This is a genomic window from Pseudonocardia nigra, from assembly GCF_019396355.1.
Taxonomy (GTDB): Bacteria; Actinomycetota; Actinomycetes; order Mycobacteriales; family Pseudonocardiaceae; genus Pseudonocardia; species Pseudonocardia nigra.
The window spans coordinates 1-57133 of the sequence record NZ_JAHKRK010000024.1 but is presented as its reverse complement, the minus strand read 5'-3'; the positions used below and the strand labels follow the sequence as shown (position 1 = coordinate 57133).

Below are 57133 nucleotides of genomic sequence, written 5' to 3'. Positions count from 1 at the left end.
GGTCCGGTGGGCCGACTTCGACCCCGCCACCGGCGAGCTGAGCGCCGAGGACGTCGCCGCCGTGCTCTCCCCGCGCACCCGCCTCGTCGCGGTCACGGCGGCGTCGAACCTGATCGGCACCTGCCCGCCGGTGCGCGCCATCACCGATCTGGCCCACGAGGCCGGCGCGCTCACCTACGTCGACGGCGTGCACCACACCGCACACGCCCCGGTCCACGTGACGACGCTGGGCGCCGACTTCTACGCGTGCTCGCCGTACAAGTTCCTCGGCCCGCACTGCGGCGTGCTCGCCGCAGATCCCGCGCTCCTGGAGGGGTTGCGGCCGCAGAAGCTGCTGCCGTCCACCGACGCGGTGCCGGAGCGGTTCGAGCTCGGCACCCTGCCGTACGAGCTGCTGGCCGGCACCACCGCCGCTGTGGAGTTCCTCGCCACGCTCGGGATGCCGGCGATCGCCGGGCACGAGGACCGGCTGCGCGTCCGGATCGAGGAGTGCCTCGCCGGGCTGCCCGTCACGGTGTACTCGCGGGCGGCGCACCGCACGCCGACGCTGCTGGTGAGCTTCGGTGACCGTTCGCCCGCGAACGCGTACGCGTTCCTGGCCGAGCGCGGCGTCAACGCACCGGCCGGCTCGTTCTACGCGATCGAGGCGTCGCGGCGGCTCGGCCTCGGCGACAGCGGTGCGCTGCGGATCGGGCTCGCCCCCTACGTGGACGACTCCGACGTCGACCGGCTGCTCGACGGGCTGCGCTCGTTCGTCTCGGGTGCCTCGGCGAACAGCGGCGGCAGGTAGCGCAGCATCAGCGCCGACCAGGTGACGTGCGTGAGCACCGGTGCCTGGATGCCGCCGGCGGCGCGGCGCTGCAGCGTGAACAGCGCGCCCATCACCCCGGACGCCAGCACCAGCGCCGGGTTGCGGGTGGCGGCGGTGACCAGCATGTAGATCGCCGTCGACCTGCGCCCGCCGAGCGCGGCGTACAGCGCCCCGCGGAAGAACACCTCCTCGGCGGCGCCGTTGGCCAGCGTCGCGAACGCGACCGGGCCGCCCCCGGCATGGCGCAGCACCGACGCCAGCGCCCGGTTCAGCACCGGGATGCGGCGGGCGACGAGCGCGCCCGCGTAGAACGCCCCGAACGCCGCGGCGCCGGTGAGCACGGGGACGAGCACCGACCGGCGTCCCCGCGGCACCGGACCCGCGGCGAGCCCGCCCGCGACCCAGGTGGCGGCGGTGGCGGCGGTGAGCCGCAGGAACCGCGGGGACCCGGGCTCCGCGGCGAGCGACGCCCCGAGCAGGGCGGTGCCGGCCACCCCGGTGGCGGCGACGATCACCGCAGCCGCCCGGCGGCCCGCGTGTGCTCGAAGATCAGGTTGGTCTCGGTGCCCGCGATGGCGGGATCGCGGTTGAGGTGGTCGCCCACGAACCGGCGGAGCTCGTCGGTGCTCGCGGTGGCGACGTGCAGGAGGAAGTCGTTGGCACCGGCGACGAAGTACACGTCGAGCACCTCCGGCCGCCTGCTGAGGGTGGCGATCACCTCGCCCATGGTGGCACGGGCGTGCGGCTGCAGCCGGATCGCGATCATCGCTTCGAGGTCGTGGCCGAGTGCCCGGGGGTCGACGTCGGCGTGGTACCCGCGGATCACCCCGCTCTCGCGCAGCGCCCGCACCCGGGTCAGGCAGGTCGACTGCGCGACGCCGACCCGGTCGGCGAGCTCCTTGTTGGAGATCCGGGCGTCGACGCTGAGGATCCGCAGGATGGCCCGGTCGACGTCGTCGAGCGGCCGAACATCCTGCGGCGGCACCCGGCGTGGAGAGCGCGATCCCGAATCATGCAACGACATTTGAGCATGATAGCGAATGTTCTGCGCACATCTTGCGGGCTCGTCGCAGCATCTTCATTCTCAGTGCATGAGAATCGGTGTGCCCCGTGAGGTCAAGAACCACGAGTACCGCGTCGCGCTGACCCCTGCCGGGGCGCACGAGCTCACCCGCTCCGGGCACCACGTGCTCGTGGAGCGCGGGGCCGGCGTCGGCAGCTCGATCAGCGACGGCGACTTCGAGGCGGCGGGCGCCCGCATCCTCGGCACCGCCGACGAGGTGTGGGAGGCCGCCGACCTGCTGCTCAAGGTCAAGGAGCCGATCGAGGAGGAGTACCACCGGCTGCGCCGCGACCAGGTGCTGTTCACCTACCTCCACCTCGCGGCCTCCCGGCCCTGCACCGAGGCGCTGCTCGCGTCGGGCACCACCGCGATCGCGTACGAGACGGTCCGGCTGCCCGACGGCACGCTGCCGCTGCTCGCGCCGATGAGCGAGGTGGCGGGCCGGCTGGCGCCGCAGGCCGGCGCGAGCGCCCTGATGCGCGCGGCCGGGGGCCGCGGGGTGCTGCTCGGCGGCGTCCCGGGCGTCCGCCCGGCGAGCGTCGTGGTGATCGGTGCCGGGGTGTCCGGCCAGAACGCCGTGGCGATGGCCGTCGGCCTCGGCGCCGACGTCACGGTGCTGGACCTGGACATCCGCAAGCTCCGCGAGCTCGACGACCGCTACGCGGGCCGCGTGCGCACGGTCGTGTCGAACGCGCACGAGCTCGAGAAGGCCTGCCTGGAGGCCGACCTCGTGATCGGCGCCGTCCTCGTGCCGGGCGCCCGCGCCCCGCGCCTGGTGAGCAACGACCTCGTGCGTCGCATGAAGCCGGGCTCCGTGCTCGTCGACATCGCCATCGACCAGGGCGGCTGCTTCGAGGACTCGCGGCCCACCACGCACGCCGATCCCACCTACACGGTGCACGGCTCGGTGTTCTACTGCGTGGCGAACATGCCCGGCGCGGTGCCGCACACCTCCACCTACGCGCTGACCAACGCCACGCTGCCTTACGTGCTGCGGCTGGCCGACCAGGGCTGGGAGGCCGCGCTCGCCGCCGACCCCGCGCTCGCGGCGGGCCTGTCCACCCACCACGGCGCGCTCACCAGCCTCGAGGTGGCCCACGACCTGGGCCTGCCCTACGCCGAGCCCGGTGCGCTCGTCACCGCCTGACCCCGAGCCCTCGGATCCCGCCCGGACCGCGCCGATTACTGTTCGGCCGTGCTCGGCGACTGGTGGATCCTCCTCGTCGGCGCCCTGCCCGTGCTGGTGGTGGTCGTCGTGGCCGGGCTGCGCGGCCGCGCGCGGTCGAACGAGGTCGACGCGCTGACCGCCGAGCCGGAGGACCGGCCGCTGCCCGCGGTCGTCGCCAACCCGATCCGGATCGAGCCCGGCACCCGCAGGCGGATCACCGAGGTGTGCACCGGGCTGGGCTGGGCCGAGCCGCTGTGGCTGGAGACCACCGTGGAGGACCCGGGCACCGGGCAGGCGGAGCTCGCCGTCGAGAAGGGCGCGGACGTCGTGCTCGCCTGCGGGGGCGACGGGACCGTGCGATCGGTGGCGCAGGCGCTCGCCGGCACCGGGGTCGCGATGGGGCTGGTCCCGGCGGGCACCGGGAACCTGCTGGCGCGCACCCTGGGCACCCCCGAGAACGTCGCCGCCGCCACCCGCATCGCGCTCACCGGCGACGACCGGGCCGTGGACGTCGGGCGGATCCGGGTCGACGGCGCCGAGACCGAGCACGCGTTCCTCGTGATGGCCGGCACCGGGTTCGACGCCGCGATCATGCAGAACACCCCGGAGGCGCTGAAGGTCCGGGTCGGGCCGCTCGCGTACGTGATCTCCGGGCTGCGGACGATGCGCGGGCGCCGCACCCGCGTCACGCTCACCCTCGACGACGGGGAGCCGCTGCGCAGACGCACCCGCACGGTCGTGGTCGGCAACAGCGGCACCCTGCTCGGCGGGCTCGTGCTGATGCCGAACGCCACGATCGACGACGGCGTGCTCGACGTCGTGAACATCGCGCCGAAGACGGTGGCGGGCTGGGTCGCGGTGGCCGGCCGCGTGATCACGCGGCGGCGCGACGGCAACGACCGCGTCGAGCACTGGCAGGCCCGGTCGATCACGATCGCTGCGGACGCGCCGCAGCCGTCCCAGCTCGACGGCGACCCCATCGGCGACGCGCAGGAGCTGCGGATCCGGGTCGACCCGGGGGCACTCGTGGTGCGGGTGCCCGACGTGCCTCCGCCGGACGCACCGGACCCGGGTTAGCGTGCCCCGTGCGCACCATCTACGTCATCGGCATCGGTGCGGGCGATCCCGACCACCTCACGCTGCAGGCGATCGCGGCGATGAACCGCGTCGACGTGTTCTTCACGATCGACAAGGGCCCCACGAAGGACGACCTCTCCGCGTTGCGGGGCGAGCTCCTCGCGCGCCACGTCCACCGGGAGCACCGGGTCGTCGAGGCCCCCGACCCGCGGCGCGACCGCGCTGCCGCCGCCTACGAGGCGGCCGTCGTCGACTGGCAGGAGCGCCGCGAGGCGATCTACGAGCGGATGATCGCCGAGGAGCTCGGCGAGGACGGCGGCGGCGCCTTTCTGGTCTGGGGCGATCCCGCGCTCTACGACGGGACGCTGCGCATCCTGGAGCGCATCGCCGCCCGTGGCGCGGTCGGGTTCGACGTCGTGTCGATTCCGGGCATCAGCAGCGTGCAGGCTCTCGCCGCGCAGCACCGCGTGATCCTCAACCGGATCGGGCGGCCCTTCACCGTGACCACGGGCAGGCGGCTGGCCGAGGACGGTTTCCCGGACGGCGTCGACGACGTCGTCGTCATGCTCGACTCGGTGGACGCGTTCGCCGGGCTGCCCGACGAGGGGATCGACATCTACTGGGGGGCCTACGTCGGCACCGCCGACGAGGTGCTCGTGCACGGCGACCTGCAGCAGGTCAAGGACGAGATCGTGGCCATCCGCGCGGACTGCAGGGCGCGCAAGGGCTGGATCATGGACACCTACCTGCTGCGCAGGCGGGAGGCGTGAACGTCCTCATCCTCGGGGGCACCGGCGAGGCCCGCAGGCTCGCCGCCGTCCTCGACGGGCGTCCCGGCTTCGCGGTGACGTCCTCCCTCGCCGGGCGGGTCGCGGTGCCGTGGCTGCCGTGCGGGTCGGTGCGGGTCGGCGGGTTCGGCGGGCTCGACGGGCTGACCGGTTGGCTGCGCAGCAACCGCACCGACGTGGTCGTCGACGCCACGCACCCCTTCTCGGCCCGCATGACGGCGCATGCCGTGGCCGCCAGCGCGGCCGTCGGTGTGCCGCTGCTCGTGCTGCGCCGGCCCGGCTGGACCGCGGGGCCCGGCGACCGCTGGCACCGCGTCCCCGATGCGGCGGCCGCCGCGGCGCTGCTGCCCACGCTGGGGGAGCGGGCCTTCCTCGCGATCGGGCGCCAGCAGCTCGCGGCGTTCGCCGACCTGGACGGGATGTGGTTCCTGCTGCGAGCGGTCGACCCACCGGCGCCGCCGCTGCCCCGCAGGAACCACGTCGTGCTCGGCCGCGGCCCGTTCACCGCCGACGCCGAGCGGGAGCTGCTGCGCGAGCACCGGATCGACGTGCTGGTCGCCCGCGACAGCGGCGGCGACATGACCGCCGCGAAGCTCGTGGCGGCCCGCGAGCTCGGCGTGCCGGTGGTCCTGCTGAACCGCCCGCCCGAACCCGACGCGCCCGTGGTGGGCACGGTGGACGACGCCGTCGGCCGCCTGGAGGCACTGCGGACCCCCGATGGTTGAATGCGGAGGCCGATGGTTCGGGCCGCGCTGCTGCGGCCCGAGGCAAGAGGGAACCCGGTGGAAATCCGGGACTGCCCCGCAGCGGTGAGCGGGAACGACAGCCGTCACGACGCACTGGGTGCGCCGCACCTGGGAAGCGACGGCCGGTAGGTCGCCGGGCGTGAGCCCGGCGGTGCCCGCGAGTCCGAAGACCTGCCACCGGTGCGCGCGCCGCCGGCGCGCGCGGATCGTCGTGGCCTCGTGGGCGGCCCGGGCGAACTCCGCCGATCGCGGACCTCGCCGAGCGCCGCCCCGCGTCACCGGGGATCCCGCCGCCACGCTCGCGAGGAGAGAGCCGTGACCCGTTCCACCCTGCGCACCGCACTGGCCGCCGGGGCGCTCGCCGTCCTGCTCGGGTCGGCCGCCTGTGCCGCCCCGGCCCCGGCCGCCCCCGATGCGGCCGCCCCGAATGCCTCCACAGGGCCCGCCTGCAGCGCGCCCGACGTGCCCGCGCCCGTCGAGCTCCGCCACGCCACCAACGTGACCCTGACCGCTGCGGCCGGCTACCGGGTGCTCACCGTCGCGCAGCCGTACCCGGGCGGCGCGCCCGAGTCCTACGTCCTGGTGGGGTGCGGCACCCCCGCCCCCGACCTGCCCGCCGAGCTGGCCGGCGCGCCGGTGATCAACACTCCGGTGGAGAGCGTCTACGCGGAGTCGACCACCCAACTGGCGATGCTCGCCGACATCGGCGCCGTCGACGCGCTCACCGGCGTCGGAGCTCCCGACCTCGTCTCCGGACCCGAGGTGCGCGAGCGGATCGACGCGGGCGAGGTCGCGGGCTTCGCCGAGAACGGGCAGCTCGCCACCGAGGCCGTGCTCGCCGCCGGGCCCGACGTGCTGCTCGGCCAGGGCATCGACAACCCCGCGTACGCGACGCTGCGCGGCGCCGGGATCCCGGTGATCGGCTGGGCCGAGTTCCTCGAGCGCGGCCCGCTCGCCCAGGCCGAGTGGGTCAAGGTCATGGGCGCGCTCACCGGCCGGGAGGCCGAGGCGAACCAGGTGTTCGACGAGGTCGAGCGGCGCTACACCGAGCTGGCGGCGCGGGTGGCCGGCGTCGCGCCGACCCCGGTGCTCGCCGGTCAGCTCTACGGCGGCACCTGGGTCGTGCCCGCCGGTGCGAGCACGGCCGGGATCCTCATCCGCGACGCGGGCGGCACCTGGTCGGAGGCAGGCAGCGGCGGCACCGACGACGTCGAAAAGAACTTCGAGACCGTCTTCGCCACCGACGGCGACGCGCCCGTCTGGCTGGCCGACGGCCCCTGGCCCACCCGCGCCGACGTCCTCGCCGCCGACCCGCGCTATGCGGAGCTGGCCGCGGTGCAGTCCGGACAGGTGTGGAACCGCGACCGGGGGACGAGCGGGACCGGGGGCGTCCCGATCTACGAGCGCGGGGTGGCGCACCCCGAGGAGGTGCTCGCCGACCTCGTGGCGGTGCTGCACCCCGACGTGCTGCCCGGCCACCGGTTCACCAACTACCGCGAGGTCCGGTGACGGGCGCGCGACCCTGGCTGCTCCCCGCGCTGGCGGTGGTCGTCGCCGCCGGGTTCGTGCTCGCCGTGGCGCTCGGCCCGGTGCGCGTGCCGCTCGCCGACACCGTCCGCGTGCTGGTGGGCGCCGACCCGGCGGACCCGCGGTGGTCGGTCGTGGTCGGATCCGTCCGGGTGCCGCGGGCGCTGACCGCGGTGCTCGCCGGCGCCGGGCTGGGGGTGGCGGGCCTGCTCGTCCAGACGCTGTTCCGCAACCCGCTGGCCGACCCGTACGTGCTCGGCGTCAGCTCCGGCGCGAGTCTCGGGGTCGCCCTGTTCCTCGCGACCTCCGCCGGCGCCGCGTCCGGGGCGGCGTTCGGGGCCGGACTGGTCGGGCTGGGCCGCATGGGGGCCGTCGGCGCGGCGGCGGTGGGCGCCGCCGCGGTGCTCGCGTTGGTGGTGCTGCTGTCGCGGTGGGTGCGGTCGGCGGTGACGCTGCTGATCGTCGGGGTGATGGTGGGGGCGGCGACCACGGCCGTCGTCAGCCTCGTGCTGGTCTGGACCGACCCGCGGATCGCACAGCAGTTCTTCGTCTGGGGCCTGGGCAGCTTCGACGCCACCGCGCTGCCCGACCTGGCGGTTCTCGGCCCCACCGTCGGCGCCGGGCTCGCGCTCGCCGGGCTGCTGGTCAAACCGCTCAACGCGCTGCTGCTCGGCGACGGCTACGCCCGCAGCATGGGCGTGGACACCCGCCGCGTCCGGACCGTGGTGCTGCTCGCGGCCGCGGTGCTCGCGGGTGGGATCACGGCGTTCTGCGGGCCGATCGCGTTCCTCGGGATCGCGGTGCCGCACCTGGCCCGGTTGCTGGTGGGAACGGCCGACCACCGGGTGCTGCTGCCCGCCACGGCGCTGGTGGGCGCGGCGGCCGCGCTCGCGTGCGCGATCGCGAGCCATCCGCCGGGCACCGAGGCGGTGATCCCGCTGAACGTGGTGACGTCGCTCGTCGGGGCGCCGGTGGTGATCGGCGTGCTGCTGCACAGCAGACGGCTGGCGGCGGGAGCGGTGGCATGAGGGGCCTCGCCCTGCACGGGCTCGGCGTCGGCTACTGGGCGGGGCGGCGGCGCTCGCGTGCCGTGCTCACCGGCCTCGACGCGGTGGCCCGGCGCGGCGAGCTGACGGCGCTCGTCGGCCCGAACGGCGCCGGGAAGTCGACGTTGCTGCGCACGCTCGCCGGGCTGCAGCCGCCGCTGGGCGGCGCGGTCCGCCTCGACGGGGAGGACCTGCTCGCGCTGCCGGCCCCGCGGCGCGCCCGTCGGCTGGCGGTGGTGCTCACCGAGCGCGTGGAGGTGGGACTGCTGTCGGCGCGGGAGCTCGTCGCGCTGGGGCGGCACCCGCACACCGGGGCCGGCGGGATGCTGGGCCCGGCCGACCACGCGGCGGTGGACGCCGCGATCGCCGCGGTGGGGGCCGGGCACCTCGCGCAGCGGCGGGTCGCGGAACTGTCCGATGGTGAGCGGCAGCGGGTGCTCACGGCCCGCGCCCTGGCGCAGGAGCCGTCGGTGCTGCTGCTCGACGAGCCGAGCGCGTTCCTCGACGTGTCCGCGCGGGTCGCGCTGCTCGGGCTGCTGCGCCGGCTGGCCGATGAGCGCGGGCTCTGCGTCGTCGTGTCCACCCACGACCTGGAGCTGGCGCTGCGCCTGGCCGACCACGTGTGGCTGCTCGACCGCGACGGGCGGCTCCGGGCGGGCCCACCCGAGCAGCTCGTGGGCGACGGCGCCGTGGCGGAGGTGTTCGACACGCCCGCGCTCGCGTTCGACCCGGTGTCGGGGACGTTCGTGCTGCGCGGAGCCGGCCGGGCGGCCACCGTCCGGGTGCGCGCGCCGGAACCGGCGGCCGCGCTGCTGGGGCGGGCGCTGACCCGGGCCGGCTGGGCGGTCGTGGGCGATGGCGAGCCGGCCGACGCGGAGGTGGAGCAGGTGGGGGAGCGGTTCGTGCTGCGGACCGCCGAGGCCACCACCGAGGCGGCCGGGTGGGCGGAGCTGGCGGAGTGGGCGCGGCACCATGTGCGCGACGCCGGCCCGTCCGCGACAAGCCCCGCAGCTGTCATCAGTGGATCGGAACAGGGACCGTTCTGCGGCTCGCTGATCCGGGACGATCGCGAGCGCGGGCACGTGCTGAGGCCGGAGGTTGTCGAAGTCTCGGCGGTTCAGCGTCGCGAGGGCGACGAGCACGTTGGTATCGACGATGATCACCTGGCGCTACCGGCCGAAGCCTTCGGCGAGGACCTCGTCGACGCGCTCCGACAGATCCGACCGTCTGCTCGCCCCGCGCCCGAGTGACCGTGGCAGGCGACGCGCGGCTCGTTGACCGGGCACACCGCTGGCACCACCGGCTGATCGCCTCCGCCGCATCGATACGCAGGGTCGGGTCTGCGTGGTGATGCGGGGACGGCGATCTTCGGCGTTCACGGAACCGCGACGGGTCCGGCGCCGTCAGCAGTGCCATGGATCTCACCGGCCCGTTCCGCGGCTCGACGGCACTGGCCGCCGGCGCGCTCACCCGCGGCGTGCTCGCCGGTCCGCGGTTCCGCAGGATCTACCCGGACGTCTACGTACCGGCGGGCCTGGTGGTCGACCTGGCGCTGCTGTCGCGCGCGGCGGCGGTGCTCGTCGAGCCGGACGGTGTCCTGTCGGGCTACTCGGCGGCCGAGCTGCTGAACGCGTCCTGCGGGCCGAAGGATGCCCCGGCGGAGGTGACGGTGCCGGCGTTCCGGCGGGCGGTGCCCGATCTCCTCGTGCACCGGGGCCGGGTGCCCTCCGACGACGTGGTGCACGTCGACGGCGTTCCGGTCACCTCGCCCGCCCGCACGGCGTTCGACCTGGCCCGGTGGCTGTCGCTCACCGAGGGCGTCGTGGCCGTGGACGCGCTGGCCCGCCGGCATCCGTTCATCCCGGCCGACCTTCGCGCCCTGCGCAGCGTTCACCTCGGTGCCTGGGGATGTGGCCGGCTGGAAGCGGTGCTCCGGCTGGCGGATCCGCGCGCCGCGTCACCGATGGAGACGCGGATCCGGGTCGCGCTCGTGCTGGCCGGGATGCCACCGTGCGTGCAGCATCCCGTGGCCACAGGCGGCCGGGAGTTCCGGCTGGACCTGGCCTATCCGGCGGTGATGCTCGCCGTCGAGTACGACGGCCGACACCACCTCGATCCGGGGCAGGCGCTGTACGACCTGGAGCGGGAGGCGCTGCTGACCGCCGCCGGGTGGAAGGTCATCCGCTTCCGTGCCGGAACCGTCCTGCACCGGCCGCAATTGATCGTGGCGCGTACCCGGGCCGAGCTGCAGCGCCGCCGCAGCTGACCGGTGATCACCCGTCGCGCAACATCACCCAGGGCGGGACCTGCGTGATGCTGCTCGCATCGCGATCACTCACGGGCGAACTCCGCCCGCACCCCGAGCAGGCGCACCGGGCGGCGGGAGGTGAACAGGTCCAGGACGTCCAGCGCGGCGGCGGCGAGGCGGTCGGGGTCGGTCGTCGGGGCGTCGAGGGTGGCGCTGCGGGTGTACGTGGAGAACGGGGCGAACCGCACCTTCACCGCCACCCGCGCCGCGGGCCGGTCCTCGGTGGCGATGTCGCCTGCGACGCGGCGGGCCAGCGCGGCGACCTCGGTGCGGACCGCGTCCCATTCGGTGAGGTTCTCCTGGAACGTCGTCTCGTGGCTCCGCGACCGCGGCACCCACGGTGTCCCCTCCACCCGTTCGCGGCCGATCCCGCGGCCGAGCTGCACGTACCAGGGACCCAGCACGGGTCCCAGCTCCGCGGCGAGCCACGCGGGGTCGGCGGCGGCCAGCTCGCGCACGGTGGTGAGGCCGCGGTCGGTGAGCTTCGCCGCGGTCTTGGCGCCGATGCCCCACAGTGCCCGGGTGGGCCGGTCGCCCATCACCTCGTCCCAGTCGGCGGCGGTCAGCCGGAACATCCCGGCGGGCTTGCCGAACTCCGTGGCGATCTTTGCGCGCAGCAGGTTGTCCCCGATCCCGACCGAGCAGGACAGCCGGGTCGCCGCCAGCACCGCGGCCTGGACCTCGCGCGCGAGTGCCTCGGGGTCGTCGGTCTCGGCGCCGACGAACGCCTCGTCCCAGCCCATCACCTCGACGACGAGGTCGGGGAACCCGCGGAGGGTGGCCATCACCTCCTCGGAGACGGCCTCGTAGTGGGTGTTGTCGGCCGGGAGGAACACGGCGTCCGGGCAGCGCTTGGCGGCGGTGCGCAGCGGCATCCCGGACCGGACGCCGTGCTCGCGGGCCGCGTAGGACGCCGTGGCGACCACGCCCCGCTGCGTCGGGTCGCCCTTGCCCCCGACGACGACGGGCCGCCCGGCGAGCTCGGGGCGGCGCAGGATCTCGACCGCGGCGAGGAACTGGTCGAGGTCGACGTGCAGCACCCAGTACGCCACACGATCAGTGTGCCCTCCAGCCCCTAAGGTAACGGTAGTCACTCGGCCCCGGGTGATCGTCGGGAGGTCGGATGAAGAGCCCGCGCGCCCTGGCCCTGGCGGCCGCTGCCGTGGTGGCCGCGGTGGCGGTGGCGGCGGTCGCCCAGCCCGGTGCGGCCGGGCCGGTGGAGGCCCGGTTCGCCTCGGCGCGGACGACGGTCGAGCAGCCCGCGCCCGCGGCGCCGGCCGCGCTCCCCACGCACTACACGGTGCTGCTCGCCGAGGATGCCGACCGCGCCGCGGCCGAGGCCGCCGTCACCGCGGCGGGTGGACGGGTGCTGCGGGAGAACGCCGCGATCGAGGCGCTCGTGGTCGAGGGCCCGCAGAGCGGGTTCATCGAGGCGGTGGCCGCGTCCGAGGCCGTGTTCGGGGCGGCGACAGCCCGGCCGGTGGGACGCACGGCCGCCGCCGTCGGGCAGGGGTCCTCCGCGGCCCCGGGCCACGCCGCGCAGGGTCCGGCCGGTCTCGACCCGCTCGACGCGCAGCTGTGGGGGCTGGCCATGATCGGGGCCGACGCCGCTCGCGCCACGGAGCCCGGTGACCGCGGCGTGCACGTCGGCATCCTCGACAGCGGCATCGACGCGAGCCACCCCGACCTCGCCGCGAACGTCGACCTCGCGCTCTCGCGCAACTTCGTCACCGACATCCCGGTCGATCCGAACGGGGTCGTCCTCGACGGGCCGTGCGAGTTCGAGGGCTGCGTCGACCCGGCGGGCCACGACGGCTCCGGGCACGGCACCCACGTGGCGGGCACGGTGGCCGCCGCCGCGAACGGGTTCGGCCTCTCGGGCGTGGCGCCGAACGTCACGCTGGTGAACATCCGGGCCGGGCAGGACGGCGGCCTGCTGTTCCTGCAGCCCGTGGTCGACGCGCTCACCTACGGTGCCGACATCGGCCTCGACGTGATCAACATGTCGTTCTACGTCGACCCGTGGCTGTACAACTGCCTCGACAACCCCGCCGACTCCCCGGCCGCCCGGATCGAGCAGCGCACCACGATCGAGGCGATGCGCCGGGCGCTGACGTACGCGCACGAGGCCGGCGTGACCCTGGTCGGGTCGCTGGGCAACAACCACGAGGACCTGGGGAAGCCGCGCGCGGACGCGTCCAGCCCGAACTACCCGTCGCAGTCGGCGTACCAGCGTCCGACCGACAACCGCACCTGCGTCACCCTGCCCGCGGAAGGGCCGCACGTGATCGGGGTGTCGGCCGTCGGACCGTCGGGGATCAAGGCCGCCTACTCCAACTACGGCACGGAGCAGATCTCGCTGGCCGCCCCCGGTGGCTACCTGAGGGACGGGGCGGGCACCCCGAGCTTCGGCACGCCCGGCAACCTGATCCTCTCCACGTACCCCCAGCACGTCCTGCAGGCCGCCGGCGACGTGGACGCCGCGGGCGAGGTCACCCAGCAGGGTGCGCAGAAGGGCATCCAGCGGGCCTGCGGCGCCGGTGGCTGCGGCTACTACGCCTACCTCCAGGGCACCTCGATGGCCGCCCCGCACGTCACCGGGGTCGCCGCGCTCGTGGTGAGCCGGTTCGGCACGCCCGACCCGGAGCGTCCGGGCACGCTGGCGATGCCGCCCGATGCGGTCGAGGAGATCCTGCTCGCCGCGGCCACCGAGCGGGCCTGCCCGGCCCCGGTCGTGTCGTACACCGACGTCGGCCTGCCCGCGGAGTTCGACGCGCCGTGCGAGGGCACGCCCGAGTTCAACGGCCACTACGGCGCGGGCATCGTCAACGCGGCGGCCGCGGTCGCTGCGCGCTGACCGCGGCCGCCCCGCCTCAGCCCAGCTCGAGCTTCGTGCCCTCCGGCGTGGCGCGGACGGCGACGATGCCCGCGAGCAGCACGGCCATCCAGAAGGCGCCCACCAGCCAGAGCGCTCCGTCCGCGGCGATCACCAGCCCGGTGACGATCATCGGCGTGAAACCGGCGCCGAGCAGGGATGCGCCCTGGTAGGACAGCGACGCCCCCGTGTAGCGCATGCGGGTGGGGAACTGCTCGGCGATGTAGGCGCCGATGGGGCCGAAGAGGGCGCCCTGGACGAGGCCGTTACCGACGACCACGGCGATCGCGAAGCCCCACAGCGTGCCGTTGCCGAGCAGCATCAGCAGCGGGTAGGCGAGCACGACGCCGGTGATCCCGGCGGCGGTGAGGACCGTCCGCCGTCCGATCCGGTCGCTCAGCCGGGCGGTCCAGAAGCAGATGATCAGGGTGAGGATCGCGCCGACGGCCTTCCAGTTCAGCACGCCCTCGCGGTCGACCTCGTTGGCGACGGCGAGCGAGACGCCCCAGACGGTGATGATGGCCTGGCAGCAGTAGAAGCTCATCGTGGCGACGAGGGCGATCACCACCGCGCGCGGGTGCGTGCGCAGCACGTCCACCAGCGGCATCCGCTTCCGTTCACCCGCGTCCTGCAGCTTCTGGAACATCGGGGTCTCCGCGACCTTCAGCCGGATGACCATGCCCACGGCGATGAGCACCACGCTGAGCAGGAACGGGATGCGCCAGCCCCAGACGAGGAAGTCCTCACCGGTCAGGGCCGAGACCAGCGAGACCACGAGGGTCGCCAGTACGGCGCCCGCCGGGCCGCCTGCGTTGGCGAAGGACGCGGCCAGCCCACGCCTGCGCTGGGGCGCCGACTCCAGTGCCATGAGCGCTGCCCCGCCCCATTCCCCGCCGACGGCCACGCCCTGGACCACGCGGAGCAGGACGAGCGCGATAGGGGCGACGACGCCGATCTGCGCGGTGGTGGGCAGCAGACCGATCAGCGTGGTGGCGGCGCCCATCATGAGCATGGACACGACCAGCATCTTCTTGCGGCCGATCCGGTCGCCGAAGTGTCCGAAGACGATGCCGCCGAGTGGTCGGGCGAGGTAACCCGCGGCCAGGGTGGCGAACGAGGCGAACAGCCCGACCCCGGAGCCGAGGCCGGCGAAGAAGACGGTGCTGAAGACGATGCTGGCCGCGGTGGCGTAGAGGATGAAGTCGTAGTACTCGATCGCGCTGCCGATGAAGCTCGAGGCCAGGATGCGGCGCATGTCCCCGGTGTTGAGGGACTGGTTCCCGGCGGGTTCCTGCGGTGTGGACTGCGTGACGGTCGACGGTGACTCGGGCACGGCTCCTCCTGTGGATGGGCGGCGGAAGCTCGGCTAGCGGTGCGCGCGCAGCGGGATCACGTCGAAGTCGTCCGGAAGGTGGAAGACCCCGTCGTAGTGGTCGGTGGCCTGCCGCCAGACGGCGGCATCGGCGGTCCCAGGCACGAGGTGGTGCAGCGCCAGCTGTTTCGCGCCCGCCTCGGTGGCCACCTTCGCGGCGTCCCGGACGCTCGTGTGCGACTTGTGGTGGTGGTCCCGGGCGGCGCGCGACCCCTCGTCCCTACGGCCGCGGTAGACCGACTCCACCCAGTCGAAGTCGATGGCCTCGTGCAACAACAGGTCGGTGCCCTCGGCGAGCGTGATCATGTTCGGGGTGTAGGTGGTGTCGCCGGAGAACGTCACCGATCCGCCCGCCGTCTCGAAGCGGAACCCGAAGGCGGGGGCGACGGGCGGGTGCTCGACCAGGACAGCCGACACCTCCACCAGGTCGTCGGCGTAGATCTGGAACGGGTCCATGAGCGGCGTCGGGTCGTCGTTGGGGTGGTAGCCGGCATCCGCGGGGATCGCGATGTCCGAGGCGACGAACAGGTCGAACGGGGACGGGCGCAGGCTGTCGATCACTCGGTCGTTGAGGTCGGTGGCGTGGGCGAACATGAGCTGCTCGAACATCTCGCGCGTGCCCGGCGTCGGCAGGTGCGGGGCCACCGGCGTCGGAGCCTCGGTGGCGCGCGGCGAGACCGGCGGGAGCATGCCGCGGTTGCCCGGACCGATGATCCGCACCGGGTCGTCGGTGCGGTCCAGCAGCTCGTACAGGCCGAAGATCGCGAGGCTCGCCAGGTCCACGGTGTGGTCGGAGTGCAGGTGGGTGAGGAAGATTCCGCGCAGGTTGCGCAGCTCCAGCCCGGCCTCGCTCAGCCGCCTGCCCACCCCGTGCCCGCAGTCCACGAGGTAGAACGACTCGCCCACGACGACGGCGGTGGCGATGCCGGTGCGGCCGCAGCCACCGGGCGCCCGCCACCAGCGTGGCCCGCCCGCCGTGCCGAGCGTGACGATGCGCGGACGCGGATCCAGGCTGGTCATGAGGCCTCCCGGCAGCGAACGGTGGTCCGTGCAGCCATCGTGCGGCGGGTCACATGATTTGTATAGTCAATCAATTTGATGGCCACGATAAGGAGAGGTGATGGCGGAGTTCACCCTTCGGCAGCTGCAGTACTTCGTCGCGGTGCTGGACCACGGCTCCGTCACGGCCGCGGCGCGCGAGTCGAACATCTCCCAGGCCGCCGCCTCGATGGCGATCGCCCAGCTCGAGCGGGCCGTCGGCGTGGACCTCCTGGTCCGGACCCGGGCCAAGAAGGTCGTCGCCACCGCCGCGGGTGTCGAGCTGGCCGCCCGCGCGCGGCGCGTCCTCACCGAGATCGGCGAGATCGAGGGCGCGGTGGCGGGCGGCTTCCACGAGATGCGCGGCGCGCTGCGGGTCGGCTGCAGCTCGTCGCTCTCGCCCCGGATCGTTCCCGGGCTCGTGGCCCACTTCGCCGCGCGGTACCCCGACGTGGACGTCGCGTTCCGCGAGGGGAGCGCGGGTGATCTGCAGCAGGAGGTCCTCGAGGGACGGCTGGACGTCGCCTTCGTCTACTCGCTGCAGGCGGACGAGGGGATGGACGTGGTCGAGATCGCCCCGGTCCGGCCGCGGCTGATGCTGGCGGCGGACCACCCGCTGGCCGGACGCGCGGCGGTCTCCTTCGCCGACGTCCGCGACGAGTGGGCCATCCTGCTCGACGTGCCGCCCACCATCGAACGGATCACCGCCATCATGCGCGCGAGCGGCGTCGAACCCCGCCTGCGGTGGTGCAGCGCCAACATGGAGACAATCCGCTCGCTCGTCGCCCGCGGGCTCGGCTATTCCTTCGTGAACTCCTGGCCTGCCACCGACATCACCTTCGACCGTCGCCGCGTGGCCTACGTCCCGGTGTCGGACGAGCTGCCGACGAACGCGATCGTGGCGGTCCTCCCGCCCGGTGCGCGCCCGCCCCGCCGGGTCGTCGAGGCGATCCGCTTCCAGCGCGACACGGCCGGCATCGAGCCCGACGCGGAGCCGAATCCGGGCGCGGATTGGTAATGTCGCTCGCCGTGTCCGACGAGCAGCCGCCCGCCCAGGCCCCGACCGCCCAGGCCCCGACCGCCCAGGCCCCGCCCGCACGGGTCGGGCCGGTACGGGTCCCGGCCCCGCAGGCTCCGACGCTCACGTTCCTCGCCACCGTCGAGGTGAAGGTCGGCGCGCCGGTGGAGATCGGCCGGACCCCGGAGGGGCATCGGCGGATCATCCCCATCGTGGGCGGCATCGTCACCGGCCCCCAGCTCCGCGGCACGGTCCTGCCCGTCGGCGCCGACTACCAGCTGCTGCGGTCCGACACGCTCACCGACCTGCAGGCCCAGTACGCGATCGAGACCGTCGAGGGCGAGCGCATCTACGTGTCGAACTCCGGGCTGCGGGCGGGCGCGGCGGAGGACATCGCCGCGCTGGTCCGCGGCGAGCCCGTGCCCCCGGAGCGGATCTACTTCCGCTGCACGCCGCGGCTGAGCTCGCCGAGCCCGCGGTGGGCGTGGCTCACCGAGCGGATCCTGGTCGGCACCGGGGAGCGACACCCCGACCGGGTCCGCCTGCACCTCTGGGTCGTCGCGTGACCGGCGGGCTCACTGCGCCGGGGCCGGCTCGATCAGCCGCACCACCGACGACGCCATCCGCAGCGAGCCGATCCCGGTGGGGTGGAGCGGGAACGGGTCGGACATGCCCTGCAGGTCGGGGCCGAGCCCGTCCGCAGGCTGCTCGCAGAGCAAAGCCAGCTCCGGCTCGGCCACGGCGAACCCGTACGCCTGCGCGCCTGCGCGCAGCACGTCGTTGAGCTGCTCGTTGCGCTCGGTCAGGAGTTCGATCTTGGTGGCGTCGAGGCCGGGAAAGCCCTCCGCACGGGTGTCGGGGCAGTCGGCGTCGGGCGGGAAGGCTCTGTATGAGGTCACGACGATGATCTGCGGGCTCCCGGGGAGGTCGTTGAGGTCGACGAGCAGGTCCCCGTAGACGCGGTCGAACGCCGCGAGCCGGTAGTCGAACTCGCCCTGGGTGAGGCGGTCGGAGCAGTCGGCGACCCCGTAGCAGTACTGCAGGAAGTCGGTCCAGCCGACGTCGTTGGGGCCGATCGCCACCACGACGAAGTCCAGGTCCTGCACCTGCTTGAGCACGCCGACCTGTGGCGGCAGCAGCCTGCCCCCGCGTTCCTGGGGGCCGCGCAGCCCGCTCGTGATCGTGGCGCTCGGGCAGGCCAGGTTGAGGACCCTGGCCGGCATGAGGTGGCCGATCTCGGCGGCGAGCGAGTCGGTGCTGCGCTCGCACGCGACGTCGTCGGGCGTGCCGTCCGGCAGCGGCGGGCCGCCGAGGCGGGCCGCGCGCGAGTCGCCGATCACCGCACCGTCGTAGCCGGAGATGGGGGGACCGACCGGGTCCGGGCTCAGGTGGTGGGCGCCGACGAGCTGCGACAGCGACGCGAGGCCGCGCAGCCCCTGCACCGCGCCCGTGTACGCGAGGACTCCCGACGCGCCCCAGGCGAGCACCGAGGCCACCACGGCGATCACCGTCATCCGCCGCGCCGCCCGCACGCAGTAGGTGAAGATCTCCGACAGGGGCGCGTGCCCGCCGGTCTCACGGCTCTGCCTGCGCAGCACCACGAGCGTGCGGATCCCCGCGGCCCCCGCGGCGGCGGCGAGGGTGAACGCGATCAGGCCGAGCCCGCCGAGCACGTACCAGTTGGCGAAGCCCCCGGTGACGGCGGCGACCGCCTCGTCGGTGGCCGTGGCCCGGTTCTCGGTGTCGAACACCGAGGCCGCCAGCGCGTTGCGCTGTACGGGCCCCATGGTCACCTGGGGTCGCAGCGGCCCGTAGACGTGCATGCGGTCCACGTCCAGCGCGGTGTTCCCAACCTGCACGAGCTGGGCGGGACCGGCCACGGACAGGTCCGGCGGCCGGGCGCCCACCGCGATGTGCTGGCCGAACGCCACGAGGTCCTGGTCCGGGGTGAGCGCAACGGTGACGGGGATCCCGACAGCGAGGCAGAACAGCACGAGGAGCAGCGTCGGCCACGAGCGGAGTTCCCTGAGCAACGTCGCACGGCGTCCGGTGTTCAGCGGTTCCTCCTCGCGGTGTCGATCGGCATCCCGGTTCCCAGGATGCGCCACGGGAAGGCGCGACGGGTACCGGCACCGGGGTGTGTTCGGTCCCGGGGCTCCGCGCGGATCGTCCCGGCCGTCGATTGGCGGTGAACCGGCGGGTCGCGTCGTCGGGCGTGCATGCGCCGGGCGGGGCGCATCCCCCATCGGCACTCCGGTCGGCGGGCTCCCCAGCCGCCGCCGTTTCCGGGGCGGTCAGGTGCGGTGATCATCACCCGGTCACCCGCCTCGCGCCCCGCCGGCCACCGCACCTGTTGTACCGCCCCGGACGCCCGGCCCCGGGCGTGTCGCCGGGATCGTCAGCTCCTCGTCAGCTCCCGGCGACGGGCGGGGTCGTCGGGGTCGTCGGGGTCGTGGGGGTCGTGGTGGTCGTCGGGCTCGGTGCCGGCGTCGCCCCGGACGTCGGCGGCGCGGAGGCGGGGCTCGGGCTGGGCCGGACCGTCAGCGTCGGGGTGGCGGCGGGCGCGGGTGGCGGCGCGGTCAGCTCGACGGGGGAGCTCTCGGTGCCGACGCCGCACCCGGCGCACAGCAGCGCGCCGAGCAGGGCGGCGACGGCGACGGCGCCGCGGGCCGGGCTGCTCACGGCGCCAGCTCCGGCAGCTCGACGACGAACCGGGCGCCCCCGCCGGGCCGTTCTTCCACCCACACGGACCCGTGGTGCCGGGCGGTGTGCTGGGCCACGAGGGCGAGCCCCAGGCCGCTGCCGGTGTCGTCACCGCGGTCACCCGCCAGCTGGCCGCGGGCGAACCGCTCGAACACCTGCTCGCGCAGCTCGGGTGGGACCCCGGGGCCTGCGTCGTCGACCTCCAGCCGGACGCACCCGCCGCGGCGGCCGACGGCCAGCCGGCACACCCCGCCGCCGTGGCGGGCGCCGTTGTCGAGCAGGTTGGCCACGAGCCGGTCCAGCCGTCTGCGGTCGGCCAGCACGAGCGGCGGTGGCACCGCGACCTCGACGTCCAACCCCTCCCGCCGCGCGGCGGCGACGTTGCGCACGAGCGCCCCGAGGTCGACGGCCTCGAGCTCGCGCTCGTCGGCGTCCGCGTCGTCGCGGGAGATCTCCAGCAGGTCGTCGACCATCCGGCGGAAGCGCTGTACGTCGGCCTCGAGCAGGTCCACGGCGAGCCGGGCCGCCTCGGGCAGCTCCGCCCGCCGGTGCCGCAGCACCTCGACGGCGTTGACCATCGTGGTGATCGGGGAGCGCAGCTCGTGGCTGACGTCGCCGGCGAACCGGGCGTCGCGGCGGACGCGCCGTTCGAGCGCCGCGGCGGTGCGGTTGAACGTGCTCGCCAGCGGCGCGAGGTCGGGGTCGCCGCGCTCGGGCAGCCGCGCGGTGAGGTCGCCGCCCGCCACCCGCCCCGCGGCGTCGGTCAGCTCGACCAGCGGGCGCAGGGCCCTGCTGCCCGCCCACCGGCCCAGCCCCAGCCCGAGCAGCCCGCTGACCAGCACCCCCGTGACGAGGACGCTGCTGAGGAACCGGAAGGTGCGGTCCAGGTCGGTCAGGCCGAACAGCTCGACGTAGATCGTGCCGGGCGGGCCGGCGGGCAGTGCGACGGCGATGACCGGCACCCCGTCCACCCGGACCCGCTGCCGGGCGGGCGTGCCGTCGCCCGCCAGCGCCAGCAGCGGGTCGGGCAGGACGGCGGGGTCGATCTGCCGCCCGCTGATCGTCCAGCCGCCGCTGCCGTTGAGCGCGATCGTCTTGTCCGCGCTCGTGGCGAGGCCGCTGAGCAGCTCCTCGAGGGCGGTGGTCTGCGCGCGCAGCGCCTCCTGCACGAGCCGGAGGTTGACCGTGGCCTGCCGGCCGGCGGACAGCTCGCGCTGGTCCAGCATGTAGGCGGAGGCGAGGTTCCAGGTGACCAGCGCGAGCAGCCCGGACACGGCGAGCGAGCCCAGGCCGAACGCGAACATGACCCGGGACCGCAGCGTGAGCCGGTTGCCGATCACGCGTCCGGGCTCCGGCCGATCTTGTAGCCCGCTCCGCGGACGGTGAGCACCAGCTCCGGCTCGTCCGGGTTCGACTCGATCTTGCGTCGCAACCGCCGCACGTGGACGTCGAGCAGTCGGGTGTCGCCGAAGTAGTCGTAGCCCCACACCCTGGCCAGCAGGTCCTCGCGGCTGACGATCCGGCCGCGCGCGGCGGCGAGCTCCGCGAGCAGCCGGAACTCGGTGCGGGTGAGGTGGACGTCCACGCCGTCGCGCCGGACCACGCCCTCGGCGGGCCGGATCACCACGGGCCCGGCCTGCAGCTCGTCGGCATCGGGCTCGGGTCGCTCGGCCGGGCGTCTGCGCCGCAGCAGCGCGCGGATCCGGGCCGCCAGCTCACCGGCGATCAGTGGCTTGGTGACGTAGTCGTCCGCGCCGGCCTCCAGCCCGTCGATCACGTCCGTGGTGTCCGAGCGGGCGGAGATGATGATGATCGGCAGGTCGCCCTGCGCGCGGAGGGTGCGGCAGACCTGCAGCCCGTCGATGCCGGGGAGCATCAGGTCCAGCAGCACGACGTCGGGCTCGGCGTTCTCGAGCTGGGCCCGCTCCAGCTGGGCGAGCGCCTCCTCGCCCGACGCCGCCCCGGTCACCCGGAAGCCCTCGTCGCCCAGCGCGAGGCCGAGGGCCTGCCGGATGCGCGTGTCGTCCTCCACGAGCAGCACGTGCGTCACCGGCGGCACCCTACCGGGGGCGGTCAGGCGGTGGCGCGCACCGCGAGCAGTGCCACGTCGTCGTCCAGCGGGTCACCGGAGAACTCCTCCACCGCCTCGCGCACGGCCGCCACCAGCTGGGTGGCCGAGCGCCCCGCGGCGGCGCCCGCCACGGCGAGCAGCCGGTCGGGGCCGAACTGCTCCCGGCGGCGGCGGCGCTCGGTGACCCCGTCGGTGTAGACGAGCAGCGTGTCGCCCGGCGCGAGCCGGTGGGTGGTGCACTCCAGCCGCACCGTCGGGACCAGGCCGACGGCGGTGCCGAAGGTCCCGATCAGCTCGGCGCCGCCGCCCGCCCGCACGATCACCGGCTGTACGTGGCCGGCCAGGACGAGCTCGACGTCGAGGCCCGCCGAGTCGGTGCCGCCCGGCCGCCGCCTGCTGACCATGGCCGCGGCGAGCGTGCAGAACTGCAGCGGGTCGGCAGCCTCGATCATCACCTCGTTGAGCATCTGGATGACGCGCGGCAGCGGCCGCCCGTCGCGCACGAGCACCCGCAGCACGTCCCGGACGAGGCCGGTGCGGGCGGCGGCCCGCGCCCCCTTGCCGCAGACGTCGCCGATGGAGACCAGCCAGTGCGCGGGGTCGACGGTGAGCACGTCGTAGAAGTCCCCGCCGACGTCGCTGCCGGAGCTCGACGGGAGGTACTCGGCGGCGAAGTCGATCCCCGGGACCACCGGCAGCGCCCGCGGGAGCAGCGCCTGCTGCAGCGCCTGCGAGACCGCGACGTGCGCCGCGGTGCTCTGCGCGTTGTGGATCGAGAGCGCGGCCCGGCGGGCGATGTCGCCCACCATCACGACGTCCTCCGGGCTGTGCGGGCGCCCGTCCGGCCTGCCGACGACGAGCGCGCCGATCGTGCCGCCCCGCGCCCGCAGCGGCACCGCGATGCCGTCGGTGGGCACCGCGAAGCGCACCGGGGCCGTCCCGTCGCGCACCAGCTCGGCCAGCGTGCCGCGCAGCTCGGCGGGCAGGCCGGTGCCGCGGTCGGGGTCGAGGACCGCGCGCAGCTCGGGGAGCTGGTTCTCGTCGGCGTGGGTGAGCGCGGCGAGCCGCAGGTGCCCCGTGTCGTCGGCGAGGTGGACCGCACACCAGCGGCCCAGGCGCGGCACGACGACCTGTGGCACCACGGCGACGGCCAGGTCCACGTCGAGCGACTGGCCCAGCAGCTCACTGGACTCGGCGAGGTAGGTCATCCACGTGCGCCTGCGCTCGTCCACCGCGCGCAGCCACTGGGACTCCACGGCCATCGCGACGCGGTTGGCGATCAGCTCGGCGAGGTCGCGGGTGCGGTCCGGGTCGGCGCTGCCCGACGAACGAGATGCGGTACCCGCCCTCGGCACCACGCGCAGGATGCCGCGCAGCGGGGGTGTCATGGGCAGCCGCACGGCGACGGCCGGGCCGCGCAGCGCCTGCGCCGGGCCGTCGCGCACCAGCTCCCGGGTGCCGGACCCGTCGCCGTCGTCGACCTCCACGCTCGCCGCCTGCGCGTCGAGCAGCTCCCGCAGCCTGCGGACGAGCTCGGCCACCAGCTCGACGGGCTCCAGCCGGTCCACCAGCGCCGGGGGGACGTGGAGCAGCCAGCGGGCCTGCTCGGCGGTGGTCCACACCCGCTCGCCGTCGGCAGGGGCGGGCGGTGCCTGGGTCGCAGGGGCGGGGGGTCTGCGGGCGAGGGAGAACCAGATGACGTGGCGGCCGTCGGTCTCGTGCCGGGTGCCCCAGGTCGTGGCGAGCCGCTGCACGAGGGCGAGCCCGCGCCCGTGCGACGCCGCGCGCCCGTACCGCTGGCGGGGCTGGGCGAGGTGCTGCTCGAGCGGGCCCGCGCCGCGGTCGGTGACCGCGACGGTCACCTCGTCCTCGGTGGCGGTCAGGGCCAGCTCGAACTCGGTGCCGGCGTGCAGCACCGCGTTCTCGCACAGCTCGCTCGCCAGCAGCACGGCGGTGTCGACGATGTCGAGGTCGGCGTCGGAGTCGCCGAGGTCGCGCAGTGCCTCCTGGAGGATCCGTCGGGCTCGACCTGCGGATCGGGCGTCCGGCGGCAGTCTGGTCCGCCGCTCGAGCAGAACGGGCACACGTGCAGTCTGCCGTGTCGGCACCACCCGTGCTCGCACCGGCACCGGGCGCGACTGCCGATCCACTAGTCTCGCCCTGCGGTGGCCGAGCCGGTGCCACGGCGCACGCCCGTGCCCGGCCGGGCCGAGCATGGGGAGGACGGCGGTCATGACCACGACACAGCGCGACGGCACGGCCCGTGGCGACACCGGCGACAGCGCGCTGCTGGGGGAGCTGGCCGAGGCGTTGCAGCAGGTGCGGCAGGGCAGCTTCGGCGTCCGACTCTCGCGGCGCGACGGGCTGGCGGGCGAGGTGGTCGATCAGTTCAACGAGCTGGTGAGCCTGCAGGAACGGCGCAACCGGGACCTCCTGCGGATCAGCCGGGTCGTCGGGCGCGAGGGCCGGATGTCCGAACGGCTCGACGAGGAGTCCTACGACGGCGACTGGGCCAGCGGCGCACGGGCGATCAACGCCCTGATCGACGACCTGGCCGAGCCGACCGCCGAGATCGCCCGGGTGATCGAGGCGGTGGCCGAGGGCGACCTGTCCCAGCACATGGCCCTGGAGATCGAGGGCAGGCCGCTGCGCGGGGAGTTCCGGCGGATCGGCCGCACCGTGAACACGATGGTCGACCAGCTCTCGAGCTTCGCCGACGAGGTCACGCGCGTGGCGCGCGAGGTCGGCACCGACGGCCGCCTGGGCGGCCAGGCCGACGTGCACGGTGTGGCGGGCACCTGGCGGGCGCTCACCGACTCGGTGAACACGATGGCGAGCAACCTCACCAACCAGGTGCGGTCGATCTCCTACGCGGCCACCGCGATCGCGCAGGGCGATCTGTCGCGCAAGATCACAGTCAGCGCGCGCGGCGAGGTCGCGGAGCTGGCCGACACGATCAACTGGCTCACCGACACGCTGCGCCTGTTCGCCGACGAGGTCACGCGCGTGGCACGCGAGGTGGGCACCGACGGCCGGCTCGGCGGCCAGGCCGTCGTCCCGAACGTGGCCGGCACCTGGAAGAACCTCACCGACGCGGTGAACCTCATGGCGGCCAACCTCACCGCGCAGGTGCGCGGGATCGCCCAGGTGGCCACCGCGGTCGCGAGCGGCGACCTCTCGCAGAAGATCACCGTCGACGCGCGCGGGGAGATCCTCGACCTGAAGTCGACCGTGAACACGATGGTCGACCAGCTGTCGTCGTTCGCCGACGAGGTCACGCGCGTGGCCCGCGAGGTGGGCATCGAGGGCAAGCTCGGCGGGCAGGCGGCCGTCCCGAACGTGTCGGGCACCTGGCGCGACCTCACCGAGAACGTCAACGAGCTGGCCGGGAACCTCACGGCACAGGTGCGCAACATCGCGCAGGTGACCACGGCGGTGGCGCGGGGCGACCTGTCGCAGAAGATCACGGTCGACGCGCAGGGGGAGATCCTCGAGCTGAAGTCGACGGTGAACACGATGGTGGACCAGCTGTCGTCGTTCGCCGACGAGGTCACGCGTGTGGCCCGCGAGGTGGGTACCGAGGGCAAGCTCGGCGGTCAGGCCGAGGTCGAGGGCGTCGCGGGCACCTGGCGCAACCTCACCGACAACGTCAACTACATGGCCTTCAACCTGACGGGGCAGGTGCGCAACATCGCGCAGGTGACCACGGCGGTGGCGCGGGGGGACCTGTCGCAGAAGATCACGGTCGACGCGCGCGGGGAGATCCTGGAACTCAAGTCGACGGTGAACACGATGGTGGATCAGCTGTCGTCGTTCGCCGACGAGGTCACCCGGGTGGCCCGCGAGGTCGGCATCGAGGGCAAGCTGGGTGGGCAGGCCGAGGTCAAGGGCGTCGCCGGGACGTGGCGGGACCTCACCGAGAACGTCAACGAGCTGGCGGGGAACCTGACGGCGCAGGTGCGCAACATCGCGCAGGTCACCACGGCGGTGGCGCGGGGGGACCTGTCGCAGAAGATCACGGTGGACGCCCGGGGGGAGATCCTCGAGCTGAAGTCGACGGTGAACACGATGGTGGACCAGCTGTCGTCGTTCGGCGACGAGGTCACGCGCGTGGCGCGGGAGGTGGGCACCGAGGGCAAGCTGGGCGGCCAGGCCACGGTCAAGGGCGTCGCGGGCACGTGGCGCGACCTCACCGAGAACGTGAACGAGCTGGCGGGGAACCTCACGGCGCAGGTGCGCAACATCGCGCAGGTCACCACGGCCGTCGCGCGCGGCGACCTGAGCCAGAAGATCACCGTGGACGCGCGTGGCGAGATCTTCGAGCTCAAGTCGACCGTGAACACGATGGTGGACCAGCTGTCGTCGTTCGCCGACGAGGTCACCCGCGTGGCCCGCGAGGTGGGCACCGAGGGCAAGCTCGGTGGCCAGGCCGAGGTCAAGGGCGTCGCCGGCACGTGGCGCGACCTCACCGAGAACGTCAACCAGCTGGCGTCCACGCTCACCACCCAGCTGCGGGCGATCTCGGCCGTGTCGACCGCGGTGGCGAGCGGCGACCTCACGCAGCAGATCATGGTGGCCGCGCAGGGCGAGGTGGCCGACCTCAAGGACACGATCAACCAGATGATCGTCGCCCTGCGCGAGACCACGAAGGCCAACGCCGAGCAGGGCTGGCTCGACTCCAACCTCGCGCGCATCGGCGGGCTGCTGCAGGGCCAGCGCGACCTCGGCGAGGTCTGCCGCATGATCATGGAGGAGGTCGCGCCCCTGGTGAACGCGCAGGTGGGCGCGTTCTTCCTGGCCGAGGACGCCCAGTGGGTGATGCGCGGCGGATACGCGTTGGGCCCCGGCGACCCGCCGCTGGCGTTCGGCACGGGGGAGGGACTGGTCGGGCAGGCCGCCGCGACCCGCCAGGTGGTGGTCGTCGAGAAGGTGCCGCCGGACTACCTCCCGATCCGCTCGGGCGTCGGCTCCGCGGCACCGCGGGCCGTGGTGGTGCTGCCCGTGCAGTTCGAGGACGAATGCCTGGGCGTCATCGAGCTGGGCTCGGTGGTGTCGTTCTCGCCGCTGCACATGATGTTCCTGGAGCGCCTGGTCGCCACGATCGGCGTCGCGATCACCACGATCCGGGCCAACCGGCGCACCGAGGAGCTGCTCTCGCAGTCCCAGGGCCTCGCGATGGAGCTGCAGGACCAGTCCGCCGAGCTGCAACGGGCCAACGCGGAGCTGGAGGAGAAGGCGGAGCAGCTCTTCGAGCAGAACCGCAACGTCGAGATCAAGAACATGGAGATCGACGCCGCCCGTCGCGGCGTCGAGGAGAAGGCGCAGCAGCTGGCGCTGGCCAGCCAGTACAAGTCGGAGTTCCTGGCCAACATGAGCCACGAGCTGCGCACCCCGCTCAACTCGCTGCTGCTGCTCTCGCGGCTGCTCGCCGACAACCCCGACCGCAACCTCACCGACAAGCAGATCGAGTTCGCGAGCACGATCCACAGCGCGGGCTCGGACCTGCTGCGGCTGATCGACGACATCCTCGACCTGTCCAAGATCGAGGCGGGCCGGGTGGACGTCGACCCCGCGCCGGTGGAGCTGGCGCACGTGCAGGGCTACGTCGAGCAGGCGTTCCGGCCGCAGGCCGAGGACAAGGGGCTCGAGCTGCGCGTCGAGACCGAGCCCGGGCTCCCCGAGATGATCACCACCGATGCTCAGCGGCTGCAGCAGATCCTGCGCAACCTGCTGGCCAACGCCGTCAAGTTCACCGACAGCGGGCACGTCACGCTGCACATCGGGCCGGCGCCCGCCGGCACGCTGCACGGCGTGCCGGCGCTCGACTCCGCCCGGCAGGTGATCGAGTTCGCGGTGCGCGACACGGGTATCGGCATTCCGGACGCCAAGCTCGAGATGATCTTCGAGGCGTTCCAGCAGGCCGACGGCACGACCAGCCGCAAGTACGGCGGCACCGGCCTGGGGCTGTCGATCTCCAAGGAGCTCGCGCGGATGCTGGGGGGCAAGATCGAGGTCACGTCCGAGGTCGGGAGCGGCTCGGTGTTCACGCTGCTGCTGCCCGACGAGCTGCCCCCGGTCACGGCCGCCGCGGCCAGGATGCTGCCCCGGCGCACCGTCGAGCTGCCCCCGATGCCGCCGATGTCGGCACCGGAGCCGCCCGCGCCCCCGAACCCGATCCTCCGCACCACGCCCGGTGGTCCCGCTGCCGCCCGGCCGGCGCCGTCGCTCACCGGCGTGACCGTGCTGATCGTCGACGACGACGTGCGCAACGTGTTCGCCCTGACCAGTGCGCTGGAGCTGCACGGGCTGACCGTGCTCTACGCCGACAACGGGACCGACGGCATCCGGCTGCTCACCCAGCACCCGGAGGTGGACGTGGTCCTGATGGACGCGATGATGCCCGACCTCGACGGCAACGAGACGACCCGGCGGATCCGGGCGCTGCCGCAGGGCCGTGACCTGCCCGTCGTGTTCCTCACGGCGAAGGCGATGCCGGGCGACCGGGAGTCCAGCCTCGCCGCGGGAGCCACCGAGTACGTCACGAAGCCGGTGGATCTCGATGAGCTGCTCGCCCTGATGGCGGCCTGGGTGCGGCCGAATCGCGTGGAGACGGTGGGATGATCAAGAAGACGGCCCGGGTGCTGGCCGTGGACGACCGGCGCGAGAACCTGCTCGCGCTGCAGGCGATCCTCGAAGGGCTGCCCATCGAGATCGTGGCGGTCACCAGCGGTGAGGACGCCCTCAAGCGGCTGCTGTCCGAGGACTTCGCCGTGATCCTGCTCGACGCGCACATGCCCGGCATGGACGGCTTCGAGACCGCCGGGCACGTCAAGCAGCGGGAACGCACGCGGCACATCCCCATCCTGTTCCTCACCGCGGTCGACTACGACCCGCACCTGGCGTTCCGCGGCTACCAGGCGGGCGCGGTGGACTACATCACCAAGCCCTTCGACCCCTGGGTGCTGCGGTCCAAGGTCGCCGTGTTCGTCGACCTGTGGACCATGCACACCCAGCTCGCCGCCCGCGCCACCGAGTACGGGCTCCTGCGCTCGGCGGTCGACGACGCCCTGCGGCTGCTGGAGAGCTCCGAGCCCGACGCGGTCGAACGCGCCAAGGCCCGGCTGGCGGGGGTACGCAACCCGCGCTGACGCGGCGGCCGCCGCGCGGGTGATCGTCGTGAGATGGCTGTTCTCGTCGTTCCGGGTGCGCGGACGCGTGTCTCGTGGTGATCCTGGCCGGGGTGATCGTCATGAGGTGGTGGTTGTTGCTGTCCCGGGTGCCGTGGTGCGCATCTCGCGGTGATCTCGGGACTGCGGGGGGGGGCGACGGGTGATCGTCGTGAGATGGCTGTTCTTGCAGTTCCGAGTGCGCCGACGCGTATCTCGTGGTGATCTTGGGGCCGCGGGGGGTGGCGACGGGTGATCGTCGCGAGTTGGCGGTTCTCGTTGTTCCGGGTGCGCGGACGCGTGTCTCGTGGTGATCATGGCCGCGGTGATCGTCGTGAGGTGGTGGTTGTTGCTGTCCCGGGTGCGGTAGTGCGTATCTCGCGGTGATCATGGGACGGTGGGCGACCGGCGGGGCGCGCGGCGCGTTCGGGGCGGTCGGCGGCGGTGCGGCGGCGGTTCGGAGGCGGCGGAACGGGCACCCGCCGGGCGATGAGCGGGATCAGGGCGGAGGTGCCGGCGTGACGGAGCCGGGCGCGACACCGGCGCCGCCGGGGCCGGGCGACCGGGCGGTGTCGCCGGGGCCCGCCGGCCCGGCCGAGCCCCCGACGGCGCGGGCCCGGCGGGTCGCGGTGGTGGCCTGGGCGGCGATCGGTGTGCTGGTGCTCGCCGCGCTCGTGCTGTGGGCGCTGGCCCGGCTCGCGATCGTCGTGGTGCCGCTGCTCATCGCGCTGTTCCCGGCGGCGGCGCTGACGCCGCTGCGCCACCGCATGGTCCGCTCCGGCTGGCCGCGCGCGCTCGCGGCGCTCACGCTCGTGCTCGGGCTGCTCGTGGTCATCGCGGGGCTGGTGGCCGGGCCGATCCCGGCGCTCGTGGACGAGATCCCCACGCTGGTCGACTCGATCGCCACCGCCGTGCAGCAGCTGCAGGAGTTCCTGGCCCGGCTGCCCGGCGGCGCCCGGCTCGGCAACGCCGAACAGCTCGCGGGCGACGCCGCGGCGGCGGTGCTGGGGGCCGACCCGGTGGCCGGCACCGTCGGCGTGGCGGTGACGGCCGTGACCGTGCTGTCCGGCGTGGTGCTCGCTGTGCTCGCGCTGTACTTCCTGCTCTACCAGGGCGACCGGATCGCCCGCGGCGCCGCCGACCTCCTGGTGCCACGCCGCCGCCGGGCCGACGCGCTCGAGCTCGGCGACCAGCTGTGGACGACGCTCGGGGCGTACGTGCGGGCCCAGCTGCTGATCGGGCTGATCGACGCGGTGCTCATCGGGCTCGGGATCTGGCTGCTCGGGGTGCCCGCGGTGGTGCCGCTCGCGCTGCTGATCTTCGTGGGCGCGCAGGTGCCGATCATCGGGGCGTTCGTGGCCGGCTCGGTGGCCGTGCTCGTGGCGCTGGCCGACGGCGGGCTGGGCGTCGCTGCGGCCACGCTGGCGGTGATCCTCGGAGTACAGTTCGCGGAAGGGCAGTTCCTGGAACCGGCGCTCATGTCGCGGCTGGTGCGGCTGCCCGCGTTCGCCGTGATCGTCGCCGTGGCGATCGGGACGGCGCTGCTCGGCGTGCTCGGAGCCCTGCTCGCGGTGCCGGTGGCTGCCTGCGTGGTCCGGACGGGCGCGTTCCTGCGCGACCGCCGCGCCCGCGGGGAGGCGACCGCGTCCTGACCCGGATGCGTCCTGACCGGGCCGGCACAGGGGTGGGCCCCGGCCGCACGGGGGAACGGCCGGGGCCCGGGTCCGGAATCTGTCAGCTGTTGCGGAAGACGTCCTTGACCTTCTCGCCCGCCTGCTTGACGTTGCCCTTCATCTGGTCGGTGTGGCCCTCGGCCTCCATCTCCTCGTCGCCCGTGGCCTGGCCGACCTTCTCCTTGGCCTTGCCCTTGAGCTCCTCGGCCTTGTTGTCGATCTTGTCGTCGGTACCCATGGCCACCTCCCGGTCCAGCCGATGCGGTTTCAGGTGCAGGGCTACCCGCGGCGACGCGCCCCGACACGAACTCACCCGTTCGGGGGGGTGGTCAGACCGACCCGGCCCGGACCAGGCAGAACGGGTGGCCCGCCGGGTCGAGGTAGACGCGGAAGTTCTCGCCGGGCTGGTGCTCGTGCTTGCGCGCGCCGATCGCGAGCACCCGCTCCTCCGCGGCATCGAGGTCGGGCACGTCGAAGTCGAGGTGCAGCTGCTGCGGGTGGGCCGCCTCGGGCCACTGCGGCGGGACGTGGTCGGGCGCGTGCTGCAAGGCGAGCGCGACGCCTCTGGTGGCGGCGAGCTGCACCCAGCCGTCGTCGGCCCGCTCGACGGGCGCGCCGGTGAGCGCGCTGTAGAACTCCGCGACGGCCCGCGGTTCCCGGCAGTCGACGACGGCGACGCTGAACGTTGCGATGGCGGTACTCATGCGGCGACGGTAGCGGCGGGCACCGACAGACCTGCCCTACCGCACGAACAACCGGGCCAGCGCGGGCGCCACCAACAGCATGACGATCACCCGCAGCACCTGCACCGCCACCACGAACGTGACGTCGGTGCCCGCGGAGATCGCGGTGGCGAGCACGGCGTAGACCCCGCCGGGGGTGGTCGCGAGGTAGCCCTCGAGCGCGGTGGCGCCGGTCATCGCCGACAGCAGCAGCCCGAGCCCGGCCGACGCGGCGATCACGGCGGCGATCAGCGCCGTGGCCAGCGGAAGCACCCCGAGCACGGTGCGCAGGCTCTCGCGGGTGAACCGGACGCCGGCCTGCCAGCCGATCACCGCGTAAGCGACCTCGACGAGCAGCGCGGGTGGGTTCGCCCCGAACGACCATCCGGCGAGTTTGAGCGCGATCGCGACCGCCATCGGGCCGAGCAGCCCGCCCGCCGGCAGGCGTGCGAGCCGGGCGAGGGCGACGCCCGCCAGCGCACAGACCACGACGAACCCGACGTCCAGCGGCCACGGTGCCCCGCCGCTGTCCGGCCCGGCGACCGCGCTGCCGGAGGCGCCGAACACGACCGCCGCGACCACCGGCATCGTCGCCGTGACCAGCCCGACCCGCAGGTACTGGACGACCGCCACCACCCGCTCGTCGCCGCCCAGGTCCCGGCTGATCGCCACCAGCCCGGACGCGCCGCCCGCGGTCAGCGCCAGCACCCCGGTCAGCGGCGAGACACCGGGGCGCACCCCGAGCAGCAGCCCGGCGCCCATGCTGAGCGCCAGCGTGCCGACCCCGATCGCGACCACCGGCAGCCAGACCGGTGCGAGCCCCGCCAGTGTCGACGGCTGCGCCAGCACCCCGATGACGACGCCGATGACCGCCTGCCCCGCCGTCGTCGCCGCCCTCGGGATGGCGGCAGGCGCCCGCCCGGCCAGCGCGAGGCCCGTGGCGACGAGGAGCCCGGCGAACAGGGCGGGGGAGGGGACCGCGGCCACCGCCACCGCTGCCGTCACCGCCACGGTGAGCGCGACGAGCAGCGCCCACCGCGTCCACGCCCGCCCCAGCACGCCCCGATCCTCGACCACGCCCGGTCGGCGGCGCACGGGACGGCTGCCGAGTGTCGGGAAAGCCACGTTCCGGTCACTCAGCGACCGGAACGTGGCTTTCCTGACGGTGACTGGGTGCCGCTACCGGGAGCGGGACTGGACGAGCTCCCACACGGCGGCGGTCGTGAACCCGTAGGCCAGGTGCGGGACGAGGTCGGAGACCCACGAGCTCCCGGGCCACGTCCGCGGGTCGGTGGCGCCGAGCGCGGCCATCGGGCCGGTGGTGCCGACGTTCGCGGCGAGCCCGGCGCCGATGCCGAGCACCGGCAGCGGTACGCCGTCCAGCCGCGGGCGCACCAGCCCGTAGAGGGCGCCCGTGCCCAGCCCGGCCGCGATGCCGAGCAGCGCGCCGAGCCCGGAGCGGCGGTTGCTCGCCGACTCGCTGTCGGGGCCCTCGGCGGACAGGCTCGCGTGCGCGAGCTCCTCGGACTTGCGCACGGTCTCCTCGGGCGTCGAGCTCGCCGGCCGGGCGCGCACGACCATGTCGAGGTAGGTGACGAGATTGAGGGCCGTGGTGCCCGCGGCGCCCGCGGCGAGTCCGGCCAGCAGCGATCGGTTCATGCAAAGGGCTTTCCCATCGTGGCGCCCGTTACGCGGCCCGGGTCAACGGGTACCGCCTCCGGTGTGGACCTCCAATTCCTCCGGAACCTGACCGAGAAGCCCGGCCCCTTCGCGACGGTCTACCTGGACGCGTCACACGACACCGAGGACGCCGCGCGCGCTGCGCAGCTGCGCTGGACGGAGGCCCGATCCCAGCTGGCGGAGCAGGGGGCGGACGAGGCCACCCTGGACGCGCTCGAGGGCGCCGTCGGCTCGGGAGAGCCCGCCGTGGGGCGGGCCGGGCGCGTGCTCGTGGGCCGCGGTGGCGAGGTGCTGCTGGACCGGACGCTGCCCGAGCCGCCCGCTGTGCCGTCGGCGCGGTGGGAACCGCTGCCCGGCCTGCTCCCGATGCTGGTCGACCAGCCCGAGCCGGTGTCGGCAGTGATCGTCCGGATCGACGAGACCGGCGGCGAGATCTTCGCGGCCGGTCCCGGCGCCGAGCCGGTGCCGGTCGAGGACGTCGAGGGCAGCGAGTACCTCGTGCACAAGGTGCGGGCGGGCGGCTGGTCGCACCTCAACATGCAGGAGCGCGTGGAGGAGAGCTGGCGGCGCAACACGGCCGAGGTCGCCGAGCGCGTCGACCGGCACGTCGCGGCCACCGGAGCGCGCCTGCTGGTGATCGCGGGCGACCCGCGGTCGCGCTCGCGGCTGCGGGACGCGCTGGGGGAGCGGGCGGCCGGGATGGCGGTCGAGCTCGACCACAGCGGGGGTGCCGATGCCGATGTGCTGGCCGCGGCGGTCGCCGAGGCCGTGCAGGACGCGGTGACCGACGACCGGCGCGCCGTGCTCGAGCGCTACGACCAGGCCGCCGGGCGGCCCGACGGGCTCGCCGTCGACGGGATCGAGCGCGTCCTCGCGGCGCTGCGGGCCGAGGCCGTCGACACCCTCCTCGTGGACGGCGCCGTCGACCGGGACACCGAGGTGTGGATCTCCGAGGTGCCGACCCGGCTCGCCACCAGCGAGGACGACCTGCGCGCGATCGGCACCGACCCGACCGAGCGGGTGCCCGTCGACGCCGCGCTGCTGCGGGCGGCGGCGTGCTCCGGGGCCGCGTTCGTGCCGGTCGGGGGTGGCCGCACCGGCCTCGTCGGGCGCCCGATGGCCGACGGTGTGGCCGCGCTGCTGCGCTACCCGCTGCCCAGCGGCGCCTGACCCGCCCGGACGAGAGACGGACGACGAGAACCGCCCCTTCCCGAGCGGGAAGGGGCCGTTGTCGTGCGAGGGCTACTGCTGGGCGTTGTCCCGCACGTGGCCCGCGGAGTCCTTGGCCTGGCCCTGCACCTGCTGGCCGGCCGAGCGGCCCTCGTCGGCGACGGTCCGGCCGGCCTCCGTGGCGGTCGACCTCACCGACTCCGCGGCCTCCTGCGCCGGCCCGCTGAGGTTGTCCTTCACCTCGGTGGCCGCCTGCTTCGCGGCCTCGGCCACCGGCTGCCCGTACTCTCCGGCGCGGTCCTTGGCCTGGGTCGCCAGCTCCTGCTCGCGGTTGCTCGCGGGCAGCAGCGACGAGATCAGCCAGCCGGCGCCGAACGCGATGAGCCCGGCGGCGAGGGGGTTGCCCTGGGCCTGCCGGCGCGCCGCCGCGGGCGCCTCGGACACGGTGTGTGCCGCGCTCGAGGCGGCGTCGGAGACGCCGGACGCGCCCGACGACGTGGTACCGGACACCGAGTCGGCCATGTGGTGCGCGGTCTCGCGGGCCCCGCCGCCCGCGTGCGTGCCGGAGACGGTGTGTGTGCTCGAGTGGAGCGGGTTGCTGCCCATCACCTTGTCCTTCCAGCGGCCCGCGGTGCTGCGGGCCCGGTTCATGCGGCGCTCGACGACCCGGCCCGGCGTCACCTTCTCGGTGAGGGCGTCGACGTCGGTGCTGAGGTGCGACTGCGTCCGCTCGATGTCACGGCGGATCTGGTCGGGATCGGCGGCCTGGCCGCCGCCCGTCCCGTAGCTCGGGCTGGTCACGCTGGTCCTCCTCGCTGGCCTTTGAGTGCGTCGGGAACGTGGCTGAGGGTGTCGACGGTGCGCTCCGGCTTGGGGTGCACCTGGCGCAGCTTGGTGCGGCCCATGGAGGCCAGCACGGCCGCGATGACGCCCCACACGACGGCGACGATGAGCCCCGCCCAGCCGGCGTCCATGACGTTGGACAGCCCGCCCCACAGCGCGAGCGACAGGAACAGCAGGACGAAGTACCCGGCCAGTGCGGCACCGCTGAGGGCGCCCGCCGCCTTGCCGGTCTTCGCCGCCTCCTGCTTGATCTCGGCCTGTGCCAGCGCGAGCTCCTGGCGCATGAGGGTCGACAGGTCCCGGGTCACGTTGGAGAGCAGCTCGCCCACCGAGGCGTTGGAGATGTCCGGGCCCGGCTGGTGGGCCTGGTGGGCGGCGGCCGCCGGTGGCGCGCCCGGGGGTGGGCCCGCCGGCCCGGCCGGTCCCGCCGGTCCCGCCGGTCCCGCCGGAGGCGCGTACGCGCCGCTGCCGGTGGGGGGAGTGGGTGCCGTCATCGGGGACCCCCGTGCTGCGGGTTCGGGTGCACCGGATTGTCCGGCCGCGGTGCGGCGCCACGCTCCAGGTCCTCGACGTAGTCACCGACCGTCGTCGCCTCCGACCGCGGCGGGTCGCCCGGCCGGGCCGGCGGCGGGGGACCGGAGCCGGGTGCACCCGGACCGGCGGGCGCCGGGCCGGGCCCGCCCGGTGCGGGGTAAGCGGGCGGCGCCGGGTAGCCGGGGCCACCGGCGGGGACGCCGGGCGGGGCGGAGCCCGGTGCGTACGGCGGCGGCCCGCCCGGGGCCCCGACCGGGCCTCCCGGCGGCGGGTAGGCGGCGCCGGGCGCGTCGTACGGCAGCGGCGTGGGCGGGCCCGCGGGGTACCCGGGGGGCGGGGCGGCGGCCGGGCGTGGCGCGGGAACCGGCGGCGGCGCGGCGTGCTGCCCACTCGTGTCGCGGTTGGCGTCGACGGCGCCGCGCGTCAGCCGCCCGGCCACCGCGCCGGCGAGGGCCGCGCCGATCAGGAACGCACCGGGGCGGCGCCGTGCCAGGTTGCGGACCTCCTCGAGCAGGTCGCCCGGTTCCCGGCGGCTGAGCCACTCCGCGGCGTCGTCGACCCGGCTCGCCGCCTGCTTGGCGAGATCGGACGCCGGTCCGTGCTGGTCGCCGCGGTCGGCCATCTCGTGGAGTTCCGCGGCGAGGGCGCGCAGGCCGTCGGTGGCCTTCTGCTGGCCGTTCCTGGCCTGCTCGTTGGCCTGGTTGCGGGCCTCGCCGAGCAGGTCCTTGGCCTGGCGGCGGGCCTCGTCGGCCACTGCGCCTGCCTGCTCCGCCGCGGTGTTCGCGACGTGCTTGCCCGCCTCGGCGCCGGTCCGGCCCACCTGTGCCGCTTCGTCGCGCGCAACCTGGCCGGTGCCTCCGCCGGTTCCGGGACCGGCAGCGGCCCCCGGCCCGTAACCGCTCGTGTGCTGACTCATCGAGCAAGCTCCCTGTCCTCGTCGATGTGGCCGATCTGATCGCCAGTTGGGCTACCCCGCCCGGGGACGGGCAACCACACGCTGTGCCCGATCGGCCCAGTCCGGCAGGGGGACCGGCCCGGACGAGGCCGGCGAGGTCAGCCGCGGGCGGCGCGCCGCCCGCCCACGGCGCGGCCCAGGCGGGTGATCCCGTACAGCACCACGCCCAGCAGGAGCAGCAGCCCGGCGCGCAGCCACACCCCCGCCTCCTGCTGGGTCGCGAGCGCCACGCACGACAGCAGCCCGAGCGCGGGCAGGACCAGCGGCACGCGGACGTGGTCGGCCTCGCCCTCCTGCGGCCTGCGGCGCAGCACGATCACCGCCAGGTTGGTGCTGGCGAACGTCACGAGCAGCAGCAGGACGACGGTGTTGGCCAGGTCGGCGAGGTCACCGGTGAACGTCAGCGCCACCGACACCGCCAGGGTGGCGACGATGGCCACCCACGGCGTACGCCTGCCGGGCAGCACACGGCCGAGCACCGCGGGCAGCAGCCCGTCGGTGACCATCCCGTAGGCGAGGCGGCTGGAGTAGATCCCGGTGAGCAGCGCGGTGTTGGCCACCGCGACGAGGGCGACGATCGCGAACAGCGAGGTCGGGACGCCGACGTCGGCGACCCGCACGACCTCGAGCAGCGGGCCCGTCGAGCCGGTGAGCTGCTCGGGCGGCACGGTGACCGTCACGGTGAGCCCGACGAGCAGGTACAGCACCCCGGCGACGAGCAGCCCGCCGATGAGCGCGAGGGGGTAGCTGCGGCGCACGTTCTTCGTCTCCTCGGCGAGGTTGGCCGACGTCTCGAAGCCGACGAACGAGTAGAAGGCGAGTGCCGCGGCCGCGAGCACCGCGATCGCGATGCCGCCGGCGTCGGGTGCGGGCATGGCGGTGAGCCGGGCCGCGTCGGCGTCCCCGCGGCTGACGACGAGCACGCCGAGGACGACGACGAGCACGAGGCCCGCCGACTCGGTCAGCGTCATGACGACGTTCGCGCCCATCGACTCGGCGATGCCGCGCGCGTTGAGCAGCCCGATCGCGAGCAGGAACGCCAGCGCGACGGGTAGCGGCGGCAGATCGACGAGCGCGGCGAGGTACTCGCCGCCGAACGCCAGCGCCAGCCCGGCCACGCTGGTGACGCCCGCCGCGAGCCCGCAGAAGCCGATCAGGAACGAGACGGCCTCGCTGCGGAACGCCCGGTGGGCGAACACCGCGGCGCCGCCCGCGCGCGGGAACCGGGTGACGAGCTCGACGTAGGAGGCCGCGGTCAGCAGAGCCAGCCCGAGTGCCACGAGCAGCGCCAGCCACAGCGCGCCGCCCGCCTCCGCGGAGGCCTCCCCGACCAGGGTGTAGATGCCCGCACCGAGCACGTCGCCGATCACGAACAGCAGCAGCACCTTGCCGCTCACCGCGCGCCGCAGCCGGGTGTCCTCGTGGGTTCCGCTCACCGCATCGGTCGCCATGTCACCAATTCGCCGTTGCGCGGTCGTTCGAAACGCCGACGGCGGGTATGCCCCGACCATGACGCGAGCCGAGAACCCCGACGAACACGACCCCGACGAACCCGACCAGGACGCCGAACCGGACCAGGACGCCGGGCCGACGATGACGGCCCCGCCCGAGGACCGGCCGGACGCCGATGCGTCGGCGCTGGACGAGGACGGGCGGGCCGACAGCCCCGACGTGGTCGACACCGACGCCGATCAGGGGCGATAGCCGCACAGGGCGGAACAGGATCCGGTGCGGCGTCCCCGAACGGACGGCGCTACCCCCCACCCGGGACCCGCTACGGCGACCGTGCGTCGCTTGATCGTGTCGGAGTGTTGCGTCCGGCGAGCGGCGGGTGCAGGGTAAAGCCCGGCGCCTCCCACCGACCGTCGCCCACCGGACGGGGTTCATCGTGATGACCCAGCGCTTCGAGGCCGCCCGCGCGCGCCGCAGCCGCGCGGTGCTGCACGACGATACACCGCTGCGGCGCGACCTGCTGCACGTCCCGGTCGGCGAGCCCCGTCCCGGGGTCCGCGTGCTCTCGCCGGCGGGCGAGGTCGACCTGTGCACCGCTCCGCTGCTGCGCGACGCGGCGTTCGCCGCCGTGGCGGCCGGCCCGCGGCACCTGGTCGTCGACCTGTGCGGTGTCACCTTCTGCGGGTCCACGGGGCTCGTCGTGTTGATGGACGCGCGCCGGCACGCCCAGGCACACGGGGTGGGGTTCCGCACGGCGGGCGCCACCCGGTGCGTGCGGCGGGTGCTGGAGATCACCGGCCTCGGCCCCGTGCTGGCGCACGGCGACACCCTCGATGTCGTGCTCGGCGAGCTCGCCCTCGCCGACCGGCCCGCCGGATCGACGGGCCGGTCGTCCTGAGCGCGGATCAGCTGGCCAGCACCTGCGGGGCCACCTGCTTGAGCTGAGCGTTCGCCCAGCGCATCTGCCGCAGCGTCTGCGGGTGGCAGCGCTGCGAGAGCTCGAGCAGGTCCCGTCGCTGGGTGGCCTGCGCGCTCTGACCGAGCAGCTCCCAGTCCAGCGAGACGCCCGCCGCCTTGCGGTGCAGGCGCCGCAGGTCGGCCAGCAGCATCAGGCCGGGCTCGGGGCGCCTGCCGAGCAGCACGCTCGTGCGCTGCGCGAGCCGCTCGACCACGGCGGGGGCGCCGCCGGTGGGCACGGGGTCGAGCCGGAGCCCGTGGTTCCGGCCCACCTCGGCGATCTCGTGCACGTGGATCTGCGACCACTGCGCGATGTCGCGGGCCACGTGGAAGACCTCGTGGTCCACGCGGTGGCGGTCGGCGATCGTGAGCAGCATGCGGGCGAGGCCGTTCTCCGAGCGGTGCAGCTCGCGCAGCACCATCTTGACCTTCTTCATCGAGCTCCCTCGCTCTGCTGCCGGCGTTCGGTCGCGTGGGCGGCGGGCCCGCCCCGGGTGGGCGGCACGCCCTCGGTCACCGGTCGTGAACCGGTCGTGGTGGGGGCGGGTGCGGCCCGCCCGTCGTTGCCGGCGACGCGGGTGATGCTCGCGGCGGCGGTCTTGAACAGCGGCTGCTTGGACACCGGGTCCCAGTCGGTCGGGGTGAGCTCGTTGGCGGCCCGGTCGTGGTCGCCGTCCTGCTCCGCGTCCCCGGCGCGGTCCCAGTAGCCGTAGTGGAAGGGGACGAACAGCACACCGTCGCGGATGCCGCTGATCCGCACGCGGGCCCGCACGGCGCCGCGGGCGGTGGTGACCTCGGCCAGGTCGCCCTCGGCGAGCCCGAGCCGCTCGGCGTCCCCGGCGGAGCACTCCACCCACACCTCGGGGGCGGCATCCTGCAGCTGCGGCGCCCGGCCGGTCTTGGTCCGGGTGTGGAACTGGTAGAGCGTGCGGCCGGTCGTCAGGGCGAACGGGTGCTCGGCGTCGGGCCGCTCGTGCGGCGGGAGGTACCCGGCGGCCTTGATGATCGCCTTGCCGTCGGGGTTGAGCGCCTTGTACTCGGTCGGTTCCAGCGGCGCCCCGGTGATCATGTCCCGGCCGTAGCTCTCGCAGTAGTCCGGCTTCGCGAAGAACTTCCCGTCGGTGTAGAGCCGCTCGGTGCCGTCGGGGTTCTCGGCATTGCACGGCCATTGGATGCCCGACGGCGCGGCGCGCAGCTTGTCGTGGCTGAGGCCGGTGTAGTCGCACGGCCTGCCCTCGGTGGAGGCCGCCCACGCCGCGAAGGCCGACTCGGCGTCGTGCCACTGCGGGAACGGCTGCCCGTCGAGGTCACGGAAGTCCATGCGGCGGGCGTAGTCGAGGAAGATGTCCAGGTCGGGACGCGCCTGCCCGGGTGGGTCCACCGCCTTGTCGGAGATGTGCACGGTCCGGTCGACGTTGGTGAAGCAGCCGGTCTTCTCACCCCACGTGGCGGCGGGGAGCACGACGTCGGCGAGCTGCGCGGTCTCGGTGAGGAAGATGTCCTGCACCACGAGGAACAGCCGCTCCTGGGCCAGGATCGAGCGGATCCGCGACAGCTCCGGCAGCGACACCGCGGGGTTGGTCCCCGTGACCCACAGGAACCGGATCGAGCCCTCCTCCGCGTAGCGGAAGATCTGCATCGCGTGGGTGGGCGGCACCGCGTGCGGGATCTGGAACGGGTCGAGGTTCCAGTGCTTCGCGAGGTCGGCGACGTGGCTGTCGTTCGTCCAGTTCCGGAACCCGGCCATGTCGCCGTCGGCGCCGCACTCGCGCGTGTTCTGCGCGGTGGGCTGCCCGTTCATCTGCAGGATCCCGCAGCCGGGGCGGCCCAGCATGCCGCGCACGAGGTTGAGGTTGTTGACCTGCACGGCCGCCGCCGAGGCCTGGTGGGACTGGTAGAAGCCCTGCAGCACGGTGGACAGCAGCCGCTCGGCGTGCCCGAGCACCCGCGCCGCCTCGCGGATCTGCGCCGCGTCCAGACCGCAGATCGGCGCCACCCGCTCGGGCGGGTAGTCGGCGATCCGCTTCTCCAGCTCCGCGAAACCGACGGTGTGCGCGTCGATGTACTCGCGGTCGATCCAGCCGTTGGTGATGATCTCGTGCAGCAGCCCGTTCATCAGGGCGACGTTCGTGCCCGGCAGCGGCGCGAGGTGCACCCCGCCGCCCTCGCGGGCCGCGCGGGCGACCGGGGTGTCGCGCGGGTCGACGCACACGATGGCGGGCGGGTTCGGCCCGGCGAGCCGGTCGAGGATCCGCGTCCACAGCACCGTCTGCGTCTCGGCCATGTTGTGCCCGAACAGCGCGATGACGTCGGCGTGGTCGATGTCGGTGTAGGAGCCGGGCTGGCCGTCGCAGGCGAAGGTCTCCTTCAGCGCGGCGGCGGCCGTCGCGGTGCACAGCCGCGTGTTGCCGTCCATGTGGTTGGTGGACAGCGCCCCGTGCCCCACCGCGGCCTGCGTGTAGTACTCCTCGAGGAACAGCTGCCCGGTCGTGTAGAAGCCCAGCGCGCTCGGGCCCTGCTCGGCGAGCAGCTCCTTGCTGCGGGCCACGATGCGGTTCATGGCGGTGTCCCAGTCGGTCTCGACCAGGCGCCCGCCCTCCCGCACCAGGGGGCGGGTCAGCCGGTCGGCCGAGGCGTTCGCCTGCCAGCCGTACAGGTCCTTGGGGCCCAGGCGCCCGTGGTTGACGCGGTCCTCCGCCCGGCCCCGGACCCCGACGATCCTCCCGTCGGCCACCGCGATGTCCATCGCGTCGCCGTTGGAGTGCAGGATCGACGCCGACCGGACCCAGCGCTGCACCGCCTCCGGGTCGACCCCGTCCGCGAGGTGCTCGTCCACCCGCACCGGCCAGGTACCGCCCGGGCCGTACGGGGTGCGGGCGCCCCACGGCTCCGCGATGCGGTCGGTTCCGGGACGGTCGGTTCCGGATGCATTCGTTGCCGTCACGCAACGTCCGTACCCGGTGGCTCCGGCGCCTACTCGGGCGACTCGCGCGTCGGGATCGGGCGACTCGCGGGATTCCCGCGAGTCGCCCGGAATCGTCGGGTGAGTCGCCCGTCCGTCACTGCGATCCGTCGGCGACCTGGTCTGCCGCGACCGCGCGGCGGTCGCCCATCGGCACCGGCTCGCCGTGGGTGGTGTCGCGGCGGGTCTGGCGCTCGGACTCGGCGTTGATCTCCGCGCCCAGGAGCACGATGTAGCTGGTGAGGTAGAGCCACAGCAGCAGCACCACGACACCGGCCAACGCGCCGTAGGTTTTGTTGTAGCTGCCGAAGTTGTTGACGTAGAGGCTGAACCCGACGCTACCGATGATCCACAGCGTGGCCGCGACGATCGCGCCGGGGCTGACCCACTGGAACTTCGGGGCGTCCCGGTCGGGCGCCACCCGGTACACCACGGCCAGCGCGACGATCACCACCGCGATCAGCAGCGCCCACCGCACCACCTGCGCGAGCACCGTGCCGACCACGCCGAGCTGCAACGCGTCGAGCACCGCGGGCACCACGGCCACCAGGCCCAGCGTGACGAGCACGAACACGATCGCACCGAGGGTGAGCAGCAGCGCGGTGCCGCGCAGCTTCACGAACCCGCGCGTCTCCTGCTCGTCGTAGGCGAGGTTCACCGCCTGCATCAGGTTGCCGGTGCCGCTCGAGGCCGACCACAGCGCGGCCAGCAGTGAGACCACCAGACCGAGGGTCAGCGCACCGCCGCTGCTCGCCACGACGGCGTTCAGCTGGTCGGCGATCAGCGGCTGGGTGTCCTGCGGCAGCGCGCCCGCCAGATTCTGGACCTGGCCCGCCACCTGCGCCGGGTCGGAGACGAGCCCGTAGATCGTGACGGCGGCGATCAACGCGGGGAAGATCGCGAGGAACGCGAAGAACGCGACCCCGCCGGCGAGCATCGAGACGTTGTCCGCGCTGCTCTCCTTGAACGCCCGGCGCACCACCTGCCACCACCCGCGCGGCGGGATCTGGGCCGGCGACTCGGCATGCTCACCGGCGGGACGGCCGGAGGACTCGGATCGGTGGGCGGTGGCGGTGCGGTCGGACACGGAAGCACTCCCGGGGTCGTGGAGGACGTCCCCCGCGGGTAGCCGTCGCCGGCCCCGCCCAACCCTGCCCGCGCGCCGAACCTCAGCCGTGGCGGGCGCCGGGCCCCTCGAGGACCTCGAGCACGGCGTCCACCCCGCTGAGGCCGAGCGCCCTGCGGATGATCCCGTCCGCCGGCGCCAGCACGCGCAGGCGGCGTCCCGCGGCGCGCGCGGCACGGTCGACCTCCACGAGGAGCGCCACGCCCGCGCTCGCGAGATAGCTGGTCTCCCGCAGGTCGACCACCACCGGCCGCGGGGCGGCCCGCACCGCGGCCACGAGGTCCTCGCGGACGGCCTGCACCCCGGCCAGGTCCAGGTCTCCGAGCAGGGTGATGCAGACCTCGTCGGGAGTGTGGCTCGTGCGCATCGACGCGGGTCCGGCGGGGGCGGGGTCGGCGACCGGCTCGCGCGCCGGTGGCTGCTCGTGCGGGGGTGGGAAGGTGAACCGCACCTCGGTGCCGTCCGGCCCGTGGTCCAGCTCCACCCGGGTGCTGACGTGGCGGATCAGTTCCAGACCGCGGCCCCGGAAGCCGCGGTCGGCCGGCGCGGGCCGCCAGCTGCCCTCGTCGCGCACGACGGCCAGGACCGCGCCGTCGGCCTGCCGGGTCAGCTCGACGCCCACTGTGCCGGGCGGGCGGTCGCGGTAGGCGTGCTCGACCGCGTTCGCCGCCGCCTCCCCGACGGCGAGCTGCAGGTCGTAGACCTCGTCCTCGGACAGGCCGGTGCCCTCCGCCCAGGCGAGCACGGCGGCCCGCAGCTCCCGCAGCACCCGCGCCTGCGCCGGCAGCACGAGCCGCAGCGGGGCCGGCATCAGACGGGCGACGATGAGCGCGACGTCGTCGGCGGGCCCGGCAGGCGGTTCGTCCGGGCCGCTCGCGGCGAGGACGCTGCGCAGCAGCGCCTCGGTGAGGGCCGGTGGGGCGAGCTCGTGGTGGCGCGCCGCGGCGGCCGCGAGCCGCTCGACCCCGTCGTCGACGACCTCCCCGCGCCGCTCGACGATCCCGTCGGTGTAGAGCACGATGCTCTCGCCCGCGGCGATCCGGGCGCTGCCCGCGACGAACGGGGGCCTGCCCTGCACGGCGAGCACGGTGCCGGTGGCGTCGTCGAGCAGCCGGGTGCCCTGCGGGCCGGTGACCAGCGGCGGCGGGTGACCGGCCCGGGCCCAGGTGAGCTCGCCCGTGCCGGTGTGCAGGACCAGGCACGCCACCGTGCTGCCGGCCGCTCCGGGCACCCGGGCGGCGAAGCGGTCCAGCCGCTCCAGAGCCTGCACGGGGTCGTGGCCCTCCAGCAGGTACCCCGACAGCACGCTGCGCAGCTGACCCATGATCGCCGCGGCGCGCGCCCCCTGGCCCACCACGTCCCCGACCGCGATGGCGACCCGGTCACCGCCGGCCGGCCCGTCGAGCGGCAGCACGTCGTACCAGTCGCCGCCCGCCTGCGTGCCGTGCGCCCCCGGCAGGTAGCGGGAGGCGAGCGCGAGCCGGTCCAGCCGCGGGAGCGTGGGCGGCAGCAGGCTGGTCTGCAGCGTCTCGGCGATCAGCCGCCGCTCGTCGGCCGCCGCGGCCCGCTCGAAGGCGGGGGCCGCCTGGGCGACGAGGGCGAGCACGAACTCGCGTTCGTCGGCGGGGAACTCCCGTTCCGTGCCGAAGCTCGCCGCGACGGCCCCGACCACGCGCCCCGCCGCGGTCAGGGGCAGCGCGGCGGCGGCGTGGGGACTCTCCCGCACGGCGTGCTCCAGCAGGTGCGGCCACCGGCGGCCCCAGTCCTCCCGGTCGCGGATCCAGACCGGCTCCGCCGAGCGCACGGCCTCCGCGATCGGCACGTCGTCGTCGGTGCGGATCACCGTGAACTGGTCCACCACCCGCGGCGCGTACCCCGGCGCGTGCACGAGCCGGATTCCCCGCTCGGGCTCAACGATCGACACGCTCATCGCGTCGGCGCCGAGCACGTCGGTGAGCCGCGACACCAGCAGGCGGGCGGCCTCGGCGACCCCGCCCGCCGAGGCGAGGTCGGCGGCGACCTGCTGCAGGTGCCGCTCGCGGATGCGCTGCCGGTCGGCGGCGAGCATCAGCGAGGCCCGCCTGCCGAGCTCGGCGGCCAGGTCGAGATCGGTCGGGTCGTAGTAGCGGGCCGCACCGAAGTTCACGAACCCGAGCAGCCCGACCACCCGGCCGCCGGTGACGAGCGGCACGACGAGCGACGTGGTGGCACCCAGCTGCACCCGCGCCCTCGCGTCCGACTCGTCCCGGGCGGCCGCGCGGTTGAGGGCGTCGGTGACCGGGACGACGATCGGGAGCCCCGGGGCGAACGCCTCGACCAGCGACGGCGGCAGCCGGGTCGGGGCCAGCGCCAGCAGCGCGCGCTCCACCTCCGGGTCGTCGTGGGCCACGGCCGCGCGGCGCAGCAGGCCGTCCGGCCCGACGAGCGACACCACGGCGGCGTCGCCCAGGTCGTGCCGGACGAGCCGGGCGAGCGCCACGAGCCGGTCCTCGGCGCTGCCGGGGTCGGCGACCAACCGGCCGGTCTCGGCCAGCAGCGCGGCGGAGCGCTCGGCGCGCTTCTGCTCGGTGATGTCGACGGTGAGGCCCTGGGCGCGCAGGGGGCCGTCCGGGCCGCTCACGACGTGCACGACCTGGTGCAGCCACAGGACCCGGCCGTCGATGGCCACGGCCCGATAGGTGAGGTCGTGGTCGACGCCCGCCGCCGTGCGGTCGCCGGTGTAGCCGAGCGTCTCCGCGCGGTCGTCGGGATGGATCACACCGGGCCAGAAGTCGGCGTCGTCCCGCCAGCGTCGCGCCGGGTACCCGAGCAGCTCCTCGGCGCGGTCGGAGACGAACGTGAACCGCAGCGCGCGACGCCGGGGATCCCAGTCGGCCTCCCAGACGATGGCGGCGAGACCCTGCACCATCGCGCGCAGCCGGGCCGCGGCGGCGTCGGAGACCTTGCGGGCGGCGTGCTCGGCCGCGGCGTCCCGGCGGGTCTGCTCGGCCCGGCGCTCGTCGGTGACGTCGATCGTGGTGCCCAGGAAACCGGTGACCGTGCCGCCCACCGCCCGCAGCGGCCGGGCGGAGGACCGGACGTGCCGGACGGTGCCGTCGGTGGCGACCAGGCGGTACACCTCCTCCCACGGCGTGCCGGAGCGGACCGCGGCCTTCCAGCTAGCCACCGTGGTGGTCTCGTCCTCGGGGTGGACGTGGTCCATCCACGCGGTGCCGGTCAACTCGGCGGGTGACCGCCCGGTCAGCCCGGCGACCTGTTCGTTGACGAACGTCGTGGCACCCGACCGGTCGGCGACCCAGATGCCGACGGGGGCCTGCGTGACGAGCGTGCGGTAGCGCTCCCGTTCCTCGAACTGCACGTCGTCGGCGCGTTGCCGCTCGCGCAGGTCCTCCGCCACCGTGGAGTAGAAGGCGACGTGGCCGCGGACGTCGCGGTGGGTGATGAGCGACTGCCAGACCGGGATCGGCGTGCCGACGCTGTCGACGAAGTCCATCGGCCCGGTCCAGGAGCCGGTGCGGTCGCTGCCGGCGAGGGCCTCGGCGGCGTAGCGGGACCGCTCCGCGGGGGCGACGACGTCCCGCAGCGAGATCTCCGACGCCGGCCGGTCCGCCGGAATCCCGATGAGCTCCCGGCCCGCCGGGTTCACGTAGCTGCACCTGCCGTCCGCCGCGGCGATCGCGATGAAGTCGCCGGACCGGTCGGCCAGCGCCCGGAACCGGGAGCCCTCCTCCTCGGCGAGCAGCCGGTCGGTGACGTCGCGGTGCGAGCTGTGCAGCTCGACCGTGCCGCTGTCGGCGTCGCGGACCCGGCGGGCCCGCAGCTCGAACCAGCGGTGGTGGCCTGCGGCGTGCCGCAGCCGGAGGGTCAGCTCCGCGACCGGCTCGGCGTCGGTGAGCCCGCCGATCGCGACGGCCAGTGCGTCCCGGTCCTCGGGGTGGACCAGCTCGAGCGCGCTCGTGCCGACGACGTCCTCCGGCCGGTACCCGGCCACCCGCTCCAGTGACGGCGAGACCCAGCGCCACGTGCCGTCGAGGTCGTGGCGGCCGATGACGTCGTCGGCGTGCTCCGCGAGGAGCCGGAAGGCGGCGCCGGGCGACACCGTCGACTCCGGTGGCACGGTGTCCTGCGCCGCCGGTTCCCGGCCGTGTTCCGCGGCGTAGGATCTGGCGTCGCCGAGCACGGCCGCGACCTGCGCTCCGACCAGGTCGAGGAAGGAGCGGTGGTCCTCGTCCAGGGGCCGACGCGGGCTCGTGCCGAGCACCAGCACGCCCGCCGGGGGCGTCTCGGCGGTCCCGAGCGGCAGGGCCGTCGTGGTGTCGATCACCGGCTCGCCCGTGAGCAGGGCGTGGCGGACCGCGCCGGCCGGCTCGCCCGCGCCGTCGACCAGCGGTGTCGAATCGGGCAGCCCGTAGGACGCGGCGACGCGCAGCCGGGGCTCGCCCGCCGCGCCGTCGGTGAGGCAGAGCGCCGCGAACGGCAGGTCGAGGGGGTTCGTGGCCAGCGCGTCGAGCGCCGCGACCGCGACCCGGTCGACGGAGGTCACGCGGACGGCGGACACCTCGCCCAGCGCGCGCAGCGTCGCGAGCCTGCGCGCGGCGACCACCTGCGCGGTGGTGTCGTGCGCCGCGGTGAGGACGCCGAGGACATTGCCGTCCGCGTCGCGGATGGGGGAGTGCGCGCACGTCCAGTAGGTCTCCTCGGGGGAGCCGCCCCGGTCGAGCAGCAGCGGCTGGTCGTCGGCCGAGGTGGCGGCGCCCTCGTCGAGGACGTGCCGCAGCAGCGGCCCGATCACCGGCCAGGCCCGCGGGAACAGCTCCTCGCCACGCCCGCCCAGCCCGCCGGGGTGCGCGTCGCCCGCGACGGCGGCGAAGGCGTCGTTGTACAGCACCGTGAGGTCGGGCCCCCAGCAGATCAGCAGGGGCTGCGGCGACTCGAGCGCGAGGCCGACGGCGGCGCGCAGCGGCGCGGGCCACGAGTCGACCGGACCGGCGGGGGTGGCGGCCCAGTCGTACCCCGCGATGAGCCTGCCCATCTCCCCGCCCGTGTTCAGGAAGGGGAGCTCCCGCGCGGCGGTCACCGCGCGAGTCTAGGACCGAGGGGAAGGGGGTGCCCGATGAAGGTCATCCGGTCCGGTTTGGGGCGCGCGGAGCGCGGGCACCTCCGGGGTCGTGCATCTCCTTCCCCGGGTCCTCGGCGCGATCACCGCGGCCTACAGCCTCACGATCATCGTCCGGCCGGTGGTGCTGGCCCGTCGGTGCGGGCTCACCGACGCGGCCGGCCCCGACGGTTCCGACACCGTCTCGCCGGGAGTCCGGACGCTGATCGCGGGCATCGGTGCCCGGGACGCGGCGATCGGCACCGCCATGGTGTTCGCGCCCCGCGGGCCCGCCCTGCAGACGGCCATCGCCGCCCGGGTGGCCGCCGACGCCGCCGACGCGCTCGTGTTCGGCACCGGGCTGCCCGCCCGCGACCGGCGCCCCCGCGTCGCCGGGTTCGCCGTCCTCTGGGCCGCGCTCTGCGCGGTGAGCGCCCGCTGGGCCCGCTGACCTGCTCGCTTCCGCCCTGTCCGTCCCGACCCGAGGAGCTCCTTCCATGGCCGACGAGACCCCGCCCGCCCAGCAGCAGAGCCCGCCCGGCGAGACCGGCGCGATGTCCCCGGAGCCGCGCGACGAGATGCGCGGCTGGACGGGGCGCGGCCTGCTCGAGGGGAAGGTCGCGCTGGTCACCGGCGGCGACTCCGGCATCGGGCGCGCGGTGTGCGCCGCGTTCGCCAAGGAGGGCGCCGACGTCGCCCTCGCCTACCTCGACGAGGACGCCGACGCCGAGCACACCGCGGGCCTGGTGCGCGCCGAGGGCCGCCGGTGCCTGACGCTGCGCGGCGACCTCGCCGACGCGGCGCACTGCAGCGAGATCGTCGAGCGCACGGTCGCCGAGCTGGGCAGGCTCGACGTGGTGGTCAACAACGTGGCCACCCAGCAGCCCGTCGACGCGCCCGAGGAGATCACCGACGAGCGCTGGACCCACACCTTCGACATCAACATCCACAGCTACTTCCGCGTCACCAAGGCGGCGCTCCCGCACCTCGGCGAGGGCAGCGCGATCATCAACACCAGCTCGATCAACGGCCTGCGCGGCAACAAGAGCCTGATCGACTACTCGGCCACCAAGGGCGCGATCAATGCCCTGACCTACTCGCTCGCGCAGTCGCTCGTGGACCGCGGGATCCGGGTGAACTGCGTGGCCCCCGGCCCGGTGTGGACCCCGCTGATCCCGGCCACCATGCCCGAGGAGAAGGTCGAGTCGTTCGGCAAGCAGGTGCCGATGGGCCGGCCCGCCGACCCCGACGAGATCGCCCCGTCGTATGTCTTCTTCGCGGCGCCGCAGCTGTCGAGCTACTACACCGGCGAGGTGCTCGCGCCGATCGGCGGGGAGACGCTGCCGGGCTGACGCCCCGTGAGTGAGAAACGTCGCCAGGACGACGTTTCTCACTCACGAGCGCCGAAGGCGCTACTCGGCGGGCTCCAGCAGGTCGTTCTCCCGCACGGCGTCCAGTGACAGGGTCTTGTAGCCGTGCTCGGCGAACAGCACGGTCACGCGGTCGCGCTCGGTCGACATGACCACGCCCTCGCCCCACTCGGGATGGCGGACGGTCTCCTGGCCCTCGAGCCCCGCCGCCTCGCCCGCGTCCGGGTCGGCGCGGCGCGACGTCCCGGCGTCACAGCTGTCGCAGTGCCCGCACGGGTCGGTCAGCTGCTCGCCGAAGTAGCCCAGCAGCAGCCGCCTGCGGCAGTTCGTGCTCTCGGCGTACCCGCGGATCATCTCGATCCGCGAGCGCACCATCTCCCGGCGCTGCTCGGCGATCTCGACGGCGGCGTCCACCGCCTCCGCCGCGCCCAGGCCGGTGCGGGTGAACCGGCCGTCGGCGTCGGCGGTCACGGCCCCGGCCTGCTCCAGGAGGTTCAGGGCAGGGGTGCGGCGGGCGGGGGAGAGGCCGCTCGAGTCGCCGACCTGCTTGGGCGTCCGCGGTTCCCCCGTGTCGAGTGCGTTCAGCACACCGCGCAGGGCGTCGGGCTTCGGGCGGCGGGCGGTGAGGAACCGCTGGAGGTTGACGTCCTGGGCGTGGTGGTGCAGCTCGGCGAGTGCGGGTTCGCCGTCGCGCCCGCCCCGGCCGATCTCCTGGTAGTAGGCGTCGAGCGACGCGGGGGTGGCCGCGTGCAGCACGAACCGGACGTCCGGCTTGTCGATGCCCATCCCGAACGCCGAGGTGGCCACGACGACGTCGATGTCGCCGTTCATGAACCGCTCGTGCACCTCGTCGCGCACCGCGCGCTTCAGCCCGGCGTGGTAGGCCGCGGCCGCGACACCGCGCTCGGTCAGGGCGTCGGCGTAGGCGACGGTGTCCTTGCGGGTGGCGCAGTACACGAGCCCCGGGCCGGCGCGCTCGACCACCCGCTCCACGACCTCGGCCCGGCGCTGGTCGGCGTCGGCGTACAGGTGCGCGGCGAGGTACAGGTTCGGTCGGTCGAAGCTGGTGATCACCTCGCGGTGCTCGCGCAGTCCCAGCCGCTCGACGATGTCGGCGCGTACGGGCGGCGCCGCGGTGGCGGTCAGCGCGATCACCGGCGGGTGCCCGAGCCGCTCGATGACCTCGCCCAGCCGCAGGTAGTCGGGCCGGAAGTCGTGGCCCCACTCGGAGACGCAGTGCGCCTCGTCCACGACGAACAGCGACGGGCCGGCGGCGCGGACGCGGTCGAGCACCTCGTCGTTCGCCAGCTGCTCGGGGGACAGGAACAGGTACTCGGCGTCGCCGCCCTCGACCGCGTCCCACGCGTGCCGCGTCTCCCCGGCCCGCTGCGCCGAGTTCACGGCAACGGCCTCGGGCGCGTCGCTCTCGGCCAGGCCCTCGCGCTGGTCGCGCTGCAGGGCGATCAGCGGGGAGACGACGATGGTCGCCCCGTCCCGCAGCATCGCGGGCACCTGGTAGATCGCGGACTTCCCCGATCCGGTGGGCATCACCGCCAGCACGTCGTGACCACCGGCCACGTGCTCCATGGCGTCGAGCTGTTCGGGACGCAGCTCGGTCCAGCCGAACGTGTCGGCGGCGATGCGCTGCAGATCGTCGGAAACTCCCACGAGAGTTGGCGTTACCCCGCACGGCGGACGGCCACGCGCGACCCGCCGGTGACGCCCGGTACGTCCGTTCCGGGCCTCCGAACCATCACTGGACACGAAGAGTAGTAGCCACCACGAAGAGTAGCAGTTCGGCGAGAGGGGTTTTGATCGTCGCGCAGTTGGCGACTACTCGAAGGTGAACATCCTCCTGTGGCACGTGCACGGGTCATGGACGACGGCCTTCGTCCAGGGTCCGCACCGCTACCTGCTGCCGACGCTCCCCGAGCGCGGGCCGTGGGGCGGCGGGCGGCCGGCGGCGTGGGACTGGCCGGCGGGCGCGGTCGAGATCGCCCCCGACGAGCTCGCCGACGCCGACGTGGACGTCGTCGTCCTGCAGCGACCCGAGGAGCTGGAGCTCGCCGAGCGGTGGCTGGGCCGCACCCTCGGACGCGACGTCCCCGTGATCTATCTCGAGCACAACGCGCCGCGGGAGCACGCGGCCACCAGCAGGCACCCGATGGCCGACCGCGACGACCTCACGCTGGTGCACGTCACGCACTTCAACCGGCTGATGTGGGACGCCGGCAGCACCGCCACCACGGTGGTGGAGCACGGGATCGTCGACCCCGGCCATCGGTACACCGGGGAGCTCGCTGCCGCGGCGGTCGTCGTCAACGAGCCGCTGCGGCGCAACCGGATCACCGGGACCGACCTGCTGCCCGCCTTCGCCCGCACCGTCCCGCTCGACGTCTTCGGGATGGGGACCGACGGCCTCGGCGACGCGCTCGGGGTCGCGGAGATCCAGGGCCGCGGCGACCTGCCGCAGCACCGGATGCACGCGGAGATGGCGCGCCGCCGCGTCTACCTGCACCCCCTGCGGTGGACCTCGCTGGGCCTGTCGCTGCTGGAGGCCATGCACCTGGGCATGCCCGTGGTCGCGCTCGCGAGCACGGAGGCGGGCGAGGCCGTCCCGCCCGGCACCGGGATCTGCTCCACCGACCCCGACCGGCTCGCCCAGGGGCTGCGCGAGCTGGTCGCGGACCCCGACCGCGCCCGGGCGACGGGTGCCGCCGCCAGGGCGCACGTCCTGGAGCGCTACGGCCTGGACCGCTTCCTGACCTGTTGGGACGAGGTCCTCGCGCACGCCACCGAGGGTCGGCGTCGGCAGGCCCCCCGGCCGGTCGCCACCGCCACGATCGGAAGGAGCTGATGCCGATGCGCATCGCCATGGTGTCCGAACACGCCAGCCCGCTCGCCGCCCTCGGCGGCGTGGACGCCGGCGGCCAGAACGTGCACGTGCTGGAGCTCAGCTCCGCCCTCGCCACCGCGGGACACGAGGTGACGGTCTGGACCCGCCGCGAGGACCCGGACCTCCCCGAGACCGTGCCGCTGCGCCCCGGCGTCGTGGTACGCCACGTCACCGCGGGCCCGACCGCGCCGGTGCCGAAGGACGAGCTGGTGCCGCACCTGCCCGAGTTCACCCGTGTGCTCGCGGCCGCGTGGGCCGGCGACGCCCCCGACGTCGTGCACGCCCACTTCTGGATGTCCGGGATGGTCTCGCTCGCCGCCGCCGCGGGCCGGATCCCGGTGGTGCAGACCTTCCACGCCCTCGGTAGCGTGAAGCGCCGCCACCAGGGCAGCGAGGACACGAGCCCGAAGGGCCGGGTCCGGGCGGAGGCGGCGGTCGCGCGCGAGGCCGACCGCGTGCTCGCCACCTGCACCGACGAGGTGTTCGAGCTGGCCCGGCTCGGGGCCCCGCGCCGACGGACCACGGTGGTGCCGTGCGGCGTCGACACGGCCGAGTTCACCCCCGACGGCCCGGTCGCGCAGCGGTCCGATCGGCCCCGGCTGGTCGCGCTCGGCCGGCTGGTGCGCCGCAAGGGCGTCGACGAGGTGATCGCCGCGCTGCGCAGCGTCCCGAACGCCGAGCTCGTCATCGCCGGCGGTGCCACGGGCGTGGACCGGGCCGACGACCCCGACGCCCAGCGGCTGCGGGCCGCGGCCGAGCAGGCGGGCGTCGCCGACCGGGTCCGGCTGCTCGGACCGGTGGCCCGCCCGGACGTCCCGGCGCTGCTGCGCTCCGCCGACGCGGTGGTGTGCGTGCCCTGGTACGAGCCGTTCGGGATCGTGCCGCTCGAGGCCATGGCCTGCGGGCGGCCGGTGGTGGCCAGCGCCGTCGGCGGCATCCAGGACACCGTCGTCGACCAGGTCACCGGGCTGCTCGTGCCGGCCCGCCGCCCGGACGCGCTCGCCACCGCGCTGCGCGACCTGCTGGCCTCCCCGACCCGCGGCACGGCCTTCGGGATCGCCGGCCGGGACCGGGTGCTCGCCCGCTACGACTGGGAGCGGGTCGCCGCGGCGACCGCGCTGGCCTACGAGGAGGTCGTCGAGGCGCGGGCGACGCGGACCCGGCCGGTGGCGGTCGCCCGGCCCGAGACCGCGGGGGCGGTCCGGTGAACCCGCCCGCCACCGCGACCGCCAGTGCCACGGTCACCGCGCCCGATGTCGTCACCACGCTCGGCGATCACGTGGACCGGCTCGCGCAGGCGCTGCCCGCCCTGCGCGGGGCGAGCCCCACGCTGGCCCGCTGGGGCGACGAGCTCGCCGAGCGGCTGCTCGCCGGCGCGCGGGTGCTCGTCGCGGGCAACGGCGGGAGCGCCGCGGAGGCCCAGCACCTGACGGCCGAGCTCGTGGGCCGGTTCGACCGGGAGCGCCGCCCGCTGTCGGCGATCGCGTTGCACGCCGAGAGCTCGAGCATGAGCGCGATCGGCAACGACTACGGCTTCACGGAGGTGTTCGCGCGGCAGGTGCGGGCCCACGGGCGGCCGGGGGACGTCGTGCTGCTGTTCTCCACCAGTGGCCGCAGCCCGAACCTGCTGGCGGCGGCCGCCGCTGCGGCCGAGGTGGACGCCCGGAGCTGGGCCCTCACCGGTCCCGGCCCGAACCCGCTCGCCCGGGCCTGCAGCGAGGCGGTGTGCCTGCCCGGCGACACCGCCACCGTGCAGGAGACCCACCTGGCGGCCCTGCACATGCTCTGCCGTGCCTTGGAGAGCGCGATCGAGGCGCGCGCCTGACCCCGGCCCATGTGGTCGGACGGAACCGCGGAACGGACATTGCAGCAAAGCCACTTTCATGCAACCACGTGGCGTGAAAGTGGCTTTGCTGCAACCGGGTGTGGGTCCTTCAGGCGCGGACCCGGTCGGCCGAGGCGAGCCATTCCGGGACCAGGCGGTCGGGGTCCTCGGCCACCGACCGCAGCGCCGTGAGGGTCGGGTGGCCTGCGGCGAGCAGGGCGCTGTCGGTGCCCTCCTCGGGCCGGGTGCCGACCTCGATCTCCCCGAGCCGCAGCGCGCCGTCGCCCACCTCGTCGACGCGCGCCTGCACCGACCCGAACTTCGCCAGCCGCGCGTGCCGCAGCTCCCGCTGCTCCACGAGCGGCCGGTCCGGGACGTTGAGCGAGAGCACGGTGGTGGCCGGGGCGTCCAGCAGCAGCTCCAGCACCCGGGGGAACAGCTCCGCCGCAGCGTCCCAGTGCCGCTCCCCGGTGGGGTGCAGCGCGACGTCGAGGCTGACGGCGAGGCCGCGGGCGTCGCGGACCCCCGCGGTGAGCGCGGCGCCGACGGTGCCCGAGTGCAGCACGGCGCGTCCGACGTTGGCGCCGTGGTTGATGCCGGAGAGCACCACCTCGGGGGCCGGGTCGAGCCAGCCGCTCAGGGCGGCGACGACGATGTGCCCCGGCTGGGCCTCGACGGCGTAGGCCGGCACGTCGGGCAGCTCGGGCAGCTCGCGGCGGTGCACCACGGTGCGGCCCTCGCGCCGCACCGCGGTGATCGCCGCGCTCGCGCCGCTGGACTGCTCCGCGGGGGCCGCCACGACCACCTCGAGCCCGGCCGCCTGCGCGGCCCGCGCCAGCACGGCCAGGCCGACGGAGTCGATGCCGTCGTCGTTGGTCACCAGTGCACGCATGGGGTTCACTCCTTCCAGGCGACGAGCTCGACCCGCTCGGCCAGGGTCCGGATGGACTCCTCGCCGCCGGTGCCGAGCCCGCGCCGCACGACGTTGAGGGCACCGCAGGCCGCGCCGATGCACAGCGCCTCCCGGACCGGGACGCCCTTGGTGAGCGAGGCGACGACGCCCGCGGTCATCGAGTCGCCCGCCCCGCGGGTCTCGGCGGGCTGCAGGGGCGGTACGTGGATCTCCACGACGTCGTCCTCCACCAGGGCGAGCGCCGGCTCGGCGGCGCGCGAGACGATCACCGTGCCCGCACCGTCGGCGCGCAGGTCGCGCATGGCGGCCACCAGCGCCGCGGGCTCGTCGCTGTCGGTGCGGCCGTCGGCGAGCAGCTCCTCGTGGCTCACCTTGAGCACGAACGGGTTGCCCGCCAGCACGGCGTCCAACCGCTTGCCCGCGAGATCGGCGGCCACGCGGCACCCGTTCGCGGCGAGGTCGGTGGCGAGGCGCTGGTAGAGCGCATGCGGGATGACCTGGTCGGAGTTGGGTCCGGCCAGCAGCGCGGTGCCGTGCGTGATGCCCTCGCGCAGGGCCACCTCGTAGAGCGCGTCCTGCTCGTGGCGGTCCAGGGGGGCGCCGGGCGCCTCGGCGACCGGCTCGCGCTCGTCGGCGCGGCGGTCGTGCACGTAGCCCCCGTTGCGGGCGCCGACCGGCACGCTGTGCAGCTCCACGCCCTCCTCCGGGATGAGGTGTTCGAGCACCTCGCCCGTCTCGCCGCCCAGGCTGACGCACAGCACCACCGGGACACCGAGGGTCGTGATCATGCGGGCCTGCCAGATGCCCTGGCCGCCGGGATGGACGTGGATGTCGGCCTGGCCCGCCCGGTCCTCGATCGTCACGGTCAGCAGGGGGGACGGGGCGAACACGACCACGGCGGGAGGCGGCATGTCCGGACCGTACCCGGGTGGGGGGCCGGCACGCGGGGTCAGCGCGGGGGCCGGGGAACGTCCTCGGTGGGCGCGGCGGGGTCGTCCTCGGGGATCTTGTGGTGCGGGCCCTCCGGCTCGCCGGGGCGTAGGGCGTCGGGGCTGTCGCGCGGCTCGACGGGCGGTCGCGCGGCGTCGGCGGGCTCGACGTTCTCCCTCTCGGTCTCGGCCATGCCCGGCGGGTACCCGGCGGGGCCCGGGTCGACGCTCGCTCAGGAGACCGTCAGCCCCATCGCCGCCGCGGCGGCCGCCTGCCGCGCGTCGCGGGTGACGAACGCGACGGGGTCACCCGCGGCCAGCTCGGTCACCGTGGTCGTCGCGACGGCGAGGTGCAGGGCGTCGAGGGTCCGGACGGCGTGTGGTCGAGCACGATCTGCCGGGCCACCGTCAGGACGACACGGGGTTGCAGTGGCTCCCGGCCGTCGAGCAGCAGATCGCCCAGGGCGCCGGCGTCCACGCGGTACTCGTCCGGAAGTCAGCGGACGAGCGCGGAGGCGTCGACGGAGTAGTGCACCGTCAGGACTCGTCGCGTTCGGCCCGCAGCTCCTCGAGGACTGCGTCGCCCGCGTCGGGCCCGTCGACGACCGAGTCCCCGCACTGCCCGGCAACGTCCGACTCGGCGGATCCAGGGACGGGCTGATCGGTGTCGATGGGCACTACCCGCAGGCCCGCAGCGGCCAGTTGCCCACGAAAAACCCCATGGTGACCTTCCGTAGTAGTTGTCACGGAGAGTAGCAGTTGGGGCGCGAGCGTTTATCGGGGTCGGGCACGGTCAAGTCCTTCTCCGTGATCGACGACCACGTACCTGCTGCCGTGCTGTTCGACCGTGACGGCACGCTCGTCGTCGACGTGCCGTACAACGGTGATCCCGCGCGGGTGCGGCCGGTCCCCGGGGCCCGCGCGGCCCTCGACCTCCTCCGTGCATCCGGGATACCCGTCGGCGTCATCACCAACCAGTCCGGGATCGCCCGCGGGCTCATCACCGCCGAGCAGGCCGCCGCGGTCAACCGCCGCGTCGACGAGCTGCTCGGCCCGTTCGACGTCTGGCAGGTCTGCCCGCACGGGCCGGAGGACAGGTGCGCGTGCCGCAAGCCGCGGCCGGGCATGGTGCTGGCCGCCGCGCAGCGCCTCGGCGTCCCGGCGGAGCGGGTCGTCGTGATCGGCGACATCGGCGCCGACGTCGGGGCCGCGGCCGCGGCCGGGGCGTCCGCCGTGCTCGTGCCGACGCCCGTG

General features: G+C 74.7%; 50 protein-coding genes, 2 pseudogenes and 1 riboswitch (1 of these 53 cut by a window edge). Of the genes and pseudogenes, 24 read left to right on the top strand and 28 right to left on the bottom strand.

Going from position 1 to position 57133, the window contains the following annotated elements; translation table 11 throughout:
* Nucleotides 1–790: the 3' portion of a cysteine desulfurase-like protein gene (locus KME75_RS09145; protein WP_219414141.1), read on the top strand. 401 nt of this gene lie to the left of the window's left edge; 790 of the gene's 1191 nt are visible here — the last part of the coding sequence; its start codon lies beyond the left edge, outside the window; its stop codon occupies nt 788–790.
* On the opposite strand, the gene KME75_RS09140 is transcribed toward KME75_RS09145, so the two are convergent.
* Both KME75_RS09140 and KME75_RS09135 read right to left on the bottom strand, forming a co-directional pair.
* Complete coding sequence (locus KME75_RS09140) at nt 703–1326, bottom strand: CPBP family intramembrane glutamic endopeptidase (protein ID WP_219414140.1); 624 nt, start codon at nt 1324–1326, stop codon at nt 703–705. The genes KME75_RS09145 and KME75_RS09140 overlap by 88 nt on opposite strands.
* On the bottom strand, nt 1323–1796 hold the full coding sequence (locus KME75_RS09135) for an Lrp/AsnC family transcriptional regulator (RefSeq protein ID WP_308282659.1): 474 nt from the start codon (nt 1794–1796) through the stop codon (nt 1323–1325). The genes KME75_RS09140 and KME75_RS09135 overlap by 4 nt, the downstream gene beginning before the upstream one ends.
* Nucleotides 1797–1902: 106 nt before the next feature.
* Here KME75_RS09135 and ald point away from each other — a divergent pair, with 106 nt between their 5' ends.
* The 8 genes and pseudogenes from ald to KME75_RS09095 all read left to right on the top strand — a co-directional run bounded on the left by ald (nt 1903) and on the right by KME75_RS09095 (nt 10492).
* Nucleotides 1903–3021 (top strand): alanine dehydrogenase, encoded by a 1119-nt coding sequence (gene ald, locus KME75_RS09130; RefSeq protein WP_219414138.1) that lies wholly within the window; start codon nt 1903–1905, stop codon nt 3019–3021.
* 48 nt (nt 3022–3069) lie between these two features.
* The gene (locus KME75_RS09125; protein ID WP_219414137.1) at nt 3070–4119 is read left to right on the top strand and encodes a diacylglycerol/lipid kinase family protein; all 1050 of its coding nucleotides are present in this window, start codon (nt 3070–3072) and stop codon (nt 4117–4119) included.
* A gap of 8 nt (nt 4120–4127) precedes the next feature.
* The gene (gene cobF / locus KME75_RS09120; RefSeq protein WP_219414136.1) at nt 4128–4889 is read left to right on the top strand and encodes a precorrin-6A synthase (deacetylating); all 762 of its coding nucleotides are present in this window, start codon (nt 4128–4130) and stop codon (nt 4887–4889) included.
* Complete coding sequence (locus tag KME75_RS09115; protein ID WP_219414135.1) at nt 4886–5632, top strand: cobalt-precorrin-6A reductase; 747 nt, start codon at nt 4886–4888, stop codon at nt 5630–5632. Before cobF ends, KME75_RS09115 begins: the two co-directional genes overlap by 4 nt.
* A riboswitch (cobalamin riboswitch) is annotated at nt 5629–5846 on the top strand. It overlaps the preceding gene by 4 nt.
* A gap of 122 nt (nt 5847–5968) precedes the next feature.
* The gene (locus tag KME75_RS09110) at nt 5969–7162 is read left to right on the top strand and encodes an ABC transporter substrate-binding protein (RefSeq protein ID WP_219414134.1); all 1194 of its coding nucleotides are present in this window, start codon (nt 5969–5971) and stop codon (nt 7160–7162) included.
* Nucleotides 7159–8208: a FecCD family ABC transporter permease gene (locus tag KME75_RS09105; protein WP_219414133.1), complete on the top strand. Its 1050-nt coding sequence runs from the start codon at nt 7159–7161 to the stop codon at nt 8206–8208. Before KME75_RS09110 ends, KME75_RS09105 begins: the two co-directional genes overlap by 4 nt.
* A gap of 89 nt (nt 8209–8297) precedes the next feature.
* Nucleotides 8298–9476 (top strand): annotated as a pseudogene (locus KME75_RS09100) (ABC transporter ATP-binding protein); the annotation flags it as partial.
* Between the two features lie 164 nt (nt 9477–9640).
* Complete coding sequence (locus KME75_RS09095) at nt 9641–10492, top strand: DUF559 domain-containing protein (protein WP_219414131.1); 852 nt, start codon at nt 9641–9643, stop codon at nt 10490–10492.
* A 65-nt stretch (nt 10493–10557) separates the two neighbouring features.
* On the opposite strand, the gene KME75_RS09090 is transcribed toward KME75_RS09095, so the two are convergent.
* Nucleotides 10558–11586 (bottom strand): DNA polymerase IV, encoded by a 1029-nt coding sequence (locus KME75_RS09090; protein WP_219414130.1) that lies wholly within the window; start codon nt 11584–11586, stop codon nt 10558–10560.
* A 71-nt stretch (nt 11587–11657) separates the two neighbouring features.
* On the opposite strand from KME75_RS09090, the gene KME75_RS09085 reads away from it, so the two are divergent.
* Nucleotides 11658–13391: a S8 family peptidase gene (locus KME75_RS09085; protein ID WP_219414129.1), complete on the top strand. Its 1734-nt coding sequence runs from the start codon at nt 11658–11660 to the stop codon at nt 13389–13391.
* A 16-nt stretch (nt 13392–13407) separates the two neighbouring features.
* Here the strand turns inward: KME75_RS09085 and KME75_RS09080 are convergent, their stop codons facing one another.
* Nucleotides 13408–14742 carry an MFS transporter gene (locus tag KME75_RS09080; RefSeq protein WP_308282658.1) on the bottom strand — a complete coding sequence of 445 codons (1335 nt, stop codon included), beginning with the start codon at nt 14740–14742 and terminating at the stop codon, nt 13408–13410.
* A 33-nt stretch (nt 14743–14775) separates the two neighbouring features.
* A complete protein-coding gene (locus tag KME75_RS09075; RefSeq protein ID WP_219414128.1) occupies nt 14776–15801 on the bottom strand; it encodes an MBL fold metallo-hydrolase in 1026 nt (341 codons plus the stop codon).
* 100 nt (nt 15802–15901) lie between these two features.
* Between KME75_RS09075 and KME75_RS09070 the strand changes: the two genes are divergently transcribed.
* Nucleotides 15902–16837: a LysR family transcriptional regulator gene (locus tag KME75_RS09070; RefSeq protein ID WP_219414127.1), complete on the top strand. Its 936-nt coding sequence runs from the start codon at nt 15902–15904 to the stop codon at nt 16835–16837.
* Nucleotides 16837–17403 carry a DUF3237 family protein gene (locus KME75_RS09065; RefSeq protein ID WP_219414126.1) on the top strand — a complete coding sequence of 189 codons (567 nt, stop codon included), beginning with the start codon at nt 16837–16839 and terminating at the stop codon, nt 17401–17403. The genes KME75_RS09070 and KME75_RS09065 overlap by 1 nt, the downstream gene beginning before the upstream one ends.
* A gap of 9 nt (nt 17404–17412) precedes the next feature.
* On the opposite strand, the gene KME75_RS09060 is transcribed toward KME75_RS09065, so the two are convergent.
* From KME75_RS09060 to KME75_RS09040, 5 genes are all read right to left on the bottom strand, one after another.
* Nucleotides 17413–18870 carry a GDSL-type esterase/lipase family protein gene (locus KME75_RS09060; protein ID WP_219414125.1) on the bottom strand — a complete coding sequence of 486 codons (1458 nt, stop codon included), beginning with the start codon at nt 18868–18870 and terminating at the stop codon, nt 17413–17415.
* Between the two features lie 376 nt (nt 18871–19246).
* Nucleotides 19247–19519 carry a hypothetical protein gene (locus tag KME75_RS09055; protein WP_219414124.1) on the bottom strand — a complete coding sequence of 91 codons (273 nt, stop codon included), beginning with the start codon at nt 19517–19519 and terminating at the stop codon, nt 19247–19249.
* A complete protein-coding gene (locus KME75_RS09050) occupies nt 19516–20880 on the bottom strand; it encodes a HAMP domain-containing sensor histidine kinase (RefSeq protein ID WP_308282657.1) in 1365 nt (454 codons plus the stop codon). Before KME75_RS09050 ends, KME75_RS09055 begins: the two co-directional genes overlap by 4 nt.
* The gene (locus KME75_RS09045; RefSeq protein ID WP_308282656.1) at nt 20877–21590 is read right to left on the bottom strand and encodes a response regulator; all 714 of its coding nucleotides are present in this window, start codon (nt 21588–21590) and stop codon (nt 20877–20879) included. Before KME75_RS09045 ends, KME75_RS09050 begins: the two co-directional genes overlap by 4 nt.
* A 23-nt stretch (nt 21591–21613) precedes the next feature.
* Entirely contained in the window at nt 21614–23695 is a 2082-nt protein-coding gene (locus tag KME75_RS09040) for a SpoIIE family protein phosphatase (RefSeq protein WP_219414122.1), read from the bottom strand.
* A gap of 148 nt (nt 23696–23843) precedes the next feature.
* On the opposite strand from KME75_RS09040, the gene KME75_RS09035 reads away from it, so the two are divergent.
* The 3 genes from KME75_RS09035 to KME75_RS09025 all read left to right on the top strand — a co-directional run bounded on the left by KME75_RS09035 (nt 23844) and on the right by KME75_RS09025 (nt 30429).
* Nucleotides 23844–28232 (top strand): HAMP domain-containing protein, encoded by a 4389-nt coding sequence (locus KME75_RS09035; protein ID WP_219414121.1) that lies wholly within the window; start codon nt 23844–23846, stop codon nt 28230–28232.
* On the top strand, nt 28229–28759 hold the full coding sequence (locus KME75_RS09030) for a response regulator (protein WP_219414120.1): 531 nt from the start codon (nt 28229–28231) through the stop codon (nt 28757–28759). The genes KME75_RS09035 and KME75_RS09030 overlap by 4 nt, the downstream gene beginning before the upstream one ends.
* A gap of 536 nt (nt 28760–29295) precedes the next feature.
* A complete protein-coding gene (locus KME75_RS09025) occupies nt 29296–30429 on the top strand; it encodes an AI-2E family transporter (RefSeq protein WP_219414119.1) in 1134 nt (377 codons plus the stop codon).
* Nucleotides 30430–30511: 82 nt separating this feature from the next.
* Here KME75_RS09025 and KME75_RS09020 read toward each other — a convergent pair whose 3' ends face one another.
* The 4 genes from KME75_RS09020 to KME75_RS09005 all read right to left on the bottom strand — a co-directional run bounded on the left by KME75_RS09020 (nt 30512) and on the right by KME75_RS09005 (nt 32831).
* Nucleotides 30512–30688, bottom strand: a complete 177-nt coding sequence (locus tag KME75_RS09020; RefSeq protein ID WP_219414118.1) for a CsbD family protein — start codon at nt 30686–30688, stop codon at nt 30512–30514.
* A 91-nt stretch (nt 30689–30779) separates the two neighbouring features.
* Nucleotides 30780–31154: a VOC family protein gene (locus tag KME75_RS09015; protein WP_219414117.1), complete on the bottom strand. Its 375-nt coding sequence runs from the start codon at nt 31152–31154 to the stop codon at nt 30780–30782.
* Between the two features lie 36 nt (nt 31155–31190).
* Complete coding sequence (locus tag KME75_RS09010; protein ID WP_308282655.1) at nt 31191–32297, bottom strand: AbrB family transcriptional regulator; 1107 nt, start codon at nt 32295–32297, stop codon at nt 31191–31193.
* 54 nt (nt 32298–32351) lie between these two features.
* Nucleotides 32352–32831, bottom strand: a complete 480-nt coding sequence (locus tag KME75_RS09005) for a hypothetical protein (protein ID WP_219414116.1) — start codon at nt 32829–32831, stop codon at nt 32352–32354.
* Between the two features lie 63 nt (nt 32832–32894).
* Between KME75_RS09005 and KME75_RS09000 the strand changes: the two genes are divergently transcribed.
* Nucleotides 32895–34022: an Rv2629 family ribosome hibernation factor gene (locus KME75_RS09000; RefSeq protein ID WP_219414115.1), complete on the top strand. Its 1128-nt coding sequence runs from the start codon at nt 32895–32897 to the stop codon at nt 34020–34022.
* A 72-nt stretch (nt 34023–34094) separates the two neighbouring features.
* Here the strand turns inward: KME75_RS09000 and KME75_RS08995 are convergent, their stop codons facing one another.
* The 4 genes from KME75_RS08995 to KME75_RS08980 all read right to left on the bottom strand — a co-directional run bounded on the left by KME75_RS08995 (nt 34095) and on the right by KME75_RS08980 (nt 37805).
* Nucleotides 34095–34823, bottom strand: a complete 729-nt coding sequence (locus tag KME75_RS08995) for a DUF3618 domain-containing protein (RefSeq protein WP_219414114.1) — start codon at nt 34821–34823, stop codon at nt 34095–34097.
* Nucleotides 34820–35359, bottom strand: a complete 540-nt coding sequence (locus KME75_RS08990) for a phage holin family protein (protein ID WP_219414113.1) — start codon at nt 35357–35359, stop codon at nt 34820–34822. The genes KME75_RS08995 and KME75_RS08990 overlap by 4 nt, the downstream gene beginning before the upstream one ends.
* Nucleotides 35356–36315, bottom strand: coding sequence for a hypothetical protein (locus tag KME75_RS08985; RefSeq protein WP_219414112.1), 960 nt, complete (start codon nt 36313–36315; stop codon nt 35356–35358). Before KME75_RS08985 ends, KME75_RS08990 begins: the two co-directional genes overlap by 4 nt.
* Before the next feature lie 137 nt (nt 36316–36452).
* On the bottom strand, nt 36453–37805 hold the full coding sequence (locus tag KME75_RS08980; protein WP_219414111.1) for an APC family permease: 1353 nt from the start codon (nt 37803–37805) through the stop codon (nt 36453–36455).
* Between the two features lie 58 nt (nt 37806–37863).
* Between KME75_RS08980 and KME75_RS08975 the strand changes: the two genes are divergently transcribed.
* Together KME75_RS08975 and KME75_RS08970 are read left to right on the top strand one after the other, a co-directional pair.
* Entirely contained in the window at nt 37864–38058 is a 195-nt protein-coding gene (locus tag KME75_RS08975; protein ID WP_219414110.1) for a hypothetical protein, read from the top strand.
* Between the two features lie 187 nt (nt 38059–38245).
* The gene (locus KME75_RS08970) at nt 38246–38704 is read left to right on the top strand and encodes an STAS domain-containing protein (RefSeq protein WP_219414109.1); all 459 of its coding nucleotides are present in this window, start codon (nt 38246–38248) and stop codon (nt 38702–38704) included.
* A 7-nt stretch (nt 38705–38711) separates the two neighbouring features.
* On the opposite strand, the gene KME75_RS08965 is transcribed toward KME75_RS08970, so the two are convergent.
* The 4 genes from KME75_RS08965 to KME75_RS08950 form a co-directional block, all read right to left on the bottom strand.
* A complete protein-coding gene (locus tag KME75_RS08965; RefSeq protein WP_219414108.1) occupies nt 38712–39200 on the bottom strand; it encodes a hypothetical protein in 489 nt (162 codons plus the stop codon).
* Entirely contained in the window at nt 39197–41707 is a 2511-nt protein-coding gene (locus KME75_RS08960) for a molybdopterin oxidoreductase family protein (RefSeq protein WP_308282654.1), read from the bottom strand. The genes KME75_RS08965 and KME75_RS08960 overlap by 4 nt, the downstream gene beginning before the upstream one ends.
* Before the next feature lie 115 nt (nt 41708–41822).
* Nucleotides 41823–42812 (bottom strand): YihY/virulence factor BrkB family protein, encoded by a 990-nt coding sequence (locus tag KME75_RS08955; protein WP_219414107.1) that lies wholly within the window; start codon nt 42810–42812, stop codon nt 41823–41825.
* A gap of 82 nt (nt 42813–42894) precedes the next feature.
* Nucleotides 42895–47928 (bottom strand): PAS domain S-box protein, encoded by a 5034-nt coding sequence (locus tag KME75_RS08950; protein WP_219414106.1) that lies wholly within the window; start codon nt 47926–47928, stop codon nt 42895–42897.
* 91 nt (nt 47929–48019) lie between these two features.
* On the opposite strand from KME75_RS08950, the gene KME75_RS08945 reads away from it, so the two are divergent.
* Nucleotides 48020–48397: a hypothetical protein gene (locus KME75_RS08945; protein ID WP_219414105.1), complete on the top strand. Its 378-nt coding sequence runs from the start codon at nt 48020–48022 to the stop codon at nt 48395–48397.
* A 46-nt stretch (nt 48398–48443) separates the two neighbouring features.
* Nucleotides 48444–49298 carry an SDR family oxidoreductase gene (locus KME75_RS08940; RefSeq protein WP_219414104.1) on the top strand — a complete coding sequence of 285 codons (855 nt, stop codon included), beginning with the start codon at nt 48444–48446 and terminating at the stop codon, nt 49296–49298.
* A gap of 60 nt (nt 49299–49358) precedes the next feature.
* Here the strand turns inward: KME75_RS08940 and KME75_RS08935 are convergent, their stop codons facing one another.
* Entirely contained in the window at nt 49359–50984 is a 1626-nt protein-coding gene (locus tag KME75_RS08935) for a RecQ family ATP-dependent DNA helicase (RefSeq protein ID WP_219414103.1), read from the bottom strand.
* Between the two features lie 175 nt (nt 50985–51159).
* Between KME75_RS08935 and KME75_RS08930 the strand changes: the two genes are divergently transcribed.
* The 3 genes from KME75_RS08930 (at nt 51160) to KME75_RS08920 (ending at nt 54037) form a co-directional block, all read left to right on the top strand.
* Nucleotides 51160–52173 (top strand): glycosyltransferase, encoded by a 1014-nt coding sequence (locus KME75_RS08930; protein WP_219414102.1) that lies wholly within the window; start codon nt 51160–51162, stop codon nt 52171–52173.
* A gap of 5 nt (nt 52174–52178) precedes the next feature.
* Nucleotides 52179–53420 (top strand): glycosyltransferase, encoded by a 1242-nt coding sequence (locus KME75_RS08925; protein WP_219414144.1) that lies wholly within the window; start codon nt 52179–52181, stop codon nt 53418–53420.
* A gap of 71 nt (nt 53421–53491) precedes the next feature.
* Nucleotides 53492–54037 (top strand): D-sedoheptulose-7-phosphate isomerase, encoded by a 546-nt coding sequence (locus KME75_RS08920; protein ID WP_219414143.1) that lies wholly within the window; start codon nt 53492–53494, stop codon nt 54035–54037.
* Between the two features lie 109 nt (nt 54038–54146).
* On the opposite strand, the gene surE is transcribed toward KME75_RS08920, so the two are convergent.
* The 5 genes from surE to KME75_RS08895 form a co-directional block, all read right to left on the bottom strand.
* Nucleotides 54147–54929, bottom strand: a complete 783-nt coding sequence (gene surE, locus KME75_RS08915) for a 5'/3'-nucleotidase SurE (protein ID WP_219414101.1) — start codon at nt 54927–54929, stop codon at nt 54147–54149.
* 5 nt (nt 54930–54934) lie between these two features.
* Nucleotides 54935–55861, bottom strand: coding sequence for a 1-phosphofructokinase family hexose kinase (locus KME75_RS08910; RefSeq protein ID WP_246631753.1), 927 nt, complete (start codon nt 55859–55861; stop codon nt 54935–54937).
* Nucleotides 55862–55899: 38 nt separating this feature from the next.
* Complete coding sequence (locus KME75_RS08905) at nt 55900–56073, bottom strand: hypothetical protein (protein ID WP_219414100.1); 174 nt, start codon at nt 56071–56073, stop codon at nt 55900–55902.
* A 131-nt stretch (nt 56074–56204) separates the two neighbouring features.
* Nucleotides 56205–56357 (bottom strand): hypothetical protein, encoded by a 153-nt coding sequence (locus KME75_RS08900; RefSeq protein WP_219414099.1) that lies wholly within the window; start codon nt 56355–56357, stop codon nt 56205–56207.
* A gap of 59 nt (nt 56358–56416) precedes the next feature.
* Nucleotides 56417–56557, bottom strand: coding sequence for a hypothetical protein (locus KME75_RS08895; protein WP_219414098.1), 141 nt, complete (start codon nt 56555–56557; stop codon nt 56417–56419).
* Between the two features lie 153 nt (nt 56558–56710).
* On the opposite strand from KME75_RS08895, the pseudogene KME75_RS08890 reads away from it, so the two are divergent.
* Nucleotides 56711–57133 (top strand): annotated as a pseudogene (locus KME75_RS08890) (D-glycero-alpha-D-manno-heptose-1,7-bisphosphate 7-phosphatase); the annotation flags it as partial.

What these genes read in the sequence shown, in the direction of transcription:
- ald (WP_219414138.1), top strand. Translation starts at nt 1,903, where the DNA reads ATGAGAATCGGTGTGCCCCGTGAGGTCAAGAACCACGAGTACCGCGTC.
- KME75_RS09095 (WP_219414131.1), top strand. Translation starts at nt 9,641, where the DNA reads ATGGATCTCACCGGCCCGTTCCGCGGCTCGACGGCACTGGCCGCCGGC.
- KME75_RS09085 (WP_219414129.1), top strand. Translation starts at nt 11,658, where the DNA reads ATGAAGAGCCCGCGCGCCCTGGCCCTGGCGGCCGCTGCCGTGGTGGCC.
- KME75_RS09075 (WP_219414128.1), bottom strand. Translation starts at nt 15,801, where the DNA reads ATGACCAGCCTGGATCCGCGTCCGCGCATCGTCACGCTCGGCACGGCG.
- KME75_RS09070 (WP_219414127.1), top strand. Translation starts at nt 15,902, where the DNA reads ATGGCGGAGTTCACCCTTCGGCAGCTGCAGTACTTCGTCGCGGTGCTG.
- KME75_RS09065 (WP_219414126.1), top strand. Translation starts at nt 16,837, where the DNA reads ATGTCGCTCGCCGTGTCCGACGAGCAGCCGCCCGCCCAGGCCCCGACC.
- KME75_RS09035 (WP_219414121.1), top strand. Translation starts at nt 23,844, where the DNA reads ATGACCACGACACAGCGCGACGGCACGGCCCGTGGCGACACCGGCGAC.
- KME75_RS09030 (WP_219414120.1), top strand. Translation starts at nt 28,229, where the DNA reads ATGATCAAGAAGACGGCCCGGGTGCTGGCCGTGGACGACCGGCGCGAG.
- KME75_RS09020 (WP_219414118.1), bottom strand. Translation starts at nt 30,688, where the DNA reads ATGGGTACCGACGACAAGATCGACAACAAGGCCGAGGAGCTCAAGGGC.
- KME75_RS09015 (WP_219414117.1), bottom strand. Translation starts at nt 31,154, where the DNA reads ATGAGTACCGCCATCGCAACGTTCAGCGTCGCCGTCGTCGACTGCCGG.
- KME75_RS09005 (WP_219414116.1), bottom strand. Translation starts at nt 32,831, where the DNA reads ATGAACCGATCGCTGCTGGCCGGACTCGCCGCGGGCGCCGCGGGCACC.
- KME75_RS08990 (WP_219414113.1), bottom strand. Translation starts at nt 35,359, where the DNA reads ATGACGGCACCCACTCCCCCCACCGGCAGCGGCGCGTACGCGCCTCCG.
- KME75_RS08985 (WP_219414112.1), bottom strand. Translation starts at nt 36,315, where the DNA reads ATGAGTCAGCACACGAGCGGTTACGGGCCGGGGGCCGCTGCCGGTCCC.
- KME75_RS08980 (WP_219414111.1), bottom strand. Translation starts at nt 37,805, where the DNA reads ATGGCGACCGATGCGGTGAGCGGAACCCACGAGGACACCCGGCTGCGG.
- KME75_RS08975 (WP_219414110.1), top strand. Translation starts at nt 37,864, where the DNA reads ATGACGCGAGCCGAGAACCCCGACGAACACGACCCCGACGAACCCGAC.
- KME75_RS08970 (WP_219414109.1), top strand. Translation starts at nt 38,246, where the DNA reads ATGACCCAGCGCTTCGAGGCCGCCCGCGCGCGCCGCAGCCGCGCGGTG.
- KME75_RS08965 (WP_219414108.1), bottom strand. Translation starts at nt 39,200, where the DNA reads ATGAAGAAGGTCAAGATGGTGCTGCGCGAGCTGCACCGCTCGGAGAAC.
- KME75_RS08940 (WP_219414104.1), top strand. Translation starts at nt 48,444, where the DNA reads ATGGCCGACGAGACCCCGCCCGCCCAGCAGCAGAGCCCGCCCGGCGAG.
- KME75_RS08925 (WP_219414144.1), top strand. Translation starts at nt 52,179, where the DNA reads ATGCGCATCGCCATGGTGTCCGAACACGCCAGCCCGCTCGCCGCCCTC.
- surE (WP_219414101.1), bottom strand. Translation starts at nt 54,929, where the DNA reads ATGCGTGCACTGGTGACCAACGACGACGGCATCGACTCCGTCGGCCTG.
- KME75_RS08910 (WP_246631753.1), bottom strand. Translation starts at nt 55,861, where the DNA reads ATGCCGCCTCCCGCCGTGGTCGTGTTCGCCCCGTCCCCCCTGCTGACC.
- KME75_RS08905 (WP_219414100.1), bottom strand. Translation starts at nt 56,073, where the DNA reads ATGGCCGAGACCGAGAGGGAGAACGTCGAGCCCGCCGACGCCGCGCGA.